Annotated in this window: 50 protein-coding genes (1 of these 50 running past the window's edge); 48 read left to right on the top strand and 2 right to left on the bottom strand. The window is 36.8% G+C overall.

What is annotated here, in order from left to right; all coding sequences use genetic code 11:
* Positions 1-280: 280 nt before the first annotated feature.
* From rpsB to KTJ72_RS00160, 32 genes are all read left to right on the top strand, one after another.
* Entirely contained in the window at positions 281-1,027 is a 747-nt protein-coding gene (rpsB, locus tag KTJ72_RS00005) for a 30S ribosomal protein S2 (protein ID WP_034531696.1), read from the top strand.
* A gap of 113 nt (positions 1,028-1,140) precedes the next feature.
* Positions 1,141-2,016, top strand: a complete 876-nt coding sequence (gene tsf, locus KTJ72_RS00010) for a translation elongation factor Ts (protein WP_053791839.1) — start codon at positions 1,141-1,143, stop codon at positions 2,014-2,016.
* Positions 2,017-2,149: 133 nt separating this feature from the next.
* Positions 2,150-2,872, top strand: a complete 723-nt coding sequence (gene pyrH / locus KTJ72_RS00015; RefSeq protein WP_041152361.1) for a UMP kinase — start codon at positions 2,150-2,152, stop codon at positions 2,870-2,872.
* A 3-nt stretch (positions 2,873-2,875) separates the two neighbouring features.
* Positions 2,876-3,439, top strand: a complete 564-nt coding sequence (gene frr / locus KTJ72_RS00020; protein ID WP_041152360.1) for a ribosome recycling factor — start codon at positions 2,876-2,878, stop codon at positions 3,437-3,439.
* A gap of 22 nt (positions 3,440-3,461) precedes the next feature.
* Positions 3,462-3,860, top strand: a complete 399-nt coding sequence (locus tag KTJ72_RS00025) for a hypothetical protein (RefSeq protein ID WP_034531688.1) — start codon at positions 3,462-3,464, stop codon at positions 3,858-3,860.
* 68 nt (positions 3,861-3,928) lie between these two features.
* Positions 3,929-4,687, top strand: a complete 759-nt coding sequence (gene uppS / locus KTJ72_RS00030; protein WP_217303841.1) for an undecaprenyl pyrophosphate synthase — start codon at positions 3,929-3,931, stop codon at positions 4,685-4,687.
* A gap of 15 nt (positions 4,688-4,702) precedes the next feature.
* Positions 4,703-5,491, top strand: a complete 789-nt coding sequence (locus tag KTJ72_RS00035) for a phosphatidate cytidylyltransferase (protein WP_217303842.1) — start codon at positions 4,703-4,705, stop codon at positions 5,489-5,491.
* A gap of 19 nt (positions 5,492-5,510) precedes the next feature.
* Complete coding sequence (gene rseP, locus KTJ72_RS00040) at positions 5,511-6,782, top strand: RIP metalloprotease RseP (protein WP_217303843.1); 1,272 nt, start codon at positions 5,511-5,513, stop codon at positions 6,780-6,782.
* 22 nt (positions 6,783-6,804) lie between these two features.
* On the top strand, positions 6,805-8,514 hold the full coding sequence (locus tag KTJ72_RS00045) for a proline--tRNA ligase (RefSeq protein ID WP_054483527.1): 1,710 nt from the start codon (positions 6,805-6,807) through the stop codon (positions 8,512-8,514).
* Between the two features lie 58 nt (positions 8,515-8,572).
* On the top strand, positions 8,573-12,898 hold the full coding sequence (locus tag KTJ72_RS00050; RefSeq protein WP_249419519.1) for a PolC-type DNA polymerase III: 4,326 nt from the start codon (positions 8,573-8,575) through the stop codon (positions 12,896-12,898).
* A gap of 115 nt (positions 12,899-13,013) precedes the next feature.
* Positions 13,014-13,487, top strand: a complete 474-nt coding sequence (gene rimP / locus KTJ72_RS00055; RefSeq protein ID WP_034531677.1) for a ribosome maturation factor RimP — start codon at positions 13,014-13,016, stop codon at positions 13,485-13,487.
* A gap of 19 nt (positions 13,488-13,506) precedes the next feature.
* Complete coding sequence (nusA, locus tag KTJ72_RS00060) at positions 13,507-14,595, top strand: transcription termination factor NusA (protein ID WP_053792782.1); 1,089 nt, start codon at positions 13,507-13,509, stop codon at positions 14,593-14,595.
* A gap of 26 nt (positions 14,596-14,621) precedes the next feature.
* Positions 14,622-14,921: an RNase P modulator RnpM gene (gene rnpM / locus KTJ72_RS00065; RefSeq protein ID WP_034531674.1), complete on the top strand. Its 300-nt coding sequence runs from the start codon at positions 14,622-14,624 to the stop codon at positions 14,919-14,921.
* Positions 14,911-15,213 (top strand): L7Ae/L30e/S12e/Gadd45 family ribosomal protein, encoded by a 303-nt coding sequence (locus KTJ72_RS00070; RefSeq protein WP_034531672.1) that lies wholly within the window; start codon positions 14,911-14,913, stop codon positions 15,211-15,213. The genes rnpM and KTJ72_RS00070 overlap by 11 nt, the downstream gene beginning before the upstream one ends.
* A 20-nt stretch (positions 15,214-15,233) precedes the next feature.
* Positions 15,234-17,474 carry a translation initiation factor IF-2 gene (gene infB, locus KTJ72_RS00075; RefSeq protein WP_034533983.1) on the top strand — a complete coding sequence of 747 codons (2,241 nt, stop codon included), beginning with the start codon at positions 15,234-15,236 and terminating at the stop codon, positions 17,472-17,474.
* 14 nt (positions 17,475-17,488) lie between these two features.
* Entirely contained in the window at positions 17,489-17,842 is a 354-nt protein-coding gene (gene rbfA, locus KTJ72_RS00080) for a 30S ribosome-binding factor RbfA (RefSeq protein WP_041152352.1), read from the top strand.
* A 114-nt stretch (positions 17,843-17,956) separates the two neighbouring features.
* Entirely contained in the window at positions 17,957-18,868 is a 912-nt protein-coding gene (gene truB, locus KTJ72_RS00085; RefSeq protein ID WP_217303844.1) for a tRNA pseudouridine(55) synthase TruB, read from the top strand.
* Between the two features lie 17 nt (positions 18,869-18,885).
* On the top strand, positions 18,886-19,824 hold the full coding sequence (gene ribF, locus KTJ72_RS00090; RefSeq protein ID WP_217303845.1) for a riboflavin biosynthesis protein RibF: 939 nt from the start codon (positions 18,886-18,888) through the stop codon (positions 19,822-19,824).
* A gap of 104 nt (positions 19,825-19,928) precedes the next feature.
* The gene (hrcA, locus tag KTJ72_RS00095; protein ID WP_041152349.1) at positions 19,929-20,969 is read left to right on the top strand and encodes a heat-inducible transcriptional repressor HrcA; all 1,041 of its coding nucleotides are present in this window, start codon (positions 19,929-19,931) and stop codon (positions 20,967-20,969) included.
* A 14-nt stretch (positions 20,970-20,983) separates the two neighbouring features.
* On the top strand, positions 20,984-21,556 hold the full coding sequence (grpE, locus tag KTJ72_RS00100; protein WP_171819660.1) for a nucleotide exchange factor GrpE: 573 nt from the start codon (positions 20,984-20,986) through the stop codon (positions 21,554-21,556).
* A 26-nt stretch (positions 21,557-21,582) separates the two neighbouring features.
* Positions 21,583-23,442 carry a molecular chaperone DnaK gene (dnaK, locus tag KTJ72_RS00105; protein WP_034531659.1) on the top strand — a complete coding sequence of 620 codons (1,860 nt, stop codon included), beginning with the start codon at positions 21,583-21,585 and terminating at the stop codon, positions 23,440-23,442.
* Positions 23,443-23,524: 82 nt separating this feature from the next.
* Complete coding sequence (gene dnaJ, locus KTJ72_RS00110; protein ID WP_217303846.1) at positions 23,525-24,682, top strand: molecular chaperone DnaJ; 1,158 nt, start codon at positions 23,525-23,527, stop codon at positions 24,680-24,682.
* 127 nt (positions 24,683-24,809) lie between these two features.
* Complete coding sequence (gene lepA, locus KTJ72_RS00115) at positions 24,810-26,648, top strand: translation elongation factor 4 (RefSeq protein ID WP_054604824.1); 1,839 nt, start codon at positions 24,810-24,812, stop codon at positions 26,646-26,648.
* A 177-nt stretch (positions 26,649-26,825) separates the two neighbouring features.
* Positions 26,826-28,076 carry a uracil-xanthine permease family protein gene (locus KTJ72_RS00120; protein WP_217303847.1) on the top strand — a complete coding sequence of 417 codons (1,251 nt, stop codon included), beginning with the start codon at positions 26,826-26,828 and terminating at the stop codon, positions 28,074-28,076.
* Between the two features lie 151 nt (positions 28,077-28,227).
* On the top strand, positions 28,228-33,267 hold the full coding sequence (locus KTJ72_RS00125; protein WP_217303848.1) for a bifunctional glycosyltransferase/CDP-glycerol:glycerophosphate glycerophosphotransferase: 5,040 nt from the start codon (positions 28,228-28,230) through the stop codon (positions 33,265-33,267).
* A 359-nt stretch (positions 33,268-33,626) separates the two neighbouring features.
* Positions 33,627-34,367, top strand: a complete 741-nt coding sequence (locus KTJ72_RS00130) for a DUF6198 family protein (RefSeq protein ID WP_053792770.1) — start codon at positions 33,627-33,629, stop codon at positions 34,365-34,367.
* A gap of 177 nt (positions 34,368-34,544) precedes the next feature.
* Positions 34,545-34,874: a hypothetical protein gene (locus KTJ72_RS00135; RefSeq protein WP_034531650.1), complete on the top strand. Its 330-nt coding sequence runs from the start codon at positions 34,545-34,547 to the stop codon at positions 34,872-34,874.
* A gap of 75 nt (positions 34,875-34,949) precedes the next feature.
* Entirely contained in the window at positions 34,950-35,834 is an 885-nt protein-coding gene (prmA, locus tag KTJ72_RS00140) for a 50S ribosomal protein L11 methyltransferase (RefSeq protein WP_217303849.1), read from the top strand.
* A complete protein-coding gene (locus tag KTJ72_RS00145) occupies positions 35,835-36,578 on the top strand; it encodes an RsmE family RNA methyltransferase (RefSeq protein WP_034531646.1) in 744 nt (247 codons plus the stop codon).
* 43 nt (positions 36,579-36,621) lie between these two features.
* Positions 36,622-38,850, top strand: a complete 2,229-nt coding sequence (locus KTJ72_RS00150; RefSeq protein WP_217303850.1) for a RelA/SpoT family protein — start codon at positions 36,622-36,624, stop codon at positions 38,848-38,850.
* A 10-nt stretch (positions 38,851-38,860) separates the two neighbouring features.
* Complete coding sequence (gene dtd / locus KTJ72_RS00155; protein WP_217303851.1) at positions 38,861-39,307, top strand: D-aminoacyl-tRNA deacylase; 447 nt, start codon at positions 38,861-38,863, stop codon at positions 39,305-39,307.
* Positions 39,308-39,349: 42 nt separating this feature from the next.
* Positions 39,350-39,979: an HAD-IA family hydrolase gene (locus KTJ72_RS00160; RefSeq protein ID WP_217303852.1), complete on the top strand. Its 630-nt coding sequence runs from the start codon at positions 39,350-39,352 to the stop codon at positions 39,977-39,979.
* Here the strand turns inward: KTJ72_RS00160 and KTJ72_RS00165 are convergent.
* On the bottom strand, positions 39,976-40,824 hold the full coding sequence (locus KTJ72_RS00165; RefSeq protein WP_217303853.1) for a fructosamine kinase family protein: 849 nt from the start codon (positions 40,822-40,824) through the stop codon (positions 39,976-39,978). The genes KTJ72_RS00160 and KTJ72_RS00165 overlap by 4 nt on opposite strands.
* 348 nt (positions 40,825-41,172) lie before the next feature.
* Between KTJ72_RS00165 and hisS the strand changes: the two genes are divergently transcribed.
* The 7 genes from hisS to KTJ72_RS00200 all read left to right on the top strand — a co-directional run bounded on the left by hisS (position 41,173) and on the right by KTJ72_RS00200 (position 49,442).
* The gene (gene hisS / locus KTJ72_RS00170) at positions 41,173-42,462 is read left to right on the top strand and encodes a histidine--tRNA ligase (protein ID WP_034531636.1); all 1,290 of its coding nucleotides are present in this window, start codon (positions 41,173-41,175) and stop codon (positions 42,460-42,462) included.
* Between the two features lie 23 nt (positions 42,463-42,485).
* Positions 42,486-44,267, top strand: coding sequence for an aspartate--tRNA ligase (gene aspS / locus KTJ72_RS00175; protein WP_217303854.1), 1,782 nt, complete (start codon positions 42,486-42,488; stop codon positions 44,265-44,267).
* 90 nt (positions 44,268-44,357) lie between these two features.
* A complete protein-coding gene (locus tag KTJ72_RS00180) occupies positions 44,358-45,236 on the top strand; it encodes a YitT family protein (protein WP_217303938.1) in 879 nt (292 codons plus the stop codon).
* 65 nt (positions 45,237-45,301) lie between these two features.
* The gene (locus KTJ72_RS00185; RefSeq protein WP_181399588.1) at positions 45,302-46,468 is read left to right on the top strand and encodes a CDP-glycerol glycerophosphotransferase family protein; all 1,167 of its coding nucleotides are present in this window, start codon (positions 45,302-45,304) and stop codon (positions 46,466-46,468) included.
* A 16-nt stretch (positions 46,469-46,484) separates the two neighbouring features.
* The gene (locus tag KTJ72_RS00190; protein WP_041152336.1) at positions 46,485-47,294 is read left to right on the top strand and encodes an ABC transporter permease; all 810 of its coding nucleotides are present in this window, start codon (positions 46,485-46,487) and stop codon (positions 47,292-47,294) included.
* Positions 47,295-47,332: 38 nt separating this feature from the next.
* The gene (locus tag KTJ72_RS00195) at positions 47,333-48,547 is read left to right on the top strand and encodes a CDP-glycerol glycerophosphotransferase family protein (RefSeq protein WP_430385409.1); all 1,215 of its coding nucleotides are present in this window, start codon (positions 47,333-47,335) and stop codon (positions 48,545-48,547) included.
* A complete protein-coding gene (locus tag KTJ72_RS00200) occupies positions 48,537-49,442 on the top strand; it encodes a deoxyribonuclease IV (protein WP_217303855.1) in 906 nt (301 codons plus the stop codon). The genes KTJ72_RS00195 and KTJ72_RS00200 overlap by 11 nt, the downstream gene beginning before the upstream one ends.
* Positions 49,443-49,466: 24 nt before the next feature.
* Here the strand turns inward: KTJ72_RS00200 and KTJ72_RS00205 are convergent, their stop codons facing one another.
* Complete coding sequence (locus tag KTJ72_RS00205; RefSeq protein ID WP_034530757.1) at positions 49,467-50,279, bottom strand: pyruvate, water dikinase regulatory protein; 813 nt, start codon at positions 50,277-50,279, stop codon at positions 49,467-49,469.
* Between the two features lie 175 nt (positions 50,280-50,454).
* On the opposite strand from KTJ72_RS00205, the gene rpsU reads away from it, so the two are divergent.
* The 9 genes from rpsU to glyS all read left to right on the top strand — a co-directional run.
* Complete coding sequence (gene rpsU, locus KTJ72_RS00210) at positions 50,455-50,649, top strand: 30S ribosomal protein S21 (RefSeq protein ID WP_034530758.1); 195 nt, start codon at positions 50,455-50,457, stop codon at positions 50,647-50,649.
* Between the two features lie 80 nt (positions 50,650-50,729).
* Positions 50,730-51,173: a GatB/YqeY domain-containing protein gene (locus tag KTJ72_RS00215; RefSeq protein WP_034530760.1), complete on the top strand. Its 444-nt coding sequence runs from the start codon at positions 50,730-50,732 to the stop codon at positions 51,171-51,173.
* 120 nt (positions 51,174-51,293) lie between these two features.
* On the top strand, positions 51,294-52,262 hold the full coding sequence (locus KTJ72_RS00220; RefSeq protein ID WP_034533953.1) for a PhoH family protein: 969 nt from the start codon (positions 51,294-51,296) through the stop codon (positions 52,260-52,262).
* Between the two features lie 24 nt (positions 52,263-52,286).
* A complete protein-coding gene (gene ybeY, locus KTJ72_RS00225; protein ID WP_034533950.1) occupies positions 52,287-52,766 on the top strand; it encodes an rRNA maturation RNase YbeY in 480 nt (159 codons plus the stop codon).
* Positions 52,750-53,139 carry a diacylglycerol kinase family protein gene (locus KTJ72_RS00230; protein WP_034533947.1) on the top strand — a complete coding sequence of 130 codons (390 nt, stop codon included), beginning with the start codon at positions 52,750-52,752 and terminating at the stop codon, positions 53,137-53,139. Before ybeY ends, KTJ72_RS00230 begins: the two co-directional genes overlap by 17 nt.
* A 15-nt stretch (positions 53,140-53,154) precedes the next feature.
* Positions 53,155-54,066, top strand: a complete 912-nt coding sequence (era, locus tag KTJ72_RS00235) for a GTPase Era (RefSeq protein WP_430385410.1) — start codon at positions 53,155-53,157, stop codon at positions 54,064-54,066.
* A gap of 27 nt (positions 54,067-54,093) precedes the next feature.
* A complete protein-coding gene (gene recO, locus KTJ72_RS00240) occupies positions 54,094-54,855 on the top strand; it encodes a DNA repair protein RecO (protein ID WP_217303857.1) in 762 nt (253 codons plus the stop codon).
* 282 nt (positions 54,856-55,137) lie between these two features.
* A complete protein-coding gene (gene glyQ, locus KTJ72_RS00245) occupies positions 55,138-56,070 on the top strand; it encodes a glycine--tRNA ligase subunit alpha (RefSeq protein ID WP_034530772.1) in 933 nt (310 codons plus the stop codon).
* Positions 56,070-57,671, top strand: the 5' portion of a protein-coding gene (gene glyS / locus KTJ72_RS00250) for a glycine--tRNA ligase subunit beta (protein WP_217303858.1). 477 nt of this gene lie beyond the right edge of the window; 1,602 of the gene's 2,079 nt are visible here — the first part of the coding sequence; the start codon lies at positions 56,070-56,072; the stop codon falls past the right edge of the window. Before glyQ ends, glyS begins: the two co-directional genes overlap by 1 nt.

A 57,671-nucleotide genomic window follows, 5' to 3' on the forward strand; every position in this document is an offset into this window, starting at 1 on the left:
AATTACTCCACACATTGCTTTCTACACTGAAACAGCGGTTAGAAACATGGTTACTCTATCATTGGATGCTAACAGAGACCTTATCAATACAGGTAAATCAGATAAGATTGTTAAATTGTAATATTTAGCTTGATAAATATTGGAGTTTAATATACAATAATATTCGGTATTTATTACCAATTCACACCTGTCATGACAACTCAGATAGTGCTATCACTTGATAGTTTCTGAATTGATAGATTGACGGGGAGGAAAAAACTATTTTTGGAGGGCTATTAACATGGCTGTTATTTCTATGAAACAATTACTAGAAGCTGGTGTCCACTTCGGTCACCAAACTCGTCGTTGGAACCCTAAGATGAAGAAATACATCTTTACCCAACGTAACGGAATCTACATCATCGACTTACAAAAGACTGTTAAGATGATCGATTCAGCATACAACTTTATGAAGGATGAAGCTGCTAAGGGCGCTACTGTACTATTTGTTGGTACTAAGAAGCAAGCTCAAGACTCAATCCAAGAAGAAGCTGTACGTGCAGGTCAATTCTACGTTAACCACCGTTGGTTAGGTGGAACTTTAACTAACTGGGACACTATCCAAAGCCGTATCAAGTACCTAAAGGATCTTAAGAAGATGGCTGAAGATGGTACTTTCGAAAGACTACCTAAGAAAGAAGTTGCTCTTCTAAAGAAGAAGACTGACAAGCTTGAAAAATTCCTTGGTGGTATCGAAGACATGCCTAAGATTCCAGATGTTATGTTCATCGTTGACCCTCGTAAAGAACAAATCGCTGTTCACGAAGCTCACAAGTTAAACATTCCTATCGTTGCTATGGTTGATACTAACACTGACCCAGATGACGTTGATGTTATTATCCCATCAAACGATGACGCTATTCGTGCCGTTCGTCTAATTACTGCTAAGATGGCTGACGCTATCATTGAAGGTAACCAAGGTGAAGAAAATGTTAGCGAAAGCACATTCGAAGACACTAAAGATGAAAATGAAAGTGAAGACAAGTAATATTTTTTAAATATTGATTTTGTTTGAACACTTAGGCTGACTCATGTTTTTGGACCGATAAGGCCTGGGATGAGTCGGCCTTTTTTAATATAAAACTTAAGGAGGCCATAACAATGGCAAAGATTACTGCTGCTCAAGTAAAAGAATTACGTGAAAAGACAAGTGTAGGTATGATGGATGCTAAGAAAGCTTTAGTTGCTTCAGATGGTGACGAAAAGAAAGCTCTAGAATACTTACGTGAAAAGGGTATCGCAAAAGCTGAAAAGAAGAGTGACCGTGTTGCTGCTGCTGGTTTAACTCGTGTTGTTACTCACGGTAACGATGCTGCTATCGTTGAAGTTAACGCTGAAACTGACTTCGTTTCAGGTAACGATGACTTCAAGAACCTAATTGATTTAATCGCAGCTAAGATTGTTGAAGCTAAGCCAGCTGATGTTGAAGCTGCTTTAGCACTTGACGTTGATGGTGAAACTGTTAACGACAAGATCATCAACACTACTCAAATTACTGGTGAAAAGATCACTCTACGTCGTTTCGTTGTTTTAACTAAGAACGATGACGAAAGCTTTGGTCACTACCTACACAACCAAGGTCTAATTGGTGCCTTAGTTCAAATTCAAGGTGTTGACGAAACTGTTGCTAAGCACGTTGCAATGCACATTGCTGCTACTAAGCCAGAATACCTAGACAGAAACGATGTTCCTCAAGACAGACTAGAAGCTGAAAGAGAAGAACTAAAGAAGGAAGCCCTACAAGAAGGCAAGCCTGAAAACATCGTTGAAAAGATGGTTGAAGGTCGTCTAAACAAGTTCCTTGCTGAAATTAGTTTAGCTGACCAAGAATTCGTTATGGACTCAGACAAGACTGTTGCTGAATACGTTAAGGAAAACGGCGGTCAACTAAAGGCCTTTGTTCGTTACGAAGTCGGTGAAGGTATCGAAAAAGAAGAAACTAACTTTGTTGACGAAGTTAACTCACAAATCAAATAATTAATAAAAAAGGATGCGGATACGTATCCTTTTTTTATACATATTTATAATTAAATAATTGCAGTTATAAACTGTTTTTAAATTTCATATTATGCTAAAATTAAACTAACGATCATGTAATGGAGGAAATTCGATGTCTGACTTAAAATATAAGCGTATTGTTTTAAAGCTAAGTGGTGAAGCACTTGCTGGTGATGAAGGTCATGGTATTAACCCACCTGTAATCAAAAAAATTGCGCAAGAAGTAAAAAATGTTTACGAACTAGGGATTCAAATTGCTATTGTTGTCGGTGGCGGTAACATGTGGCGTGGAGTAGCTGGTTCAAAAATGGGCATGGAAAGAACACAAGCTGATTACATTGGAATGTTAGCAACTGTTATGAATGGTTTAGCATTACAAGAAAACTTAGAATCACTTGGTGTTCCAACAAGAGTTCAAACCTCAATCGAAATGAGACAAATTGCTGAACCATATATTCGTAGAAAGGCAGTTCGTCATCTTGAAAAGAATCGTGTTGTTATCTTCTCTGGTGGAACAGGTAACCCATTCTTCTCAACAGATACAACTGCTGCTTTACGTGCTGCTGAAGTACATGCAGATGCTATTTTAATGGCTAAAAACGGAGTTGATGGTATTTACTCAGCTGATCCTAACAAGGATCCAAATGCTGTTAAATTTGATGAATTAACTCAAATGGATATCATTAACAAAAACCTACAAGTAATGGATACTACAGCAAGTTCATTATCAATGGACAACGATATTCCATTAGTAGTGTTTAACTTAAATGAATCCGGCAACATTGAAAAAGTTGTTAAGGGTGAAAAAATCGGAACTACAGTTAAGGGGAAATAAAGTATGGCAACTCAAAATGAAATTTTAGATACAGCAAAAGACAAGATGCAAAAGTCAATTGCATCATTAAGACAAGAATTAGCAAGTATTAGAGCAGGTCGTGCTAACGCCAGTCTATTAAACGGTGTTACTGCTGAATACTATGGTGCACCAACACCATTAAACCAAATTGCTTCAATCACTGTTCCTGAAGCTAGAGTTATTATGGTTACTCCATATGACAAATCAGCTCTAGATGATATTGAAAAGGGAATCCTTGAAGCTGATATTGGTATTAACCCAGCTAACGATGGTGATAACATTCGTTTAGTGGTTCCACAACTAACTGAAGAACGTAGAAAAGAAATTTCTAAGAAGGTTAAGGCTGCCGGTGAACAAGGTAAAGTCGCTATTAGAAATGTACGTCGTGAAGCTATGGACGCTGTAAAGAAGGGTAACAAGAACGATGACTTTACAGATGATGAAACTCACGCACTAGAAGACAAGGTTCAAAAGTTGACAGATTCACAAATCAAAGATTTAGATGACGTTATTGCTGCCAAAGAAAAGGAAGTACTAAACGGATAAATTAATAAAAGGGGATGTCACCATGCAAGAACAAGAAGTTACACCAGGTACAGAGGAATTCAATAAGATGGTTTTCAAACTATCTGAAAGTATGAACGATGATACCAAGCAAGCATTGTCTTACAATGGTAATCAACTTGAAGAAATTCAAGATGGAATCTATGTTATGCCGGTATATGTTACTGACGATTTCAACATCTTTTTTGTGGTTTCACAATTAATTGAAGATGATTGGATTGTTGCGTTCACTGAAGCAACAATTGAAAATGAAACTGAAATTACAGATTTAAGTGATCCAATTCCTACGGGTGAAGGATTAAATCTTTTAGGTGAACATAGTCCAAACGACGCTAACCAATTATTAAAATATTTCGAAACTTTAGTAGAAGCTAAACGTGGCGAATGGAGATTAATCCAATAAAATAACTTTACAAATGTGGGATGAGGATTGTTTCTCATCCTTTATTTGTATTAATAGGCGAGGTATATATGTTTAAGTTTAAGAAAAAAACTACCACAGAACTTGACTACAATAATATTCCCAAACATATTGCCATTATCATGGATGGAAATGGAAGATGGGCCCAACAAAGACATTTGCCAAGAATTGCTGGACATAAAAAGGGAATGAATGTGGTAAAGGACATTACAAAAGCAGCTAGTGATTTAGGTGTGAAGGCATTAACTTTGTACGCCTTTTCTACCGAAAACTGGAAACGTCCTGATCAAGAAGTTAACTACTTGATGGACTTACCAGAGAAATTTTTCTCTACTTTTGTTCCTGATTTAGTAAAGAATAACGTTAAAGTTAACGTTATGGGATATGTAGATCAATTACCCGAATCTACACAAAAAGCTATCAATGATGCCATTGAGGATACCAAAGAATGCGATGGAATGATTTTGAACTTTGCTTTAAACTATGGAAGCCAAGATGAAATCGTTACTGCCGTTCAAAAGATTGCTCAAAAGGTATCTGACGGTAGTTTAAACGTCGACGACATTAATAAGGACGTTGTTAGTGATAATCTAATGACTTCATCACTTGGTGAATTTGCTAATCCAGATTTATTAATCAGAACAAGTGGGGAAGAAAGATTATCTAACTTCTTATTATGGCAAGTTGCATACAGTGAATTCGTATTTGATGACACTAAGTGGCCTGACTACACCAAAGAAGATTTAATGAAATGTATTGCTAAGTTCCAAGGACGTCATCGTCGTTTTGGGGGATTAAAAAACAAGTAACATTAGGAGATTATTATGAAAACAAGAGTATTAACGGCAATTATTGCCTTATTATTATTTGTGCCAATAGTTTTATTGGGTGGCATTTTTATTCAAATTGGAGCAATTGCTTTAGGAATTGTTGCGATGTCTGAAGTACTAATCATGAAGAAAAAGTTAGTAATTTCACCAGAAGCAATCCTATCATTTATTGGTGTAACTTTATTAATTGCACCAAGTAACTGGTTTAATGATCTACCATCATTTCTATCAGTTAACTTTTTGTTCTATTTAGTAGTAATGCTATTGATGTTAAGAAATGTTTTTACTAAGAACATTTTTTCATTTGATGATGCCGGTGTAATCACACTAGCAATGTTATACATTGGAATGGGCTTCCATTACTTTATTGCTGCTAGACATGTTGGTATCGCGGTATTGTTCTACGCACTATTTATTGTTTGGTTAACCGACTCAGGTGCTTATATTTTCGGTAAGCAATTCGGTAAACACAAGCTAGCTCCACATGTAAGTCCTAATAAGACATGGGAAGGTTCAATCTGTGGATCATTATTAGCAACTATCATTGCTACTGCATGGATGTACTACTTCTCAGTTGGTCATACATCACTACTTGTTGCTGTTATCGTAACTCTTGTATTATCAATTGCTGGTCAATTTGGTGATTTAGTTGAATCAGCTCTTAAGAGATACTACCAAGTTAAAGATTCTGGAAAGATTTTACCTGGTCATGGTGGAATTTTAGACAGATTTGATAGCTTACTATTTGTTTTGCCACTTCTTCACCTATTTGGCATTATTTAGATGTAAAGGAGTGATTTAATTGATTATCACAATACTAGCTTTCGTTATTGTTTTTGGAATTTTAGTGTTTGTTCATGAATTTGGCCACTTTATCGTTGCCAAAAGATCAGGAATAATGGTTAGAGAATTTTCTATTGGAATGGGTCCTAAGATTTTCTTTTATCGTCACAATCAAACCACGTATACAATTCGTATTCTTCCTTTAGGTGGATATGTTCGAATGGCTGGGATTGCCGATAACGATTCACAGGAACTAGATCCTGGTACTCCAGTTACACTTAAATTTAATGAGCAAAATGAAGTTATTTTAATTAATACCAGTCAAAAGCAAAAGACTTTAGATGGACTACCTCTTGAAGTTTCAAACGTTGATCTTGAACACGAGTTATTTATCGAAGGTTACCAAGATAACAATGAAGAGGTTAAGAGATTTAAAGTCAATCACGATGCGTTAATGGTTGAACACGACGGAACAAAGGTCCAAATTGCTCCTGAAGACGTTCAATTCCAAAATGCACCAGTATTCAAAAAGTTAATAACAAACGCGGCTGGAATTGTTAACAACGTGATTTTAGCAATTGTTGCATTTACAATTTTGACATTCATGCAAGGTGGGGTAGCTTCAAATCAAAATACAGTTACTCCAATTCAAGGACATTCCGTTGCAAGGGATGCCGGAATTAAAAATGGTGACAGAATTGTTCAAGTCGATAATCAAAAGACCGACAATTGGAATGAATTAAGTTCAGCAATTCAAGCTAGACCTGATCAAAAGGTAACCTTAGTTGTTAAACGAGATGGTCAAGTAAAAATAATTAAATTAACCACTGAATCACAAAAGAACAATGGAAAAAAATATGGATTAATTGGAATTGGCCATACGGTCGATTCTAGTTTTACAACCAAGCTATTCTCTGGTTTTACCAGAACATGGAACATGACTAAGCAACTTGTGTCAGAATTAGCTTATATGGTATCTGGTCACTTTAGCTTAAATGACTTAGGTGGACCGGTTGCAATATATGCTTCCACATCACAAGCTACTAAGTTAGGACTACAAGGAGTTGTTTACTTTATCGCATTCTTATCAATTAACTTGGCGATTATGAATTTAATTCCAATTCCGGTCCTAGATGGTGGTAAAATATTAATGAACATAATTGAGGCCGTTAGAAGAAAACCAACTTCTGAAAAAGTTGAAACAATTGTTACCCTTATTGGTATGGCATTCTTAGTTGTATTAATGCTACTAGTAACAATTAACGACATTCAAAGATACTTTATCCATTAAGAACATATTTAAGGAGATTTTTATGAAGCAATCAAAAATGTTAATCCCAACGCTAAAAGAAGCGCCAAAGGGTGCTGAAGCTCTTAGTCATAAGTTAATGTTAAGAGCTGGATACATTAAGCAAATTTCAGCAGGGATGTACGCATACTTGCCTTTGGCATACAAAGTAATTTCAAAAATTGAAAACATCATTCGTAAGGAAATGGACGAAATCGACGCGAATGAAACTCTTATGCCGGCAGTATTACCTGCAGAGCTTTGGGAAAAATCAGGAAGATTACAAACTTACGGTCCAGCTTTATTTAAGCTAAAGAACAGACATGACACTGATTTCATTTTAGGACCAACTCACGAAGAAACTTACACAGAAATCATTCGTGACTCAGTTAAGTCATATAAAAAACTTCCTTTAGTGTTATACCAAATTCAACCAAAATATAGAGATGAAGAACGTCCAAGAAACGGTTTACTACGTGGACGTGAATTTATCATGAAAGATGGTTACTCATTCTCAATTGATGATGCTGACCTAGATCGTATCTATAACCAAATGGAAGATGCTTACCGTAAGATTTTCGACCAAGTTGGTTTAGATTACCGTACTATCATTGGTGATGGTGGTGCCATGGGAGGTTCAGATTCAATCGAATTCTCTGCACCAGCTGCTGTTGGTGAAGATACCATCGTTTACTCAGACGATAGCGAATATGCTGCTAACCTTGAAATGGCTAAGAGCATGTACGTACCTGAAAAATCTAACGAAACTCAAAAAGACTTAGAAAAGATTAGTACTCCAAACGTAAAATCAATCGAAGATGATGTGAAACTATTAGACACAGATGCTTCAAACGTCATTAAGAGTGTTCTATTCATTGCTGACGAAAAACCAGTAATGGTTCTAGTTAGAGGTGATCACGAAGTTAATGACGTTAAGGTTAAGGGTCAACTTGGTGCTTCATTCTTTGACTTGGCAAATGATGAACAAATCAAAGAATTTACTAACACATCAAGAGGATACGTTGGTCCATTTAACCTAGATGAATCTGTAACTGTATTGGCAGATAACTACGTTAAAGATATGACTAACGCATTTGCTGGTGCCAACGAAGATGGTTACCACTTTGCTAACGTTAATCCTGAACGTGACTTTGAAAACGTTACTTACGGTGACTTTAGAGAAGTTGAAGAAGGCGAAATCTCACCAGACGGTTCAGGTGTATTGAAGTTTACTCGTGGTATTGAAATTGCTCATATCTTCAAGCTAGGAACTAGATACTCAAAGGACTTAGATGCAAACGTCTTGGATGAAAATGGTCGTCAAAAACCAGTTGTAATGGGTTGTTACGGTATCGGTATTAGTAGATTACTAACTGCTATTGCTGAACAACAAGCTGATGACAATGGTTTAATTTGGCCTAAGTCAATTTCACCATTCGACATTCACTTGATTCCTGTTAACACAAAGGATGAAACTCAAGTTAGTGTTGCTGATGGTATTGAAAAAGAACTTAAGGATGAAGGCTTTGATGTTTTAACTGATGACAGAAAAGAAAGAGCCGGAGTTAAGTTTGCCGATTCAGATCTAATTGGATTACCAATCAGAGTTACTGTTGGTAAGAAGGCTAGTGAAGGAATCGTAGAAATTAAGATTAGAAAGACTGGCGAAACTGTTGAAGTTAAGCAAGAAGAAGTTGTTAACACTGTAAAAATCTTACTTAAAGATTTGAAATAAAAAAGGGTCAGTTGAAGAGACTGACCTTTTTTAGCTGACTTAGGATGGAGGTATTAGATTGTCTAACCAAGAAGAATTATTTACAAAATTATTGAATCAATTACAGTTAAAAGACCAAATTGATTCCGATAATTTTAAAGGCGGTCAGATTGAGAAGATTGATATCCACAAACGTTCCAAAATTTGGGAATTCCACCTTACACTTCCACGAATTTTAGATTACGAAGTCTTCTTGGATTTTTATAGTCGTATGCAAGCGACTTTTGATGAAATCGCTACTACTAAAATTAATATCAAAGCAAACGACAATCAATTTGATAACAAGCAATTAGGCAATTACTGGGAATGGATTGTTAAACATGCTGATATCACTGATGCTATTAAAAATGAACTATTAAGACGTGATGCACCAAAGATTGTTGATCACAAAATCGAACTTAGTGCTGATAACGAAATCGTTAAGAACTTTCTTGTGGATAAAGCAGTTAGTCCAATTGAAGATTTGTACGAACGTTTAGGTTTTCCACACTTTACCATCTCTGTTTTTGTTGATGAAACTGCTTCTCAAGAAAAAATCAAAGATTTTAAAGCTGAAAAGGAAAAGAAGGATGCAGAGTTAGCTCAAAAGGCGATGCAAGCAATCCAAGAATCATCTGCTAAACGTCAAAAGAACTCAAAGAATGCAGTTCCAAAGGGTAAAGTACAAATCGGTAAGAAGATTAAGGATGACCTAGAAGTTACTAAACTAGTTGATATCGTTCAAGAAGAAAAACTAGTGATTGTAAATGGTCACATCTTTAGTAAGGAAATTCGTTCACTTAGATCAGGTCGTCAATTGATGATCCTAAAGATTACCGATTATTCATCATCAATCGAAGTTAAGAAGTTCTCTAACAACGAAAACGATGAAGCTAACTTTGCCGCATTGCAAGAAGGTGACTGGATTAAGGTTCGTGGTGGTATCCAAGAAGATAACTACAGTCATGAATTAACATTGAATGCTTATGACATTAATCCACTACACCATGAAGGTCGTCACGATGATGCAGAAGAAAAACGTGTTGAACTACATCTACACACTAAGATGAGTCAAATGGATGCAACTAACAGTATTGAAGAATACGTCGCTAGAGCTAAAGAATGGGGTCATCCTGCATTAGCGATTACCGACCACGCTGCTGTTCAAGGTTTCCCATTTGCTTACACTGCTGCACAAAAGAATGACATTAAGATGCTATACGGTGTTGAAGCAAATGTTGTAGACGACGGTGTTCCAATTACATTTAACGAAGATGACCGTGATTTAGCGGATGCTACTTACGTTGTTTTCGATATTGAAACAACTGGTCTTTCTGCAATTTACGATAAGGTAATCGAAGTTTCAGCCGTTAGAATGCAACACAATAACGTCTTAGACCAATTTGAAGAATTTATTGATCCCGGTTTCCACCTATCAGACTTTACAACTGAACTTACATCTATTACTGATGATATGGTTAGAGGTTCTAAGTCTGAAGAAGAAGTCTTTAAGCTATTTAGAGAATTCTGTGGCGACTCAGTTGTTGTAGGACACAACGTTACTTTTGACGTTGGCTTTATGAACGTTGGTTACCAAAGATATGGGATGGAAGAAATCCAAAACCCAATCATTGATACATTGCCATTGGCTCGTTTCTTATATCCAAACTACAAGAGCTATCGTTTGAATACATTGGCTAAGAAGTTTGACGTTGCTTTGGAACACCATCACCGTGCCGTGTATGATGCCGAAACAACAGGTCATTTGAATTACTTGTTCATCAAGGATGCCGAAGAACGTTACAACATTACTAAGGTAAATCAACTAAATGAACACATGTCCGATAACGACGCATACAAACATGCGCGTCCATTCCACGCCATCTTGATGGCTCAAACACAAGCTGGATTAAAGAACATGTTCAAGTTGGTATCATTATCCAATGTTGAATACTTCTACAGAGTGCCAAGAATTCCACGAAGTGTGCTTGAAAAGTACCGCGAAGGAATTCTAGTTGGTTCTGCCTGTGCAAACGGTGAAGTATTCACTGCAATGCTCCAAAAAGGTAAAGAAGAAGCCGAAAAGAAGGCTGAATTCTATGACTATCTAGAAGTCCAACCAAGTGCTGCCTATCAACCAATGATTGATTCAGAATTAATTCATGGTAAAAAGCACCTACAAGAATTAGTGCAAAACATGGTTGATATGGGTCATGAAATGAATAAACCAGTTGTTGCAACTGGGGATGTTCATTACATGGATCCACAAGACTATATTTACCGTAAGATTTTGATCCATTCACAAGGTGGGGCTAACCCATTAAATAGACAAGAATTACCTAAGGTGCCATTCTTAACCACAGACGAAATGTTGAGTGATTTTGATTACCTAGGTGAAGATGTCAGCAAGGAAATCGTTGTTGATAATACCCAAAAGATTGCCAACATGGTTGACGATGGAATTCATCCGGTCTTAGATCGACTATACACACCTCACATGAAGGGTGCCGAAGATGAAATCAGAAACTCAACCATGGATAAGGCGCATGAACTATACGGCGATCCATTACCTGAGTTAATTCAGGCGCGTTTGGATCGTGAGTTGAAGAGTATTATCGGGAATGGATTCTCAGTTATTTACTTAATCGCTAAGCGTCTTGTAGCAAAGAGTAACAAGGATGGATATCTGGTAGGTTCCCGTGGTTCCGTTGGTTCTAGTTTGGTAGCCACAATGGCGGGGATTACTGAAGTTAATCCATTGCCACCACACTATCGTTGTCCAAACTGTAAGTACTCTAAGTTCTTCACTAAGGGTGAATATGGTTCAGGATACGATTTACCACATGAAAACTGTCCAGAATGTGGAACATTAATGATTGGTGACGGTCATAATATTCCGTTCGAAACATTCCTTGGATTTAGTGGTAACAAGGTTCCAGATATCGATTTGAACTTCTCTGGTGACTATCAACCAATCGCCCATAACTACCTAAAGGTATTGTTCGGTGAAAATAACGTATACCGTGCCGGAACTATCGGTACTGTTGCGGATAAGACCGCTTATGGATACGTAAAGGCATACGAAAGAGATACTCAACAAACTATTCGTTCCGCCGAAATTGATCGTCTATCAAAGGGTGATACTGGTGTAAAGAGAACGACTGGACAACATCCGGCCGGAATTATCATTGTTCCAGACGATATGGATATCTTTGATTTCACACCAATCCAATATCCTGCAGATGATCAAAACGCAGCTTGGGAAACTACCCACTTTGATTTCCATTCTATCCATGACAACATCTTGAAGATGGATGTGCTGGGACATGATGACCCAACTATGATCAGAATGCTTCAAGATTTATCAGGAATTGATCCTCAATCAATTCCAATGGATGACCCTGGAGTCATGGGATTATTCTCCGGTACAGATACAATCGGTGTTACTCAAGATCAAATCCAATCAAAGACAGGGACACTAGGAATTCCTGAATTTGGGACCAAGTTCGTTAGAGGGATGCTAGAACAAACTAATCCAGCAAACTTCTCACAATTACTACAAATTTCAGGTCTATCCCATGGTACCGACGTTTGGTTAGGAAACGCCGACGAATTAATCAAGGAAGGTAAAGCAACCATCGCCAACGTTATTGGTTGTCGTGATAACATCATGACCGACTTGATTAACTGGGGACTAGATTCAGAAACATCATTCCAAATCATGGAATATGTTCGTAAGGGTCGTGGAATTAAGGACGAATGGCAAAAGAAGATGCATGAAGCCAATATTCCACAATGGTACATTGATTCATGTCTAAAGATTAAGTACATGTTCCCACGTGCCCATGCGGCAGCCTACGTTTTAATGGCGTTACGTGTGGCTTACTTTAAGGTGTACTTCCCATTGGTATACTACTGTGCATACTTCTCAGTTAGAGCCGATGACTTTGATATCGTTTCAATGTGTCATGGTAAGGAAGCTGTTAAGGCCAAGATGAAAGAAATTAACGATCTTGGAAATGACGCATCTGCCAAGGATAAGAACCTATTAACCGTTCTTGAATTAGCCAACGAAATGATTGAAAGAGGTTTCGAATTCGAAATGGTTGATTTAAACCGTTCCGATGCTGAACAATGGTTAATTGATGGTAACAAGTTAATTGCACCATTTAGAGCCATTCCTGGTCTTGGTTTAAACGTTGCTAAACAAATTGTTGCAGCACGTGAAGATAAAGAATTTATCTCTAAAGAAGACTTATCCAAACGTGGAAAGGTTTCTAAGAAGTTAATCGAATTTATGACAGAAAACCATATCATCGATAACTTACCTGATGAAAACCAATTAAGTTTATTTGATATGATGTAGTATGTATTGAACAATCTCAGATAGTATGGTATGATACATTATGATTTATATCTGAGAGAAAGGAGTGAGCAGAAATGCTCGCTCTTTTTATTGGATTTTTTTAGGAGGCGTATCATTGAGCGAAGTTACAGAAGTGGTAAAAGAAGTAGTAACTCCAATTCTAGATAGTCATGACTTTTATTTATATGACATCGAATTTGTAAAAGAAAGCAAGAATTGGTATTTAAGGGTTTATGTCGATAAGGACGGCGGTATCAATATTGAAGACTGTGCGTTAGTATCTGACGAACTAAGTGAAAAATTAGATTCAATGGATCCAGATCCAATTCCACAAGCTTACTTTCTAGAAGTCTCATCTCCAGGAGCTGAAAGACCTCTAAAGAAACCAGAAGATTATGAAAAAGCCGTTAATGAATACATTCATGTTTCATTGTATGCACCAATTAACGGTGAAAAAGTCTATGAAGGGACTTTAAAAGAATTAAGCGAAGATGAATTAGTTTTGACTGTTAATTTAAAAGGTCGAATTAAGGATCTAACAATACCAAGAAAATCAATTGCCAAAGCAAGATTAGCAATTAAATTTTAGCTAAGGGAGACAATCAAAAATGAGTAAAGAACTTTTAGGTGCACTAGATGCCCTAGAAAACGACAAAGGGATTTCTAAAGAAACTGTTATTGATGCTTTAGAAGCTGCATTAACTTCAGCATACAAGAGAAACTACAACCAAGCACAAAACGTTGAAGTTGCTTTTGACGACAAGAAGGGTAACATCCATGTTTACGCTGTTAAGACTGTTGTTGAAGATGTAGTTGACCCAAGACTAGAATGCAGTCTATCAGATGCATTACAATTAAACCGTGGTTACGAATTAGGTGACGAAATTAAGTTTGAAGTTACTCCTAAGAACTTTGGTAGAATCGCTGCTCAAACTGCTAAGCAAGTTATCATGCAAAGAGTTAGAGAAGCTGAAAGAACAATTGTTTACAACAAGTACAGCAAGTACCAAGACGAACTAATCACTGGTGAAATCGAACGCCAAGACGATCGTTTTGTATATGTTGATTTAGGTAAGGTTGAAGCAGTTATGCCTAAGAACGACCAAATGCCAAATGAAACATACAGACCACAAGACAGAATCAAGGTTTACGTTAACCGTGTTGAAGACGCTACTAAGGGTCCTCAAATCTTCGTTAGTCGTACCGCTCCTGGTTTATTAAAACGACTATTTGAAGAAGAAGTTCCTGAAATTTATGACGGAACTGTTGAAGTCGTATCAATTGCTAGAGAAGCCGGAGACCGTGCTAAGGTAGCCGTAAGATCTAACAACGATGATATCGACCCAGTTGGTACAACTGTTGGACCAAGAGGTCAACGTGTTCAAACTATCGTTAACGAACTAGGTGGCGAAAACATGGACATCGTTCAATGGACTGAAGATCCTGCTGAATTCATTGCTAATTCATTAAACCCATCAGAAGTAGTTGATGTTATCTTTGATGAAGAAAATGAACGTGCATGTACAGTTATCGTACCTGACTACCAACTATCATTAGCAATTGGTAAGCGTGGACAAAACGCACGTCTAGCTGCTAAGTTGACTGGTTACAAGATTGATATCAAGTCTGAATCAGAAGCTGATGGTCTAACTGAAGACGTCCAAGAAGATAGTGACGACGCAATCGATAACGAATAATAACAAGTTTAAGGAGTGTTAATTCAATGAGAACAAGAAAAATTCCAATGAGAAAAGATATTGTTACTGGTGAAATGGCTCCCAAGAAAGATTTAGTTAGAATCGTTAAGGACAAGGAAAATAACGTTACTATCGATGAAACTGGAAAAAAATCAGGTAGAGGGGCATACGTTTCAATTGACGTAAAAGTCGCACAAAAAGCCAAGGATGAAAAGAAACTAAACGAAGTATTTTCAGTTGACTTAAGTGATGAATTTTACGATGATTTAATTGCTTACGTAGACCACAAACAAGCCAGAAAAGAACTTTTCGAAAATGACAAATAAAGAACAAATATTAAACTTTATTGGTTTAGCAAAGCGAGCCGGAAAGATAACTACTGGTGAAGATATATTGCTCAACGCAATCAAGAAGAATAAAATTAAATTTCTGATTATCGCTACTGACTCTGGAAAAGCCAGCTTGAAGAAATTTACAGATAAGGCAAATTCATATAACATTCCTACCAATCAAATGTTTACTAAAGTAGAGATAAGTGATGCAATTGGGATGCCGCGGACCATTATTGGGATCGCAGACAATGGATTTGCCAAACGTTTGAAAGAAATGACAAATTAATTGTAAAGGAACGTGATGGTATGGGTAAGAAAAGAATTTATGAGTTATCTAAAGAGATAAATGTAGCTAGTAAGACAATTATTGATGAAGCAAAGAAGAAGGGATATGACGTTAAAAATCATATGTCAGGTCTAGATGCTAACGAAGAAAAGGCTATCAGAGACCACTTTGCTCCAAAGAAAAAGCCGGTTAATGCAACCAAACCAGCTAACAATAATTCTAAGAAACCTGCCGAAAAGCCACACAAGACTTTAAACAAAAATTCTAACAATAAGGCAAAGCAATCTATGAACAATAACAACAGTAATAACAGCAACAACACAAACAAACCAAACAACAATGGTTCTTCAAACTTCAAAAAGGGTGGTAAGAAGAACAAGAAGAAATTCAACAAGAAAAACAACCGTGGTAACAACAAGTTTGCTGGTATGTACACTAAGAACCAACGTATCAGACAAAACCACAAGAACAACAAAGCACCAGAAAGAAAAGAACGTCCATTGCCAGAAACACTGGTATACACAGTTGGTATGAATGCTCAAGAAATCGGTAAGATTATCCATAGAGAACCAGCTGAAATCGTTAAGAAGTTATTCCTATTAGGAGTAATGGTTAACCAAAACGTTTCATTGGATAAGGATACAATCGAACTTCTAGCTGCTGACTACGGTATTAAGGCTGAAGAAAAGGTTGAAGTAAACGTTTCTGATATCGATAAGATCTTCGAAGAAGAAGCAGAAAACACTGACTACCTAGAAGACCGTGCACCAGTTGTTACTATCATGGGACACGTTGACCATGGTAAGACAACATTATTGGATTACTTGAGAAACTCACACATTACTGCTGGTGAAGCTGGTGGAATTACTCAAGCAATCGGTGCCTACCAACTTGAAAGAAACGGTAAGGTTATCACATTCTTGGATACTCCAGGACATGCTGCCTTTACTGCTATGCGTGCTCGTGGTGCTGATATCACTGATATCACAATCCTAGTAGTTGCCGCAGATGATGGTGTTATGCCACAAACAATTGAAGCTATCGACCATGCTAAGGCCGCTAAGACTCCAATTATCGTTGCAATTAACAAGATTGATAAACCAGGTGCAAACCCTAACCACGTTATCGAACAACTAGCAAGTTACGAATTAATCCCAGAAGACTGGGGTGGTGACACTATCTTCGTTGAACTATCAGCTAAGATGGGTACTAACGTTGATGAATTACTAGACATGATTCTTCTACAATCAGACGTGATGGAATTAAAGGCTAACCCTAAGCAACATGCTGCCGGTTCAGTTATTGAAGCTCGTCTAGATCGTGGTAGAGGTCCAGTTGCAACATTACTTGTTCAACAAGGTACTATGCATGTCGGTGACCCAATCGTAGTTGGTGACACATTTGGTCGTGTTAGAACTATGACTAACGAAAAGGGTAAGGACTTAGATGGTGCTAAACCATCAACTCCTATCGAAATTACTGGTTTAAACGATGTTCCAGAAGCTGGGGACCGTTTCGTAGTATTCGATGATGAAAAGACTGCCCGTGCTGCCGGTGAAGAAAGAGCTAAAGAAGCTCAAATGGAAGAACGTAAGAAGAACAACAGTGTTACTTTGGATAACTTATTCGAATCTCTAAAAGAAGGAGAAATGAAGGAAGTTGCCGTAATTATTAAGGCTGACGTTCAAGGCTCTGTTGAAGCACTTGCATCAAGTCTACAAAAGATTGATGTTGAAGGTGTTAAGGTTAACATCGTCCACAGTTCTGTAGGTGCAATTAACGAAAGTGATATAGCATTGGCTGAAGCAAGTAACGCTATCATCGTTGGATTTAACGTTCGTGCTACTCCACAAGCTAAGGCTCAAGCTGAAACTGATAACGTTGACATTCGTCTACACCAAGTTATCTACGATGCTATTGATGAAGTAGAATCAGCTATGAAGGGTATGCTAGCACCTAAGTACAAAGAAGAAGTTACTGGTGAAGTTGAAGTAAGACAACTTTACAAAGCTTCTAAGATTGGTACAATTGCAGGTGGAATGGTTACCGATGGTGTAATTAAACGTGACAGTAAGATTCGTTTAATTCGTGATAACGTTGTTATCTACAACGGTGAACTAAATAGTTTGAAGCGCTTCAAAGATGATGCTAAGGAAGTTAAGCAAGGATTTGAATGTGGACTTACTATTGAAAACTACAACGACATCAAGGAAGGTGACGTTGTAGAAGCCTACGAAATGAAAGAAGTTCCTGCTAAGTAAAGGAGTGAATTGATATGGCTCAATACAGAGTTGGAAGACTAGAACAAGAAATTCAAAAAGAAGTTAATGACATCTTATTAAAGCGTGTGAGAGATCCACGAGTTCAAGGTGTAACCATTACAGGTGTTGACGTAACTGGTGACTTACAACAAGCTACTATTTACTACAGCATCTTATCTGATAACGATAATGATGAAGAAACTACCCAAAAAGGTTTGGATAAGGCAACATCATTAATCAGAGGTGAATTAGGTTCTCGTTTGAGTATCTACCGTACACCTGAATTAACATTCAAATTGGATGAATCAATTCAATATGGAAGTAAGATTGATCAATTAATCAACAAGTTAAAACGAGAAGATCGTTAATAAAAAAGAACCCGTAACTGATGTTATGGGTTCTTTTTGTTTGCTCTGATTTAGTGAAAAAAGGCGTCTATGATATAATTTAAGATATAAATAACATCTGAGGAGTCGTGTAATATGGACGGAATTATCCCATTATATAAAGAAAAGGGTATGACCAGTTTTGCCTGCGTTAGTCAATTACGAGGCATTTTAAAAATGAAGCGAATTGGTCACAGTGGAACACTAGATCCAAACGTAGAAGGAGTTTTACCAATTTGTTTAGGGAAGGGTACCAAACTAGTGGAATACCTAATGAACTCAGGAAAGGTATACCAAGGCAGCATTACCTTAGGTTTTGATACCACTACCGAAGATTTAGACGGTGAAGTGGTCAGTACTAAACCACTAGAAAAGCCACTAACAGATGATGAAATTGATGAACTACTTAACAGTTTTGTTTCTGAAGATTTAATTCAAATCCCACCAATGTATTCAGCCGTGAAGGTCAATGGAAAAAGACTTTATGAATACGCCAGAAATGGTGAGGAAGTCGAACGTCCAGAAAGACACGTTCAAATTCATTACTTTAAACAAATTAAAGACAGCATTTATGATGAAGACAAAAAACAACAAACTATCTTCTTTGAAGTAGGTTGTGGTAAGGGAACCTATGTAAGAACACTTGCTGTTGACTTTGGTAAAAAGATTGATATGCCAGCCGTGATGTCTAGTTTAACTAGAATTAAGAGTGGTGGTTTTACAATTGAAGATACTTTTAAGATTAGCGACGTAAAATCAGCCGTAGAAAATGGCACTATCGATGACATCGTTAAATCAATTGATTACGCATTGACCGACTTTAAGCACGTTGGATTAAACGAAAGCCAATGGAAAATCGTCCAAAATGGTGGTTTCTTGGATTCAGGTGCTTTAGGTATAAATGACAATAAATGTGTGTTAACGTTTAACAACGAAGTTAAGGCTTTGTACTTCTTTGATCAAAACAAACAAATTTACAAACCAGAAAAAATGTTTAGTAATCAATAATCGAAAGGCATGAAATTATGGAAATAATCAAATTACATCATCCATTGAGTTCTGATTTTCATCAATCAGAAAAGCTAGTTTTAGCAATGGGCTACTTCGATGGAATTCATTTAGGCCATCAAAAGGTATTGGAAAAAGCGCGCGAAATTGCCATGCAAAAGAACCTACCTTTGGCAGTATTAACTTATGACCATAAACCTGCTGTAGTATATAAACAACTATCACCACATGATAGAAGAAACATCATTATGCCAGACAGCAAAAATGAAATGTTTGAATCATTGGGTGTTAATAAGGTCTTCGTGGTTAACTATAGTTTTAGTTTTCAAAACCAAACACCACAAGAATTTGTTGATAACTACCTAGTTAGATTTAATGCCGACACCGTAGTTGCCGGAACAGATCATACCTATGGTGCCAAGGACGCAACAATGGACTTACTACCCAATTATGCGAAAAATCGATTTGACGTAGTTGCCGTTGACTTGGCAGATTACCAATTGGAAAAGATCAGTTCAACTCGAATTAGAAAGAACCTAGACGAAGGTCACATTCAAACAGTGAACCATTTGATGGGTAGACCATTTCAAACTGGTGGCACCGTTGTCCATGGCTTTGCCCGTGGTCGTGAATTAGGGTACCCAACCGCCAACATCGAACACGATGAACTACAATGGCTACCAACCATTGGTGTATACGTAGTTGATGTGTTTATTGGTGAAAAAAAGTATCATGGGATGGCATCGATTGGGCGAAACGTTACCTTTGGAGATAAGAACCCAATCACAGTTGAAATTAATATTTTAGACTTTAATGACAATATATATGGTGAAGTATTAAAGGTAGATTGGCTATACCGTATTCGTGGTGAAGTGAAGTTTGAAGGGATTGATAAGCTAATTAAGCAACTTCAATCTGACGAAGATTTTACCCGTCAATATTTCGAAAATAACTAGTCTTTTTCTTGACTTATATAGATGGCTTTGGTAAATTAATAATTGTGGTTAGCACTTAACACAGATGACTGCTAAAGGTGCTAATCGATAAGGAGTGATCGGGTATGCTTACTGAAAGAGAAAAAATGATTTTGAAAATCATCGTTAATGATTACACAAAATCAGGTGTTCCTGTTGGTTCAAAGGCATTATCCAGTCAATTACCAATACATGTCAGTTCAGCAACCGTCAGAAATGAAATGGCATTTCTAGAAGAAATTGGTTTAATTACCAAGAATCATTCTTCATCGGGACGTGTTCCATCAATCGAAGGTTATCGCTACTATGTTGATAACTTGTTGAATCCAAATCCAATTGATAACAGTGATATGATGATTATTCAAAATTCACTATCAGGCAGATTTAGACAAATTGATGAAATCGTTCAACAATCAGCTGACATTCTATCTAACTTAACAAATTACACTGCATTGACTTTAAAGCCGGAACAAGAAACAACTCCCATTTTGGGGAGCTTTCGTTTAGTTCCACTTGGCAATCATAAGGTGATGGCAATTCTAATCACTGATAATGATGAAGTTGTTAACCAGGTTTTCCATATTGATGGTGACTTGGGCGGTGACAAGTTAGATGCCGTTGTCAGAATGATCAATGACAAGTTAGCAGGGAAGCCTTTAGACGAAGTTATCACTAAGTTGAAGACAGAAATCGTACCTGAAATTCTCAAGTACGTTAAGAACCCTGATAGCTTAGTTCAAACTCTTGATGATGTTTTGATGCAAGCTTCTACTAATCAGTTTTATATCGGTGGTGAATTGAATCTATTGAGTTTTACTGATAATAATGACATCAGTTATCTAAAGCCAATTTACTCATTGTTAAATGATACTGATGATGCTGCGAAGTTCATCAAGAGTTCTGATAATTCGATTTCCGTTCAAATTGGACCGGAATTAAGCAATGATCTATTAAAGGATTACAGTATTATTACTGGTTCCTATGATGTTGGACCATATGGAAAGGGTGTTATCGCCGTTCTAGGTCCAACTAGGATGCCATATTCGAGAGTAATTGGAATCGTTGATGGATTTAGAAATGAATTATCAAAGAAACTGAGAAATTATTATGATAAATATAATCAGTAAAAGGAGGCATTCATTTGGCTAGCAAGAAGGATGATGAAAAAGACCTAGAAAAAGCAACTTCAAAGAAAGAAGCTGCTAAGGACAAAGGCGCCGACAAAAAGAAGGACGCTAAGAAAGATAAAAAGGATTCATTAGAAAAGCAAGTTGAAGAACTTCAACAACAAGTTGAAGATTTCTCTGACAAGTATCTTCGTGCTGAAGCAGAAATGCAAAACATGCAAACACGATTCAAGCGTGAACGTGCAGATATCTACAAGTATGATGGTCAAAAACTAGCAACTAGTATCTTACCTGCAATGGATAACTTGGAACGTGCTTTGGGTGTTGAAGTTTCAGATGATAGTGGAAAGCAATTAAAACAAGGTGTTGAACTTGTTTTAAAGCATTTCAACAAAGCGTTATCTGAAAATGGCATTGAAGAAATTGATGTCTTAAACAAACCATTTGACCCAAGCGAGTGTCAAGCGGTTCAAACAGTTCCTGCAGATGATGATCATCCAGCAGATACTGTTGTAGAAATTTTACAAAAAGGCTACAAACTAGCTGATCGTGTTATTCGACCATGCATGGTTGTAGTTGCTCAATAAAAAAATAATCAAGGAGATAATAAATTATGGCAAGTAATAAAATTATCGGTATCGATTTAGGTACTACTAACTCAGCTGTTGCTGTTCTTGAAGGTAAAGAACCAAAAATCATTACTAACCCAGAAGGTTCACGTACAACTCCATCTGTTGTTGCATTTAAAGATGGCGAACCACAAGTTGGTGAAGTTGCTAAGCGTCAAATGATTACTAACCCAAACACCATTGCTTCAATTAAGAGTCACATGGGTGAAGAAGGTTACACTGTAGATGTTGATGGTAAGAAGTACACTCCACAACAAATCTCAGCAATGATCCTACAATACATCAAGGGATTCGCTGAAGACTACCTAGGTGACACTGTTAGCGAAGCTGTTATCACTGTTCCTGCATACTTCAATGACTCACAAAGACAAGCAACTAAGGATGCTGGTAAGATTGCTGGTTTAGATGTAAAACGTATCATCAACGAACCAACTGCTGCATCATTAGCTTACGGTCTAGACAAGCAAGACAAAGACGAAAAAGTTCTTGTATATGACCTTGGTGGTGGTACTTTTGATGTTTCTGTTCTTGAATTAGGTGACGGTGTATTCCAAGTACTATCAACTAATGGTGATACTCACCTAGGTGGGGATGACTTTGATAAGAGAGTTATGGACTACCTAGTAGAACAATTTAAGAACGAAAATGGCATCGACTTATCACAAGACAAGATGGCATTACAAAGACTAAAGGATGCTGCTGAAAAGGCTAAGAAGGATCTATCAGGTGTTTCTGAAACTGAAATCAGTCTTCCATTCATCTCATCAGGTGAAAATGGTCCACTTCACTTACAAACTACACTATCACGTGCTAAGTTTAACGAATTAACTTCTGACTTAGTTGACAAGACTAAGGTTGCTTTTGACAACGCTCTAAAGGATGCTGGTCTAAGCACTTCAGATATTGATGAAGTTATCCTAAATGGTGGTTCAACTCGTATCCCAGCCGTTCAAGAAGCTGTTAAGAGCTGGACTGGTAAGGAACCAAACCACTCAATCAACCCTGACGAAGCCGTTGCTTTAGGTGCCGCTGTTCAAGGTGGTGTTCTAACTGGTGATGTTAAGGACGTTGTATTACTTGATGTTACTCCACTATCATTAGGTATCGAAACTATGGGTGGTGTATTCACTAAGTTAATCGATAGAAACACAACTATCCCAACTTCTAAGTCACAAGTATTCTCAACTGCCGCTGATAACCAACCAGCCGTAGATATTCACGTACTACAAGGTGAACGTCCAATGGCAGCTGACAACAAGACTTTAGGTCAATTCCAATTAACTGACATTCCTGCTGCACCTCGTGGTGTTCCTCAAATCGAAGTTAAGTTTGATATCGATAAGAATGGTATCGTAAACGTTTCTGCTAAGGACAAAGGTACTGGTAAGGAACAAAAGATTACCATCAAGGATTCAAACGGTCTATCAGATGATGAAATCAACCGTATGATGGATGAAGCTAAGAAGAACGAAGAACAAGACAAGAAGCGTAAAGAAGAAGTTGATTTGAAGAACGAAGTAGATCAATTAATCTTCCAAACTGACAAAACTCTAAAGGATGTTGAAGGTAAGGTTTCTGAAGATGAAATCAAGAAGGCTAAAGAAGCTGAAGATGCATTGAAGAAGGCTAAAGAAGACAACAACTTAGACGAAATGAAGGCTAAGAAGGATGATTTGAGTCAACAAGTTCAAGCACTTGCTGTTAAGTTATACCAACAACAACAAGAACAAGGTTCAGATCAACAAGGTAACGCAAACGATTCATCAGACAACAAGGGTAAAGACGACAACACTGTTGACGGCGATTTCCATGAAGTTCATGATGATGACAAAAACAATAAGTAATTAGATTACTTTAAAAAGGGTCAAAGTCTGACTTGTTGGGCTTTGGCCTTTTATTTCAAAATGAAGGTTATGGGGGATAAAAATGGCAGATAAGGATTACTATTCAATTCTGGGAATATCAAAAGACGCCAGTCAAGATGACATTAAGCACGCTTACCGTAAAATGTCTAAGAAGTATCATCCTGATATCAACAAAGAACCCGGTGCTGAAAAGAAGTTTAAGGAAATTAACGAAGCTTACGAAGTACTAAGTGATGAACAAAAACGTCGTAATTACGACCAATTTGGTTCAGCTGATGGCCCAGCCGGTGGATTCGGCGGAGGTGCCGGAGGTTTCGGTGGCGGAGCTGGAGGATTCTCTGGCTTCGGTGGCGGCGGCTTCGACGACATCTTCAGCCAATTCTTTGGTGGTGGAGCAAGAGGTGCTCAAAGAGACCCAAATGCTCCGGTTAAGGGTAGAGATCTTCAATACCAAATGACAATCAATTTTGAAGATGCCGTTTTCGGTAAGAAGACTACTATCAGATACGATCGTGAAGCTAAGTGTGATACCTGTGATGGTTCAGGTGCAAAACCAGGAACTCATCCAGAAACTTGTCACCAATGTAACGGTAGTGGTTACGTAACATCAGTTCAAAATACACCATTAGGTCAAATGCAAACTCAACATCCATGTCCTACTTGTGGTGGAACTGGTAAAGAAATTAAGGACAAGTGTCCTAAGTGTGGTGGCTCAGGTCACATGCACGAAAGTCACAAGGTAGAAGTAAACATTCCTGCCGGTGTTGATGATGGACAACAAATGAGATTACAAGGTCAAGGTGAAGCCGGTGAAAACGGTGGACCTTACGGTGACTTATTCATCGTATTTAGAGTAAAACCTAGTCGTGACTTTGAACGTGATGGCTCTGATTTACATTACTCACAAAACATCTCATTTACTCAAGCTACTCTAGGTAGCACCATCAAGGTTAAGACCGTATATGGTGATGTTGAAATGAAGGTTCCAGCTGGAACTCAATCAAACACTACCTTCAGACTAAGAGGTAAGGGAATGCCTAAGATTAACAGCAGTTCAAAAGGTGATGAACTAGTTACTGTTAAGATTGTCACTCCTAAGAGTTTAAACAAACAACAAAAACAAGCTCTAAAAGCTTTTGCTGAAGCATCTGGTGAAGAAGAATACAAGAATGGTGGATTCTTCGAAAAGATGAAAGATGCTATGAACGGCAAGAAATAAATTAAGGGTCGCTTATGCGACTCTTTTTTGTTGCTGAAAAGAATTCTGATAGCATGATTTAGTTTGTGCATTGTCTTTTTGGTTGTTATAATTGTATTAATACATTACGTTGAAAGTAGGAATAAACATGGACATAGCAAAAATGAAGGAACATCAAAAATACATTCGTAACTTTTCGATTGTTGCTCATATTGATCATGGTAAATCTACTTTAGCCGATCGAATTTTAGAAATGACAGATACTGTCGCAAAAAGAGATATGCAAAACCAATTATTGGATGACATGGAACTAGAAAGAGAACGTGGAATCACAATTAAGTTGAATGCAGTTGAGCTAAAGTACCATTCTAAGGATGGTCATGACTATGAATTTCATCTTATCGATACACCGGGACATGTCGATTTCTCATACGAAGTATCAAGAAGTTTGGCTGCCTGTGAAGGTGCCGTTTTAGTTGTCGATGCTGCTCAAGGTGTTGAAGCCCAAACGCTAGCCAATGTTTACTTGGCAATCGATGATGACTTGGAAATTGTTCCTGTAATTAATAAGATTGATTTACCTTCTGCCCAACCAGACATGGTTAAAAAAGAAGTTGAAGATATCATTGGTATCGATGCCGAAAACGCTGTTTTAGCTAGTGCTAAAAAGGGAATCGGAATCGAGGACTTATTGGAAAGAATCGTGGAAGAAGTACCTGCACCTCAAGGTGATTTAGATGCACCACTAAAGGCGCTTGTCTTTGACTCTGTTTACGATGATTATCGTGGAGTTGTTTTGAGTGTTCGTTTACGTGATGGTGTTGTTAAACCAGGGGATAAGATTCGCTTAATGAACAGTGGTAGTGAATACGAAGTTACCGAAGTTGGTGTGAACTCACCACATCCTGTTCAAAGAGAATACCTAATGGCAGGAGACGTTGGATACATCACTGCAAGTATTAAGGATATCAACCAAACTCGTGTTGGGGATACTGTTACTAATGCTGATCATCCAGCCGATGAACCATTACCAGGTTACCGTGAAATGGAACCAATGGTATATTCTGGTTTATACCCAACCGACAATGCTAAGTTTGGTGACTTAAGAGAATCACTTGAAAAACTTAAGCTAAACGATGCTGCCTTGGAATTCGAACCTGAATCATCACAAGCACTTGGATTCGGTTTTAGATGTGGATTCTTAGGAATGCTACACATGGATGTTGTGCAAGAACGTCTAGAAAGAGAATTCAATCTAGATTTAATTACCACTGCACCATCCGTTACTTACCACGTCTTTACTACCGATGGTCAAAGAAAAGATGTGGAAAACCCATCTGAAATGCCAGATGCTTCAGAAATCAAAGCGGTTGAAGAACCATACGTAAAAGCAACTGTAATGGTGCCTAACGATTACGTTGGTGCCGTGATGGAACTTTGCCAATCACGTCGTGGTCAATTCGAAACAATGGAATATATTGATGATTACCGTGTTAACATTATGTACTCAATTCCATTGTCAGAAATCATCTTTGACTTCTTCGATAAGTTGAAGTCAACCACTAGAGGATATGCATCACTTGATTACGAATTAGGGGACTACAAGCCTTCTGATCTAGTTAAGATTGATATCCTATTGAACGGTGAAAAGGTCGATGCATTAAGTTTCATTTCTCACCGTCAATTCTCTGCTAGTCGTGCCCGAGTAATCGTTGAAAAACTTAAGAAGATTATTCCACGTCAAAACTTCGAAATTCCTGTCCAAGCTGCAATTGGTGCTAAGGTTATTGCTAGAACTAACATCAAGGCATACCGTAAGGATGTTACCGCTCACCTATACGGTGGTGACAGAACCAGAAGAATGAAGCTATTAGAAAAGCAAAAAGCTGGTAAGAAACGTATGAAAGCCGTTGGTAAGGTGGAAATTCCACAAGCCGCATTCATGGCTGTTCTACAAACTGATGAAGAAGAAAGCGATAAAAAGTAATTGACTTCATAAGAAATTATCAGTATGATATATTAAAAATATAGAGTCTTTAATTTAGTCCCGTGAGGCTGATAAGATTAGCGAATTTAATAAAAATTTGTGAAGGTCTATTCGTCTAGGGATGAATGGACCTTTTTTGCTAGATTAAAGCTCTGAAATCATTTAGGGGGATTGGTTATGAATAAAAATTCAGACACCATTTTAGATGTTAACGATAAACCAGGATTCTGGCTTTGGGTCGGTTTATCATTACAACACATGTTTTCAATGTTTGGAAGTACAGTAATCGTACCGCTATTGGTAGGATTGAGCCCAAGCATCGCTTTATTTACTTCAGGAGTGGGGACTTTAATTCACATTCTAGTAACACAAAAGAAGATTCCGGCTTACATGGGATCTAGTTTCGCATTCATCGTACCTATGAAGTACTTGATGCAAGTGACTGGCTATCCGGGAATTGCCCAAGGAGTCATCGCGGTTGGTGTAATTTATTTAATTGTTGCACTAGTCGTTGCCATGATTGGTTCGGAATGGATTGATAAGTTGCTACCAGCAGTCGTGGTTGGACCGGTTGTAATCGTAATTGGATTATCACTAGCATCAAGTGCTGCCAACGATGCAATGCTAAACAACGGAAACTATGACTACAAGTACGTGTTTGTCGCATTGGTGACCTTATTATTAGCAATCTTCTTTAACATGTACCTAAAGGGTTTTCTAGGCTTTATGCCAATTCTATTAGCCATCGTTTGTGGATATGTTTTATCAATTGCGATGGGATTAGTTAACCTAAGTACAATCGCAAATGCACCATGGTTCTCAATGCCTAAGTTTGAAATTCCATTCGTTTCATACAATGTGAAATTTGAATGGGGTGCAATTATCGCCATCGCGCCAATTGCCTTCGTTACCATTACTGAACATTTAGGTCACTTGATGGTTCTAGATGAATTAACAGGCAGAAACTACTTTAAGGATCCTGGTTTAAACAGAACCCTAACAGGTGACGGATTAGCTTCAATGTTTGCCGGATTAGTCGGTGGACCAGCCATAACTAGTTATGGTGAAAACATCGGAGTGATGGCAATTACTAAGATTCACAGTGTCTATGTATTGATTGGTGCCGCAGTATTTGCCATTTTATTCTCATTTGTGAACAAGTTAAATGTGTTAATTATGCAAATGCCACTACCTGTAATCGGTGGTATCAGTTTCCTATTGTTTGGAACAATTGCTTCTAGCGGGATTAAAATCATGATTGAAAATCAAATTGATTTAGCAAATAAGCGTAATTTGATGATTGTTTCCACCATTTTGGTAATTGGAGTCGGTGGTTTCATGATCAAAATCGGAACATTGCCTTTAAATGGACTAGCTGTATCCGTAATCCTAGGAATTTTATTGAATATTGTATTACCTAAAAATTAGTAAAGATTAATAAATACCAATTAAAAACAGTGCTTTTAGTGATATAATGCAGATAGGTAAATTAGAGAGAGTTTGCCGCATTATTAGACTGATATGCCAAGTTTTAATTGGTATTTTTTATTGGAAAATATTATGAGAGAGGCACTTAAATATGAATGAACCATATCTATCCGTGATAGTGGCCTGCTATAACGTACAAGATTACATTGAAAAATGTTTGTCATCCATTGCTAATACTAATTTCCCTATGGAAAGCCTTGAAGTATTGATGATTGATGACGGATCAACTGATAATACAAGCAAAATTATTGATGAATTTGCAAATAAATATAATAGTTTTAGAGCACTACATAAAGAAAACGGTGGTTTAAGTAACACCAGAAATTATGGGATGAAGCACGCAAGAGGAAAGTACATTGCATTCGTTGATGGTGATGACATTGTTCCTGCTAACGCTTATCCTTCAATGGCGTTTAAAGCTCGTCAAAACGACTCAGACTTAGTTGTAGGTTTTGTTAAACGATTTGATAAGGATCGTTATGAAAACTCATACCTACATTCTTTTGCTGTGCACGATGATTACGATAATACGCACATTACAACCAACCATGACTTGATTTATGACACAACCAGTTGGAATAAACTATACAAGCGTTCCTTCCTACTTGATAACAGCATCAAGTTTGTGGAAGGCATCATCTACGAAGATATTCCTTTCTCAATGGAAGCCCACTTGAAGTCACATAAGACCTCAGTTGTAGAAGATGATGTTTATGAATGGAGATGGCGTGAAAGTGCTGATTCCATCACACAAACCAGAAGTGCGCTTTCTAACTTTGAAAGTCGATTAAGTTCACTTAGAAGAACTCTACAAATCATTTTGAATAATGGCTTTAGTGAAGAAGATTCATTTGTTCAAGACTTTAAATATAAGGCGTTGTTCCTAGATCTATTTATCTTTACCCAAAGCCTAGGTGATAATAGCAGTGACTATATTTACCAAGCTCAAGAAATGGTTTACAAGTTCCTAAGAGATTGGCACTTGTGGGATTCAGAAATCTTCTATCGCTTGCCAGTCAAGCAACAAATCCTATATTCAGCAATTAGATATAACGATGTCGATGTCATTAACGACATTTCTTATAAAAAGCAAATTGGTGAATTTAAACATTCAATTGGTGGATCAAACTACCGACTAATTGCACCTGAACTAGGTGATAAGAAGCAACTAGTTGATAATGTTAATTTAAACGATAACAACAGTCGTTTTAACCAAAAGATTAGAGACGTTGAATTTACCAATGTTGATAACGGTGATATTAGAATCGATGGAGCATTCAAGATTACTAAGCTTCACCTTGTTAAACAAACATTTGGTGACGGAAACAAGAACGAATCATTACAAGCCAGCTTGATTAACGTTAAAAATCAAAAGACCATTAAAGTTCAAATTAAGAGGGTAGAAAGTCCTTTTGTTAGAAGAACTTTAAAGCCAAATGCTAAGTACAACAACGCTGATTACGAAGTTAAGTTTAATATTAAACAAGCTATCGACACTTTAGGTGTTGGAACTTGGAAGGTACAAATCAAAAACACCGTGGATAACCACATTATGGTAAAGGATTTTGCTACTGATCCAATTGAAAAGCTAACTCAAAAAGCCATTTTACCGTTTGAATACAATGGGGTAAAAGTGATTACTAGATTTAACAGTGTCGGTTCACTAGTCTTTGAAGTAATCGATTTAAACTCAGATTCTGACAGAAGACCGGTGGTTAGCTATCCAACTGTTAGCGACGATAAGCAAGAACTAAGTTTTAACGTTGATAACATGGACGTATCTGGTTACAATGCCGTTTTAATGGCTGCAAATGGTACTGCCATTCATTCAATTGACCAAAATGAAAACAGTTTTGCGTTTAACGTTAAGGAAATTAACGATAAAGCTCGTAACCAAGAACTTAAGTTAATTATCTTGGATAACTTTACTCATGCTGAAATGAACTACTCATTCTCTTCAAACAAGATTAATCAACAAATTAATCTAGACGATGGGGATGCCATTTCATTGTTCTATGGTGATATCAAAAACATGCAACTAATGATCGAAGAAGCCCCATTTGTGGCTAAGAATGTCACTGTGGATGCCAACAACGTCCTACATGTTTCTGCCAAAATGAACAAAGCAGTCGACCCAAGCAGCGTCTTGGTATCACAAGCCCACGTTGAATTAATTAGTGCAGATAAGGCAACTAGAAAGGTGTTAGATCCAGTATCTAACCATTTCCAAATTAATGGTGATAGCTTCGACTTTGACTTTGCACTAACTTCAAACAACAATGAACAACTAGACTTACTTGAAGGTGATTATCAATTTAAGATTTATCTTCAAGTTGATGGTAAGGCGCATACTTACCGCATCAAGTACGCCAAGAAGTGTCGTATTAAGACTACTGAATTGCCTTTCAATGGAAAATCTCAAATTTTCTACGCTGTAAAGAAGGATAAGAGCATGAATCTTATCTTCAAGGTAGATCAACCATTCTTTGGTGCAATGGATGCTAAGAAGGGCTTACGTGCCATTTCTTACTCTGTTTTATATCCATTGATGAGATTATTACCACTTAGAAATGTGATGGTCTTTGACTCTTATTGGTCAAGTAAGTTTGATAGTAACGAAAAGTTGATGTATCAATATGTTGAAGAAAATCATCCTGAAATCAAACCAGTATGGATTTTCAACAACATCGAAACCAAGATTACTGGAGACGGTGAAAAGGTTCGAGTAAACACATTTAAGTACTGGTACTATTTGGCTGTTGCAAGATACATTATTCAAAACACCAACATGCCTAACCGTTACGCTAAGCGTAAGGGACAAATCGAAGTAGAAACACTTCACGGAACATTCTTAAAGCACATGGGATTTGATGAACCTCACTTTAAGTTTGGTACCAACAAGTTACAAAATCGTTTTGCGATGAGAAACCGTCGTTGGGACTACTTGGTTGTACCTTCTGATTACATGGAAAAGACTGCTAAGCACGCATTTAACTACAGTCAAAAGATTATTAAGTCAGGTTTCCCTAGAAATGATGAGCTATACACTCACAACAATACCGATTACATTAATTCCATTAAGAACAAACTTGGTATTCCGCTAAATAAGCGTGTGATTTTATATGCACCAACATTTAGAGCAGATGGTGGTTTTGATTTCAAACTTGATTTAGACAAGTTACAAGAAAAATTATCAGACGGTTACGTGCTACTTGTTCGTTTGCATTACTTTGTAGCTCACTCAAATAGTTTCTACAACAATCCTGGATTCGTATACGATGTTAGTGACTACGACAACATTAATGATTTATACCTAATCAGTGATGCGATGATCACCGATTACTCATCAGTAATGTTTGACTACGCACATCTAAAACGTCCAATGATTTTCTACGCATACGATGCTGACTGGTACTTAGACGAAGCTAATCGTGGGGTTTACCTAGATTACTACAAGCAAATGCCTGGACCAATTGTTAAGACTGAAGACGAATTGATTGATCGCATCAGACATATCGATTCAGTCGCAGACAATTATGCAGACCAAATGGAAACATTCTGTGATGAGTTTGCTCAATATGGTCGTAATGGGGATGCCACTCAACAAGTTGTTGAAACAGTATTGAACACCCAAAGAGAAGATTTAGACCAAGAACCAGCCAAGAGTCTGCTATTTAAGAAGATTGGTCATTTCTGGGATACTAACTTCTTCCAAGCTAAGTTGTTAAATGAACTATCAAAACGCCTTGCTAAGAAGGATATCGTAATCTTCGATAGTTTCTTCGGAACTCAATATTCAGACAATCCTAAGGCGATTTATGAATACATGAAGGCCAACAATCCTGGTTTCAAACTATACTGGAACGTAAACAAGGAAGATCGTGAATTCTTTGAATTAAACCAAATTCCTTATGTAACTAGATTTGGTTTCAAGGGAATCTTAAAACAAGCTAGAGCTAAGTACTGGGTAACCAATTCACGTCGTCCATTCAGATGGCACCCAAGTAAGGACACTGTTGTATTACAAACTTGGCATGGTACACCACTAAAGACCATTGGTGCCGACGTTATGAAGGTAACAATGCCTGGTGTAAACGTTGCTAAGTATCACGAAGAAGTCTTTAAGGATAACAGAAGATGGACTAGATTGATTGCACCTAACATGTATTCAGCAGAAATCATGCAACGCTGCTTTAGAATGCAAGCCAGTCAAATTCAATTGGATGGATACCCAAGAAATGATATCTTAGTAAACCATACTTCTAACGATATCAGAGAAATCAAGGAAGACTTGGGCATTGAAGATAACAAGAAGGTTATCTTATATGCTCCAACTTGGCGTGATAATGAATACATTAAAAACGATGAATTTACCGCCAAGCTACACCTTGATTTACAAAAGCTACGCGAACGTTATGAAGGCAAAGCATACGTATTAGTTAGAACTCATTACTTAATATCTAACAATCTAGACTTAAGTGATTACGAAGGTTTTGCACTAAACGTAAGCAACTACCCAGATATTGCTGAATTGTATCTAATCAGTGATGTCTTGATTACCGACTACTCATCAGTAATGTTTGATTACGCAACATTAAAACGTCCAATGATCTTCTTTACCTATGACTTAGAAGATTATGCGAATGCTATTCGTGGATTCTACTTTGACTTCATTAAGGAAGCTCCAGGTCCAATCGTTAAGACTAATGATGAAGTAATCGAAAGTCTTGATGATATATTCAACAACGGATGGACTCCAGATGATAAGTATGAAGCATTCTACAAGAAGTATTCAGCTTGGATGGATGGTAATGCATCTAAACGTTCTGTTGAAAAGATGCTAAGTGATCACAGTCTTGAAACATTCTATAGTGATGATTTATCAATACAAGGATTAAGTGATCAAATGATTGCCAAAGACTGTGCAACCCTTTGGGCAAAAGATAAGGACTTCGCTAACTATCGTGATAATCATTTTGTTAAGTATCTAGATGGTGATAGAGAAGTGAAAGTAATTAAGACAGCTCAATTATGTGATAGAGAATTCAAAGAATTCTTAGGTGCTAAGTACGCATTAGTAAGTTTAGACAATCATAATTACTGGATTAATACAGAAGAATTAAGCAAATAAGATTGAAGCATCAACGGTTTATCGTTGATGCTTCTTTTTTGTTGAAAAAAAATTGAGCTTTTTTATGAAAGGGGTTTATTTTATTTTTAAAATGGTTTATAATTTATTTTGTTATAAAGTTCACAAGCAAAAAACAAGTGATGATTATTACAAAAATCATTTGCGAAGACATATCAAACTAATTGATATGCGAGGCAATTAACTTGATTTTATAATATTTCATGTTATTATTTATTTGTTAATTAAGTTTGTGCTTTATTGCACTAAGTCTTTGATAGCTTGTTAGCTTTCAAATGCTAGATAAATTTTTCACAATTAAAAAATAATATTAAAATTTACAGGTAAGGGGTATTTCTATCATGCAAATTAGTGCAAGTGCTACTAAGTCAAAAAGAACCATTTCTTGGACAAGCTCTATTATTTACTTTTTAATCTCACTAGTTATTAACTCATTGGGGAATGTTTTAACACTAGTAACTAGTGCCAAAATTCATCCATCATTTCTAGGATCAGCATACTGGACAGCTGCTGAAAACAACCTAGGATACGCCGTTTTAGGTGATGGTAAATGGGTTTTATTCTGGGCATTCTTTGGACTAGGAATGTTAATTACAGTTCTTAACTCAATTCTAGTTGGAAAATGGAGCTGGAGCAGAGTTATTGGTAACGCTGCTTTCTTAGGACCATTCTCATTATTGATTAACTATTTCAACGGTGTTGTAAGTAACTGGTTACCAGAAGCACACGGAATTGGAATGACATTAGCATACGTATTACTTAACTTCGTTGGTGTTTCATTTATTGCAATCGCAATTTCAATTTACCAAAGAGTTAACATTGCGCTACATCCTGCTGATGATTTAATGCAAATTTTAAGATTTAAATACTGTGATGGAAATGCCTCAAAGGCAATGTGGTTCTCATACATTCCACCAACTATCATGGCAATTATCGCTATTGTAATTACTCACCAATTCAATAACTTTGGATTAGGAACCTTGTTCGCATTCTTCTTCCAAGGAGGAATCACAGGGATCGCTGATAAGCATGTCTTTACCAAGCTAAAGCATCAAGCTCTTGATGTTGGAGAAGTAAAATAATAAATCTTAAACGCCTAATTTCTGTGTAAACAACAGACATTTGGCGTTTTTATTTATGTCTAATATAGGTAGACAATTTAGCAAACTTAATATAAAATTTATATAGAATGATTTATGGACAGATTATGCTTTATTAAAAAGCAATTGCAAAATATTAAAAATGGAGGTGTACAAACAATGCTTAATCGAACTAAAAAGTTTTTAAGAGATAATGGATACTACTACAAAAAGACTTACATTAGACCATTGCTTACTCCAGATAACGTTTACGTGTTTAGATTCGGAAAGAAACATTTAGATAACCGTTTGATCATCAGATACGGTCACAAATGGACAGGTAGACAAAAAATTAATGAAATTGATTTAAGACTTCATAAACAAAAACATCCACGAATTTTTAAGGATGAAAATTCATTGATGCTTTATTTGGAATCTCACTTGCAACAACATGAGGAAAAACTTAAGCAGCTAAAGATTCAAGAAAAAGAAAAGACAGAATCTAAATAGTACGCTAAATTAATCGGGGGTGTGTCCTATAAGAGGGATGCACCTTTTTTGTAAAAGTTAACAGGGGTGTTTGAAATGGAATGGACTGAAATATCAGTATTAACAAATGATGAATCTCAAGATGCAGTTATTAATATCTTGATGGAATTTGGATCTCTAGGTGTGGAATTAGATTCAAGAGACGACGGAGTATTGAGAATTAACTCATATTTTCCAGAAGACTTTGACATTAAATCAAAGGTGCCAGCAATCCAAGAAAGAGTGGATCAATTAAAGAGTTTTGGACTAAATCCAGGAATGGGTAAGGTTGTTACCAAGGACTTAAATGATGACAAGTGGAACACTGAATGGGAAAAGTACTACCATGCAAAACGTATTACCAAGTTCTTAACAATCTCGCCAGTATGGGAAGATTATAAGAAAGAATCAGATGATGAATTGGTAATTAAACTAGATCCAAAGAAGGCTTTTGGTACTGGGGTACATCCAACCACTGTTTTATGTCTTCAAGCAATTGAAAACATCATTAGAGAAGGTCAAAGCATTCTAGATATTGGAACTGGTTCTGGGGTCTTAAGTATTGGTGCCAAACTATTAGGTGCTTCCGATATTGAAGCCTATGACTATGATGACGATGCCGTTACATCTGCCAAACAAAACGTTGCCTTAAATGGCTTTGCTGACGATATTAAGGTTGGTAAGAACAGTTTGCTAGATGGCATTACTAAAAAGGTAGATATCATTTTTGCGAACATGCTTCCAGAAGCGGTATTACCATTAATTCCACAAGCAGTTAATAATCTAAATCCTGGCGGACAAATTATCATTTCCGGTATTATTAAGGAAAAACTAGATATTACCAATCAAACACTTAAGGACAACGATTTCGTAATTGATCAAGTATCAATGTTAGGTGATTGGTGCGGGATTACAGCTCATTTAAGAAGGGATGATGAATAGATGCAACACTACTTTACAGACCAAATATTGAGTAATGATACTGAATTTGAGGTTAGTGCTGATATCGCTCATCACTTTATGGGTGTTTTACGTTCCACAGAGGGAAATCGTTTCGAAATCGTTGATGGAAATCACCAACTTTTTGTTGCCGAATTAACCGACAATGAAAATAATCTAGCTAAAGTTGTGGAAGCATCTGATAAGGATGTTGAACTACCGGCTGATGCTGTTATCATTTGCGGTTTGCCAAAGAAGGAAAAGGCCGAATTAGTGGTCCAAAAAGCCACCGAGTTAGGGGTAAAAAAGATTATCTTTACCCCAACAGATTGGGCCATTGCTAAATGGAACAATAAAGCAGAAAAGAAGTTACAACGTTTTAGAAAAATCGCTAGAAGTGCTGCTGAACAATCACACCGAAATGTGATTCCAGAAGTTGAATATATTAATTCAATCAAGGAATTAGCTAACTATGATTTTGATCATCGTTTAATTGCTTACGAAGAATCAGCTAAGCATGGTGAAAAATCTGATTTAATTAAGACACTAGATCAGACCAAACCGGGTGAAAGTGTCGCAATGTTCTTTGGACCTGAAGGAGGCATATCTCCTAAGGAAGTTGAAACTTTACAATCAATGGGATATTTGACTTGTGGATTAGGTCCTAGAATTTTAAGAACTGAAACAGCACCATTTTACTTTTTATCAGCTTTATCAGTTCATATGGAATTAAACTCATTAAATTAATGATAGAATATAGAAAATAAATGATTGGAAGAAGGTTTTGGAAATGTCTGAACATAAGATTTGGTCTAAAGAAGACTTATTTAAAGAAATTTCCAGTTACATGAATGAACAACATGTAGGAATTGTTAAAAAAGCATACGAATTTGCGTCAATTTGTCATAAAGACCAATTTAGACAATCCGGAGAACCTTATATTGTTCATCCAATTCAAGTAGCTAGTATTTTAGCAACATTAAAAATGGACCCAGAAACCGTTAGTGCGGGCCTATTGCACGATGTTGTTGAAGATACCGGAGCAGAATTATCTGATATCGCTGAACTATTCGGAAACGATATCGAACTAATCGTAGACGGTGTTACCAAGCTTGGTAAGATTAAGTACAAGTCTAACCAAGAACAATTGGCCGAAAACCACCGTAAGCTATTGTTAGCAATGTGTAAGGATATTCGTGTCATGATTGTTAAATTGGCTGACCGTTTGCATAACATGCGTACCCTAAAGCATTTAAAACCAGAAAAGCAACGTCGTATTTCTAATGAAACATTGGAAATCTACGCACCACTTGCTGATCGTTTGGGGATTGGGACAATTAAGTGGGAATTAGAAGATATCTCACTTAGATACCTTAACCCACAACAATACTACCGCATTGTTCACTTAATGAACTCTAAGCGAGACGAACGTGTTTCATACATTAACGAAGCCGTTAAAGAGGTTAACCAACAGGTTAAACAAATGGGACTTAAGAATGTGGAAGTCTACGGTAGACCAAAGCACTTATATTCCGTTTACCACAAGATGGTCATTAAAAAGAAGCAATTCGAACAAATCTATGACCTCTTGGCCGTTAGATGTATTGTTGATTCCATTAAGGACTGTTATGCAGTTTTAGGTGCTATTCATACCAAGTGGTCACCAATGCCCGGTCGTTTTAAGGACTACATTGCAATGCCTAAGGCTAATATGTACCAATCCTTGCATACGACTGTTGTTGGACCTGGTGGACGTCCATTGGAAGTTCAAATCAGAACTAAGGAAATGCATCAAATCGCTGAGTATGGGGTTGCTGCTCACTGGGCTTACAAAGAAGGAGCTACAGATGAAGTTAAGGAATCTTCAGACAATAACCGTTTGAACTGGTTTAAGCGCATTATTGAACTACAAGAAGATACCGATAGCGCCTCTGACTTTATGGACGGCGTAAAAGGTGACCTATTCGGGGACCACGTATATGCATTCACTCCTCAAGGAGATGTGTTGGAATTACCAAAGGGTGCCGGACCACTTGATATGGCATACCTAATTCATACCGATATTGGTAATCATACCGTTGGGTCTCGTGTTAACAGTAAAATCGAACCATTGGATTACCAAATCCAAACCGGTGACATTGTTGAAATCATGACATCTTCTAGCTCTGCTGGTCCTAGCCAAGACTGGATTAGTCTTGTATCAACAAGCCGTGCTAAACACAAGATTCGTCAATATTTCAAGACACGTGATCGTGAAAAGAACGTTAACGCCGGAAGAGAAATCTTGACCAAGGCCGTTAAGGATGCCGGTTATGATGTTAATGAAATCATGACCAAAGAACATCTTGAAGATGCAATCAAGGGCACATATTACAATCAAGTTAACGATATGTTTGCTGAAATCGGTTTTGGTAATAAACAACCAAACGGAATTGTTAACATCCTAACCGCCAGCATCAGAGATGAAGCTGAAAAGAAGAGAATTGAACAACAACAAAAAGATATTTTGGAAAACCACCAAACAATCGAAAAGACAACCGATGAAGTTAACAAGACTAATAAGAATAAGAAACCTTCAGATGGAATTGTAATCGAAGGAGTCGACAACCTATTAGTTCGTTTGAGTCACTGTTGTTCACCTGTTCCAGGCGATGAAGTGGTCGGATACATCACCAAAGGACGTGGGGTATCTGTTCACCGTAAGGACTGTCCAAACATTAACGATAATGACGAACGTTTGGTAAGTGTTACTTGGAACATTGCTTCAGATAATCACGCTTCATTCAGTGCAAACATCGAAGTACAAGGATACAACCGCAATAACTTGTTGAACGATGTTATCAAGAAGGTCAGCACCATTTGCAAACAAATCAATTCAATTGAAGGAAAAGTAGATCACGATAAGACTGCCGTTATTTCATTGAAGGTAGGGGTTCGTAATCTAGAACAATTGGATATGATTATTGACCACTTGAAGAATATTCCTGATGTTTACGTAGTAAAAAGACCATTTATGTAAGGAGCTAATTATGCGAGTTGTACTTCAAAGAGTCAGTCATGCGAGTGTAACAATTGATAACGAACGAGTTGGTAAAATTAACCAAGGTTACTTGCTATTAGTTGGTATTAAAGATGGCGACACCAAAGACGATATTGATTACTTAGTGCGAAAGATTAGTAACTTACGCATTTTCGCTGACGAAGATGGTAAGACTAACTTGAGTTTACAATCAATTAATGGTGAAATCTTATCAGTATCACAATTTACTTTGTATGCTGATACCAAGAAGGGAAACCGTCCTTCATTCACCAAGGCGGGAAAACCTGATTTTGCATCAGATATGTATGACCAGTTTAATCAAGCATTAAGGGATGCTGGTAATCACGTTGAAACTGGACGTTTTGGCGCAGACATGCAAGTAGATTTGCAAAATGATGGTCCGTTTACAATTATTTTTGATACAGAAAACAAATAAAAAGAGCTTGTGAAAGCTCTTTTTTAATTAGGGGAGAAAGACATGGATTTAATTTGGGATTTTGATGGAACGATTATGGATACATATCCAATTATGGTTGATGCGTTTATTGATGCCTTAGTTGATATGAGAATTGATGAGTTTGAGATTGATGATTATGAAATCAATCAGGTGATGCGTCGCCACTCGTTAGCAACATGCGTGCAAAAGTACGCTGCTCATTTCAATATTGATGCCGACACAATTAATGATAAGTATCGCCAATACGAAAAACAAAATGTCAAAGATGCCAACATATTTATGAATGTAGATAAGGTATTAGCGCAAAATGTCGACGATGGCGGGAGAAACTTTTTACTAACTCACCGTGATGATGACGCCATTGCAATGTTGGAAGATGCCGGTTTAAAAGATTACTTCACCGAAATGGTAACAAAAAATCAGGCTTTCAAGAGAAAACCTGATCCAGAAGCTGTTAATTATTTAATTAAAAATAATGATATTAATCGTGACGATTGCATGTTCATGGGTGACAGAAAGCTAGATGTTGATGCCGCTCATAATGCCGGAATCAAAGCCTGCTTATTTGATCCAGATGGAATGATTAATTCCACTGGAAACCCTGAAATGACAATCAACAACTATTATGATTTCTTACATCGTAATGACTAGTATTGACTAAGAATACTCTTTACTTCTAGTCCATAGCCGCCACCAAACATGACGTAGTGGGCAAGTAGATAGAAGAATTGATAGTATTGAATTCTTCTCTTCCATCCGGTGTCTAGTGGATAGGTGTCATTGTATCCTTCGTAGAAGTCGGCATTGAAACCACCAAATACGGTAGTCACACCAATGTCGAATTCACGGTCACCGTAGTAGACATCCGGGTCAATCAAGATTGGCTTGCCGTCTTCTAGAAATGAGAAGTTCCCACTCCATAGGTCACCGTGAAGAAGGGATGCATCGCTATGATGGCTATCCATATCCTTTTTGAAGGCTTCCTTTAGGTTATCGAAGTGGGTTAAATCATCTTTGGAAATTTCACGTTTTTTAACCGCCATATCCATTAAAGGATTCAAACGTTGTTTGATAAAGAAGTCAGTCCAATTATCTTGCCAAGTATTTATCTTTGGCACACGACCTAACTTAAAGTCCTTGTCTAGACCAAAACGGTCATTGTGGTGCTTGTGAACGTTGGCTAACATTTGTCCTAATTGATATTGATTACCAAATGGTGATAGGTTCATCCATTTTTGAATTAGAAAGCCATCGCCATCAATTTCACCATAGTCAATAATGGTTGGTACGGTTGCGTATTGACCAATAAGTTTGATTCCTTCGACTTCGTGTTCGAAGAATTTCTTTCCTTTATTGGGTTGGACTTTCATAAAGTATTTTTGATTATCAGCAATGATTTCATATGAATCATTGATATCACCACCTGAAACAGGGGTCAGTTTAGTTACATTTTTAATTGGTAATTGTTCAAGCCATTCTTGTGTTAATTGCTTCATATATATCACCTCTATTCCATTTTACAATGGATTTAGAATGAAGCAAAACATGTGAGTTCTTGACTTTTTAAGTAAATTACATTAATCTAAAACATGAATAGAATACTCGCTGATGAAAAAAGAAGAGTACGGAATTTTCTTAGGTATAAGAGAGCGTTAGTTTGGTGAAATAACGACGAAAGAAATCCTGGAAAGACACTTTTGAGGCTAATGGCTAAGCCATTCGTAATTATACGTTACATAAGAGTTAAAAAAAGGTGGTACCGTGCTTTTGCGCCCTTGTCTAAATGATTTTATTTAGACAGGGGCTTTTTTTATTCAGTTATTAAAGTTTGCGGAGGGATTATCATGCGATATCAACGTCCAAAAGGAACCGCAGATATTTTGCCAGGAACTTCAGAAAAATGGCAATTTGTTGAAGAAACAGCTAGAAAGTTGTTTGCGGCTTATCGTTATCAAGAAATAAGAACACCAATGTTTGAAAGCTTCGATGTTTTCTCAAGAACATCAGGAGAAACTTCAGATATTGTTACAAAAGAAATGTACGACTTTCACGATAAGGGAGATCGTCATATTACATTAAGACCAGAAGGAACTGCTGGGGTAGTTAGAGCGTTTGTTGAAAATAAACTATACGGTCCAGACACACCTAAGCCAGTTAAGATGTACTACATGGGACCTATGTTTAGATACGAACGTCCTCAATCTGGTCGTCAACGTCAATTCCACCAAATCGGTGTTGAAGCATTCGGTAGTGAATCACCAGAATTAGATGTTGAAGTTATTTCAATGGCCGTTAACTACTTACAAAATCTAGGAATTGATGACTTGAGAGTGGCCATTAACACTTTAGGTGATAAGCAAACTCGTGCTGATTACCGTCAAGCATTGATTGACTACTTGGAACCACACTTTGAAGAACTAAGTGATGATTCAAAGGAACGTCTACACAAGAACCCACTTCGTGTGCTAGATAGTAAAGCACCAGAAGACCAACTAATTGTAGATGGTGCTCCTTCAATTCTAGATTACCTAACAGATGATGCTCAAAAGCATTTCGATAAGGTAACTAGACTATTGGATGACTTAGGCATCAAGTATGATGTTGATCACACTATGGTTCGTGGATTGGACTACTACAACCACACAATCTTTGAAATCATGGCTAACGCTAAGGAATTAGGTGAAGGCTACACTACAATTTGTGCCGGTGGTAGATACGATGGCTTAGTTGAAGAACTAGGTGGTCCTCAAATGCCAGGTGTTGGATTTGGTCTAGGGGTAGAAAGATTACTTCTACTTATGGATTCAAAGAAATTCCAATTCCCAGATACATTTGGTTTAGACGCTTATGTAGTTGGAATTGGTGATGATGCTAGTGTTGAAGCACTTAAGGTTGTTCAAGCACTAAGAAAGCAAGACTTTAAGGCTGATAAAGATTACCTAGCACGTAAACCAAAGGCACAATTCAAGAGTGCCGATAAGCTAGATGCTAAGTTCACCTTAACTCTAGGTGACAAAGAACTAGAATCAAACACCATTCATGTTAAGAACATGGCTGATGGAAACGAAGTTACTGTAGATATTAATGAAGTAAAAGATAACTTTGCAGAATTAATTTCAAAGAACTTTAAATAGAAAATAAGATTAGGAGAGATATTATGAACCGAACAACTTATTGTGGTTTAGTAGACGAAAGCTACTTAAACCAAGAAGTATGCTTAGACGGATGGGTTGCCAAACGTCGTGACTTAGGTAAATTAATCTTTGTAGACTTAAGAGACCGTAAGGGAATTGTCCAACTAGTATTTAGTGACAAGAACAGTGCTGATGCATTGTCAATCGCTGATCAATTAAGAAATGAATATGTAATCGAAGTAAAGGGAACTGTAGTTGCCAGAAGTGAAAAGGAAGTTAACCCAGACATTAACACTGGTAAGATTGAAATTGCTGTTTCTGAAGTAAAAATCTTAAACAAGTCTGAAAACCCTCCATTTGATATTAAGGACAACATCACAGCTTCAGAAGAAACTAAGTTGAAGTACAGATACTTAGACTTAAGACGTCCAGAAGTACAACGTGGAATTATCTTAAGAAGTAAGATTACTCAAGCAGTTCACGAATACTTCAACAACAATGGTTTTGTAGACATTGAAACTCCTAACTTAACAGTTTCAACTCCAGAAGGTGCTCGTGATTATCTTGTTCCTTCAAGACTTTACCATGGTTCATTCTATGCACTACCACAATCACCACAACTATTTAAGCAATTATTGATGGGTTCAGGCTTTGACCGTTACTACCAAATTGCTCGTTGCTTCCGTGATGAAGACTTACGTGGTGACAGACAACCAGAATTTACCCAAATCGATATGGAAACTTCATTCTTAAATGCTGAAGATATCCAAGACCTAACTGAAGGTTTAATCGTTAAGGTAATGAAGGATACTTTAAACATCGATATCAAGGCTCCATTCAAGCGCATTACTTGGCAAGAATCAATGGATCGTTTTGGTACCGACCAACCAGATGTTAGATTTGGTATGGAACTAAAGGATCTATCAGACATCGTTAAAGATGTTAACTTCAAGGTATTTAGTGGCGCAATTGAAAACGGTGGTAAGGTAAAAGCAATCGCCGTTCCTGGTGGTGCTGACAAGTACTCAAGAAAAGACATCGACAAGTATGCCGAATACGTAGAAAGATTCGGTGCCAAGGGTCTTGCTTGGATGAAGGTTACCGACGAAGGTTTAACTGGTCCAATTGCTAAGTTCTTTGATGACGAAAGTGTTGTTGATCAAATGCTTGCAGCTACTGAAGCTAAGGCAGGGGACTTATTACTATTCGCTGCCGACAGAGACAAGGTTGTTGCTGACACATTAGGTTACCTAAGATGTGCAATCGCTAAGGAACAAGATATGATTCCTTCAGACGTCTTTGACTTCCTATGGGTTGTTGACTGGCCATTATTCGACTACGACGAAGGTATCGACAGATGGGTTCCAGCTCATCATCCATTTACAATGCCTAATGAAGGTGATGAACATTACCTAAACGACGGTGAAGATCCTCACAAGGCTCACGCTCAAAGTTACGACATTATCTTGAATGGTCTAGAACTTGGTGGTGGATCAATCCGTATCCATACTAAGGAACTACAATTAAAGATGCTAAAAGCCTTAGGTTTCACTAGAGAAAGTGCCCAAGAACAATTTGGTTACTTCTTAGACGCCTTAGACTACGGTTTCCCACCTCATGGTGGTTTAGCTATTGGTTTAGACCGTTTTGCTAGATTATTAGCACAAACAGAAAACATTAGAGATGTTATTGCATTCCCTAAGAATTCAAAGGCTACTGAACCAATGACTAACGCTCCATCACCTGTTTCTAAGAAACAATTAGATGACTTAGGACTAGAAGCTGAAGACGAACCAGAAGCTTAATAATAAAGAAAGACTTCCATTAGGGAAGTCTTTTTTTAATCCTTATTTATGTTATACTATTTTCATATTAAATGAGAGGTTATGAAACTTATGGACGATGTTCAAAGGATTTTAAGACGACATCAATACTTAGCGAAAGCATCAACTGCTTTTATGTACGGAATCATGGTATCAATTGCCATGAATTTTTTCTGGACACCAGGTAAAATCTACTCATCTGGATTTACTGGTTTATCACAGTTGATTAATACTTTATCAGGGAGATTTTTACCATTCTCCATTTCTCCTTCGATTGGTTTATTTGTATTAAATATTCCATTTTTTATACTGGCCTGGAAACAAATTGGTCATCAATTTACTTGTTTTACCATCTTAACTGTCTTTCTAGCCAGTTTTATGATTAAGGCATTGCATCCGGTGTATTTAACCAATGACCCAATGATTTGTGCCATCTTCGGTGGTGTGGTTAATGGTTTTGGAACGGGGATGAGTTTAAAAAACGAGATTTCTACAGGTGGATTGGACATTTTAGGAATCGTTATCAGAAGAAAGACGGGGAGGAGTATTGGAACGATTAATATCGCTTTTAATATCTTCATTATTACCGCAGCTGGATTTACGTATGGATGGCCATATGCATTCTACTCAGCAATTGGTATCGTGGTAAACGCTAAGGCAATCGACTTTGCCTACACCCGTCAACAAAGAATGCAGGTATTGGTTGTAACCGATCATCCAAAGACGGTGATTGATAGTATTCAAAACCACATTCCACGCGGAATTACCATCATTCATGGTGCTGAGGGTGCATATAAGCATGATGAAAAAACAATTCTATTTACGACCATTTCAAGATATGAACTATCCGAGTTACAGGAAGCTTTAGATGAATCAGATGAACATGCATTTGCAAGTGTGACTGAAGCATCTACTATTATGGGGCATTTCTATGAACACAAGGTTGAATAGTTAAATGTAATAATTTTTATACATTAAGTGTGATATAATACTGGATTGTGTGATAGTTTTTAAATATGGTGGGATCTGTTTTGAAGGTTATGTATATATTTTTAATTAAGATAGTATCTTTACTATTTTATTTCAGAAAAAAAGAGAATGTAATTTACATAATGAGCTTTGATAATAATCTTGGATTAATTAAATCGATGGCTCGTCGATTACCAAAAAATAAAAGGCTATATGTATATTATGAATCATCAAGCGAAGCAGCTGCGACTGATTTAGCTGCTTATGGAATTAAGACTGTCTTATTTAAGGACGGCTTCAAACTAATATTTGATTTAATTCCAAAGATAATGGCAAGTAATGTTATCTTTTGTGATAATTACTTTCCGTTCATGGGTGGCATTGCCCATCCTAAGGATTTAAAAGTTGTTCAATTATGGCATGCCAACGGGGCAATTAAGAAGTTCGGTTGGGAAGATGCTTCTACTAAAGATAGAAGTGCCTCTGACAAACGTCGTTTTCAAAAGGTTTATAACAGCTTTGATGAATACGTGGTTGCTTCCGAAACAATGGGACATGTATTTGAGAACAGTTATCATGTTTCCTTTGATAAAATGAAGATGATTGGTTATCCAAGATCTGATAGATTATTTAAGGAAAAATGGCAAAAGATTGCGAGAAGACGTGTTTATAGTTTTGCTCCCCAATTGAAGGGTAAACGAGTAATTTTATACGCACCAACATATCGTGATGAGGGAAGGTCATTTAATCCACCTAAGGGTGTTATTAAGGCTTTATCAAATGATCCTAATGCGATGGTAGTTGTAAAACTACATCCACTTCTAAAGGACTTAGAAGAAAAATTGCAAAAGGAATCAAAGAGTCCAAACGTGATGTTTTCAAATCAATTATCAACCACAGATTTGTTGGCTGTAACTGATACCTTGGTAACTGACTATTCATCAGTTGCTTTTGATTATTCACTATTGCCTAATGCGCATTCTCTATTGTTCTTTATGTTTGATTTAGACCAATATAAACAAAATCCAGGGATTCAAGATGATTTATTGAATTGGTTGCCTACAAACCCAATTACATCCTTGGATGATTTAAGAAAAGCAATTAGTGAAGATAAACAAACAGATTTTACCAATTTCAATCACCATTGGAACAAGTACAATGATGGTTTTGCAACAAGTCGAGTAATCGACAGATATATTAAAACTTTAAAGTAAAGGAAGTGTGATCGACTTGAAGGAAGTCATTACATTAATCAAAGAGCAAATTCAAAATTTACCAATAATGTTTAGAGTCTCAAAGTACCAAGATAAGTCAGACTATCAAAGTCATTATCTAGGTATTGTTTGGGCATACCTATACCCAATTATTCAAATCTTAATTTACTGGTTAGTATTCGGTGTTGGTTTGAAGAAGGGTACATCTGGAAGTGTTGATTACCTAACTTGGATGGTTATCGGTATTACACCATGGTTCTACATGAACAGTGTTACTTTAGATGCTTCAAAGAGTATCTACCAACAAGTTGGCATGGTTTCAAAAATGAAGTTCCCAGTTAGTGTTCTACCATCAATCAAGATTCTAACTAACTTAAGTTCATTCTGGGCTATGCTAGCATGTTCAATTATCTTAGGTTACCTAAAGGGTGGAGTACTACCTAACCTATACTGGATTCAATGGCTATACTACTTCTTTGCAATGATTTGCTGGCTATTAGCATTCGGTATCTTCAACTCAACTGTTACAATTCTTGTTCGTGATTATCGTATCTTCTTACAATCAATCATGAGAGTACTGTTCTACATGTCTGGAGTTCTATTTAACTTTGAAACAAATGCTTTCCCAGCATTCTTTGTAAGATTCTTACAATTGAACCCATTCTTCTACATTGTTTCTGGATTTAGAGAGTCAATGTTAGGTGAAGATTGGTTCTGGCAAAAACCAATGTTGATGTTAATCTTCTGGCTAACAGTACTATTCTTCCTATTGGTTGGATCACATCTACACTACAAGTTCAGAGCTCGTTTCGTGGATTACATTTAGTTAAAAGTTAAAAGGATTGAAATTGTCGTATGATGAAATTGAAGAAAAAAGTAATTAGATTTATTAAGAAGTCGATTCGTCGAGTATTGATCTTGATTAATAATGTTTTGATTACTTTGCCAGTAAAGAAGAATTTAGTTGTTTTTGAAAGTTTCCAGGGTAAGGATATCAATGATAATCCGGCAGCTATCTATGAAAAATGGATTGAAAAGTATCCAGAAGATAAGACAAAAGCATACTTTACTGTCAGAAAAGCTCAATATAAGACTTTCAAGGAATTATATCCTGATATTAAGATGGTCAGAAAGTTCATGCCTAAATGGGTATGGGTAATGGCCAGAGCTAACTTCTGGGTATTTAATTCTAGAACACCAAAATGGTGGAACAAGAATAAGGGGACTGTATACATGCAAACATGGCATGGGACTCCTTTGAAAAAGCTAGGTACTGATATCGAAAATGTTATGATGCCTGGTACTAATACTGAAAAGTACAAGCAAAACTTTACTAATGAAGCCCATCGTTGGGATTACTTGATTGCACCAAATCAATACTCTAAGGATATCTTTGCTAGAGCATTTGATTTTAACAACCATTTCTTAGATATCGGATACCCAAGAAATGACGTCTTATACTATGGTGACAACCAAGATAACATTAGTAGACTTAAGAAAAAATACCTTGGTAGAGATGATTTAAACGTAATCACCTACGCACCAACTTGGCGTGATGATAATTACAAACGTAAGGGTGTTTACAACTTTGAATTGCCATTTAGTTTAAAGATTTTCTTTGAACAAGTTGATGACAACACTGTATTAATTATCAGACCACATTACCTTGTAAAAGATTTCATTGATATTAGGGGCTTTGAAGACCGTGTTTACATCATGGTTGAAGAAGACATCAGTGATTTATACCTAATGTCAGATTTATTAATCACAGACTACTCATCAGTAATGTTTGACTATGCTAACTTGAAACGACCAATGTTGTTCTATGCATATGATTTAAAACATTATGAAGACGATATTCGTGGTTTCTACTTTGACTACAGAACAGAATTACCTGGACCTGTTGTTGAAGATGAAGACGACTTTTACAAGCAAATTGATGCATTTAACAAGGAAAAGAAGTATTCTGATTACGACAAGAAGTATGAAGAATTCTATGAAAAGTATTGTGGATGGGAATCTGCAGACTCTTCAGAAAAATTTGTTGATGAAATGAGGATGATTAGTAATGACAAGTAAGTTTTTAATCGGATCTCACGTTAGCATGAATGGCTCAACCATGTTTTTGGGTTCTGCTAAAGAAGCTGACAGCTATGGTGAAAATGCATTTATGGTTTACACTGGTGCTCCTCAAAACACCAGAAGAAAGCCAATTGATGAATTAAGAGCCGAAGACGGCAAGCAATACATGAAGGAACATGGTATTTTGGAAACCGTTGTTCATGCTCCATACATCATTAATTTAGGAAATATTACCAAGCCACAAAACTTTAAGTTTGGCGTTGATTTCTTACACGAAGAAGTTAAACGTGCTGAAGCCATTGGTGCAACACAAATTGTGTTACATCCTGGTTCTCATGTTGGTGAAGGTGCAGATAAAGCAATTGCTCAAATTGCCAAAGGTTTAAACGAAGTCATTGAACCGGATCAAAAGGTTCAAATCGCTTTGGAAACCATGGCAGGTAAGGGAACAGAAGTTGGACGTACCTTTGAAGAAATTGCTCAAATCATTGATGGTGTTAAGGATAACGATAAAGTATCCGTTACTTTCGACACTTGTCATACTAATGATGCAGGTTACAACGTTAAAGAAGACTTTGATGGCGTCCTAAATGAATTCGACCACGTAATTGGTTTAGATCGATTAAAGGTTGTTCATTTAAATGATTCTAAGAATGATTTCGGTAGTCACAAAGATAGACACGAAATTATTGGTTTGGGAACAATCGGGTTCGATGCTTTGAACTACATTGCTCACCACGAATCATTAGTTGATGTTCCAAAGATTATGGAAACACCGGCTGTTGCTGTTGAAGGAACTAAGAAGAAGTTGTCTCCACATTACTTCGAAGTTAAAATGTTAAAAGAACAACAATTCAATAACAATTTGATGGATGATATTTTAAACCAATAAAAAAAGAGCTGTTAAGCTCTTTTTTTATTGGTATGAATCTAAATCAAGACTTTCCATAATTACGGTGGCAGTTTCTTCGATTGATTTATCATGGACGTCAATAATTAAACAACCAAGTTTATGGTATAAGTTGTTAGCATATTCTAATTCCTCATCAATATTCTTCGAGTTTGAATATGGTGTATCTTCATCGATACCATATGATTCCATTCTGGCTTTTCTAATTTTTTGAATATCTTTAGTTACGCTGGTAAGACCAATAATCTTTTTTGGATCAACGTCAAAGATTTCTTTAGGTAATTGGATGGTAGGACCAATTGGCACGTTTGAAACCTTCACTTGCTTGTTTGCAAGGTATAGTGATAGCGGGGTCTTGGATGTTCTAGAAATTCCTAGGATCACGACATCTGCTTTTGTTAGGTTTTGTGGGTTGCTTCCATCATCATTTTCAACGGAAAATTCCATCGCTTCAATGCGCTTGAAGTAGTCGTCATTTAAGTCATGAACAAGACCGCTAACACGTTCAGGGTTAAAACCTAATTGGCTACTAATTGCCTTCATAGGTTTTTGAACACAGTCAACGCTTTGTAAATTATTGGCCATTGCAAAATCTTCGATTAGTTTACTTAAATCAGCGTTAACTAGGGTATGAAAAATGACGGCTTCTTTTTGTTTAGCAATTTTTAAGATACCACTTAACATTGATTCGGTAGTGATAAATGGGTATCTTTCGTATGAAATATCAGCACTTTCAAATTGTGCACCAGCGGTTTTAGCTACTTGCATCGCTGTTTCACCACTAGAATCTGAGATGGCAAAGATATTAATATGTTTCATCAAAATCACTCCTTTTTTTACGACTTTATTATATCTAAAAAACTGTCATAAAAGTAGTTTTAAATTCAAATGTAATATTGACGTTATAAATATTGTTTTGTATAATTATTAAGAACAGTTTTAATAAATAAAAAGTAACTGTTGTATTTCGAGCTCGGAGGGAGGGAATTTTCATATGTCAAAAACAGTCGTTCGTAAAAACGAATCTCTTGATGATGCTCTTCGTCGTTTCAAACGTACAGTTTCCAAGAACGGTACTTTACGTGAATACCGTAAACGAGAATTCTACGAAAAACCAAGTGTTAAACGTAAATTAAAATCTGAAGCAGCAAGAAAGCGCAACAACAAGAAAAAAAGCCGTCGCTTTTAATTACTAAAAACGTTCCTGTTATTTCAGGGACGTTTTTTTTGCCAAAACTAAGCTGAATATTTTGAAAGAGGGAAACTATAATGAGTATCGCTACAAGTCTTAATGAAGATCTTAAAAATGCAATGAAGGAACACAACAAAACTGCTTTGAACGTTATTCGTTCTCTAAAATCAGCCCTAACTAACGAAAAAGTTGCTTTAGGTCATGATTTAAGTGATGACGAAGAACTAACTGTTATCAGTCGTGAAGTTAAGCAAGTTAAGGAATCTATTGCTGAATTCAAAGATGGTGGTAGAGATGATTTAGTTGCCGAACAAGAAGAACAATTAGCTGTGCTAAGCAAGTACGCTCCAAAACAAATGTCAAAAGAAGAAATTGACAAGGTAGTTGAAGAAACTATCAGTGAAGTTGGCGCTTCAGCAATGTCTGATTTTGGTAAAGTAATGGGTGCTATCATGCCAAAGGTTAAGGGTAAAGCTGACGGAAACGAAGTTAACCAATCTGTAAAAGCTCACTTAAGCTAATTATTTATAAAGTATGGTTGTGCTATTCCACAAGCATGCTTTGTTAGTACATATTAATAACTTTTTTAAAGTCAAAATCTGTGCTAATATTTGATTATCAATAAAAAAGGGGTCGCTATATTGACAGAACAAACTGAAGTAACCAAAGAATTTATTATTCATAATTTAGATTTTGAACCTAAGTTATTAGGGGCACAAAATAAATACGTTACAATTCTTGAAGAGGGTATGGAAGTATCAATTAATGCTTTTGGAACCAATGTAAAGGTATCCGGAAGTGAAGATAATGTTAATAAAGTTATTTCAATTTTTAAAAACTTAATGGACTTAATTCAAAACGGTGTCACATTGAATAGCAGTGACTTTGTTTCTGCTATGAATATGGCCAAAAATGATACGTTAAGTTATTTTAAAGAGCTATACAATCAAATATTAATCAAAGACTTTAAGGGTAAGCCAGTCCGTGTTAAGAACTTTGGCCAACGCCAATACGTGCAATCTGTAAAACGTAATGATATTACTTTCGGAATTGGACCAGCCGGTACTGGTAAAACATACTTAGCTGTGGTTATGGCAATCGCAGCATTAAAGCACGGTGATGTCGAAAAGATTATTTTAACAAGACCTGCCGTTGAAGCTGGTGAAAGCCTAGGTTTTCTACCAGGTGATTTAAAAGAAAAAGTTGATCCATACTTAAGACCAATTTACGATGCACTTCATTCAATTCTAGGTCGTGAACACACTGCTAGATTGATGGAAAGAGGAGTTATTGAAATTGCTCCATTAGCCTATATGCGTGGTAGAACATTGGACTCTGCCTTCGTTATCTTAGACGAAGCCCAAAACACCACAACTGCTCAAATGAAAATGTTTTTAACTCGTCTTGGCTTTGGTTCCAAGATGATTGTTAACGGTGATATATCTCAAATTGATTTGCCTAAACATGCAAGTAGCGGTCTAGTTCAAGCCCAATCAATCTTACAAAATGTTGAAAAAATTCGTTTTGTTAAGTTTGATTCTAAGGATGTTGTTAGACATCCAGTTGTTGCTAGAATTATCGATGCCTACGAAGAATATCAACAAAAATAGAAATTTTATAACAGGAGTACCAGAATGGATTTAGAAATTTACGATAAGACAAAAGACGGTGTAGACCAAAAACACATCGATTTAGTGGAAGATGTATTACAATTTGCTAGCAAGTCATTAGACCTTAAGGATAATACTGAAATGTCAGTAACATTCGTTAATAATGATGAAATTAAGGAAATTAACAGTAAGTATCGTGGTGTTGACCGCGCAACTGATGTTATTAGTTTTGCGATTGAAGACGGTGATGACGATTTTCCATTAATTATGGATGATGAAATGGCCGCAGAAATCCCAGAGAACATTGGTGACATCTTTGTTTCAATCGATAAGGTTGCTGAACAAGCAGAATTTTTAGACCACTCATACGAACGTGAATTAGGTTTCCTTGTTGTTCATGGATTCCTACACTTAAACGGTTATGATCACATGAAGCAAGAAGATGAAGACGTTATGTTCCCATTGCAAAGAAAGATAATGGACGACTATGGGCTTAAAAGATAAAAAAGAAGTCAGAAAAAATCGTAGTTTCGCCGAATCATTTAAGCACGCTTTTGATGGTTTAGTGATATTATGCAAGACAGAACGTAACTTTAGATTTCATCTAATTGCATCTTTAATCGTAGTGATTATTTCGTTTATTCTTAAGATTGATTTGAGCCAATGGGTTTGGATTTTGTTAGCAATATTTATTGTCTTAATCGCTGAAGTTGTAAATACGTTATGTGAATCAATTGTTAATTTAATTGTTGGTAATAAATATGATGAGATTGCCAAGAAGGCCAAAGATGTAGCGGCCGCAGGTGTGGTTATTGCGTCAATCTTTGCAGCAATTATCGGATTATTGGTATATGTTCCAATCATATTTGGACTTTAACAGCACGGAGGAATTATTATGGAATTTGATTCAAACTTTCATTCAGGATTTGTAGCTATCGTTGGTAGACCAAACGTTGGTAAGTCAACATTCTTAAACCGTATTATCGGTCAAAAGATTGCGATTATGAGTGATAAAGCACAAACAACTAGAAACAAGATTCAAGGTGTTTACACCGATGATGAATCACAAATTGTCTTCTTGGATACCCCAGGAATTCACAAACCAAATAACAAGTTAGATGATTTTATGGAAAAATCAGCTTTCTCAGCTTTAAAAGAAGTTGATGCTGTTTTATTCATGGTAAGTGCCACTGAAACAAGAGGTGCTGGAGATAACTTTATCATTAACCGCTTAAAGGATATTGATAAACCAGTCTACTTAATCATCAACAAGATTGATGAAATCAATCCAAACAAACTTCTAAGTATCATGGACATTTACAAGAAGGCGCTTGATTGGAAAGAAGTTTTCCCAATCTCTGCACTACAAGGTAACAATGTCGATGAATTGATGGACAACTTAAAGCAATTATTACCAGCTGGTCCACAATACTACCCAGAAGATGAAGTAACTGATCACCCAGAACGTTTTATCGTTGCTGAACTAATCAGAGAAAAAATATTAATGTTAGCAAGAGATGAAATTCCTTACTCAATTGCGATTGATATCTTAAGCATGAAGACCAAGGAAAATGGGAACGTAGATATTCAAGCTGATATCTTAGTAGACCGTCCTGGTCAAAAGGGAATCTTGATCGGTAAGCAAGGATCAATGTTAAAGAAGATTGGTACTCTAGCTCGACAAGATATCGAAGACCTATTAGGAAGCAAGGTTTATCTAAAACTTTGGGTTAAGGTTCATCCTGGATGGCGTAATGAATCATCTGTTCTTAAGTCATTAGGATACAAGAAGGATAATTACTAAAATTTTAAAAATGGTCGGTGAATAAAAATGGATTCACAAACATATATGAATTTTCACGGTATTTTACTATACCGAAAGAACTTCAAAGAAAATGATATGTTAGTTAAGTTTTTAACGGCCGAGGCAGGCAAGAAGATGTTTTTCATTCGAGGAGCTCGAAAAAGGGGCTTTAAGATGATGGCGGATATCTTGCCTTTTACCTATGGTACGTATTCTGGAAAGATAAATGCTGAAAACTTATCTTATATTTATAGTGGATTAGATACTGACCATTATGAAAACATTAGCGAGGATATTTTCTTAAATGCCTACGCCACTTACATTATGTCATTAGTCGACGTTGCGTTTCCTGATTCAACACCAATTCCGCATTGGTTCAATCAGCTATTTGCAGCGTTACGATTGATCGATAACGGTGTCGACCCTGAGGTAATTACCAACATCTGTGAAATCCAACTTCTAGGTGAGTTTGGGGTGCAACCTGAACTAAGGGGATGTGCCATTTGTGGTCGTAATGATTTGAACTTTGACTATTCCGAAGCCTATGGTGGCTTGATTTGCCAAAATCATTTTCATTTAGATGCCAACCGTTTGCACCTTGATCAAAAGACTATATATTATTTACGTCGTTTCTCAATTATTGATTTAAATAAATTGGGTAACGTGAATGTAAATGACAATACAAAACAACATTTAAGGATGCTTCTCGATAAAATTTACTCGGATTCTGTAGGAATTCATCTAAAGAGTAAAAGTTTCTTAGATCAAATGAATGACCTAAGATTATAGAATTGATTTTTTTGCAATTGTAAACTATAATTGAAATAAATAAATACGAATGGTAATGACAAAAGAGGGTCATTGAATAAAATGGATATTCAGCGATAGTAGGACAGTGTGAGCTACTTGCATTTTTCAATGATTGGCACTTTTTGAACCAAAGAAATCAAGCTGCTGACGAAACTCAGAAGTAGGGTGGAACCGCGAATAATCGTCCCTATGTAAACTGTATTTAAGTATACTTTTTGCATAGGTTTTTTTTATGCCATTCGTTTATTAGGAGGAAGTAACATGACAGAAAAGTTGTCAATGCAAGACATCATTTTAAAATTACAACAATACTGGTCATCACAAGGTTGTATGTTAATGCAAGCATACGATACTGAAAAAGGTGCCGGAACTATGAGTCCATACACATTCTTACGTGCAATTGGACCTGAACCTTGGAACGCAGCATACGTTGAACCTTCTAGAAGACCTGCTGATGGTAGATATGGTGAAAACCCTAACCGTTTATACCAACATCACCAATTCCAAGTAATCATGAAACCATCTCCTGAAAACATCCAAGAACTATACTTGGATAGTTTAAAAGAACTTGGCATTAACCCAGAAGAACACGATATTCGTTTCGTTGAAGATAACTGGGAAAACCCATCAATGGGTTGTGCCGGTGTTGGTTGGGAAATCTGGCTAGACGGAATGGAAGTTACTCAATTTACTTACTTCCAAATCGTTGGTGGTCAAGAAATGAACCCAGTTGCTTCAGAAATCACTTATGGTCTAGAAAGACTTGCTTCATACGTTCAAGACGTTAACAATGTTTTTGAACTAGAATGGAGCGATGGTGTTAAGTACGGTGATATCTTCAAGGAACCAGAATACGAACACTCAAAATACAGTTTCGAAGAAAGTAATCAAGAAATGTTACTAAAGATGTTTGATGACTTCGAAACAGAAGCTAAAAAACAAATCGCAAACGGCTTAGTTCACCCTGCATACGACTATGTTCTAAAATGTAGCCACACATTTAACTTATTAGATGCTAGAGGTGCCGTTTCAGTTACTGAACGTGCCGGATACCTTTCAAGAATCCGAAGAATGGCCAGAGAAATTGCTAAGGCCTTCATTGCTGAAAGAAAGAAACGTGGTTTCCCACTTATCAAAGATGAAAAATTAAGACAATCTCTTCTAAAAGATGATGAAAACAAGGAGGAAAAATAATGGCTCACACATTTTTACTTGAAATTGGACTAGAAGAAATGCCAGCTCATGTGGTAACTCCTAGTATCAAACAATTAGTTAAGAAGACTGAAGATTACTTAAAAGATCAAAGAATTGATTTTGATGCTGTTAAGCCATTCTCAACTCCTCGTCGTTTAACTATCCAAATTGAAGGTTTAGCTGATAAACAACCTGACGTAAACGAAACTGTAAAGGGTCCTGCTAAGAAGATTGCTTTAGATGACGAAGGCAACTGGTCAAAAGCAGCCATCGGTTTCACTAAGGGACAAGGCCTAAGCACCGACGATATTACCTTTAAAGAAGTTAAGGGTACTGAATATGTTTTTGTTGAAAAACATATTGCCGGAAAGCCTGTTAAAGAAGTCCTAATGGGATTAAATGATGTTATCACAAGCATGACATTTCCAACACTAATGAAGTGGAACGTTTACCGTTTGGACTTCATTCGTCCAATTAGATGGATGGTAGCTTTGTTAGATGACGAAGTATTACCAATTCAAATCCTAGACGTTACTGCTTCAAACGTAAGTCGTGGCCACAGATTCTTAGGTCAAGACACAACTATCAACTCAGCTGATGAATACGAAGAAAAGCTAAAAGAACAATTCGTAATTGTTGATGCTCAAAAACGTAAGGACTTAATCGTTAAACAAATCAAAGAAATCCAAGATGAAAACAACTGGGTAATTAACATTAACCAAGGTTTACTTGAAGAAGTTAACAACTTAGTCGAATGGCCAACTGCATTCTTTGGTAAGTTCGATGAAAAATACCTACAATTACCTTCAGAAGTTCTAATTACTTCAATGAAGGACAACCAAAGATTCTTCTACGTTAACGATCAAAATGGTAACATCTTACCATTCTTTATCTCAGTTAGAAACGGTAACAGCGAATACATTGAAAACGTGATTGCAGGTAACGAAAAAGTACTTACTGCGCGTCTAGAAGATGCAATGTTCTTCTACCAAGAAGATCAAGCAAAGGATATCGACTTCTACGTAAACAAGCTAAAGAAGGTAAGTTTCCACGACAAGATTTCAACTATGTTTGAAAAAATGCAACGTGTTGAAAAGATTGCCGAAGTAATTGGTCAACATGCTAAACTAAGCGACCAAGAACTAAAAGATGTTAAACGTGCTGCTCAAATTTACAAGTTTGATTTAGTTACCGGTATGGTTGGTGAATTCTCAGAACTACAAGGTGTAATGGGTGAAAAGTATGCTCTATTAAAGGGTGAAAATGAAGCCGTTGCTACTGCTATTCGTGAACACTACATGCCAATTTCAGCAACTGGTGAACTACCAGCAACTAAGGTTGGTTCAGTTCTTTCTCTAGCTGATAAATTTGACAGTATCCTAACTTTCTTTGCCGCTGGTATGATTCCAAGTGGTTCAAATGACCCATATGCATTGAGAAGACAAGCTAACGGTATCGTTAGAATTGTTAAGAACGAAGAACTAAACTTCAACTTAACTGAAATGATGGAAGCATTCATCAATGCTGAAAAGGATGCTAACGTTGCTCCTGACTTGGATCAAAACAAGGAAATTAGCGAAATCGTTTCATTCATCAAGGAT

The organism is Apilactobacillus waqarii (assembly GCF_019061205.1).
Classification (GTDB): domain Bacteria; phylum Bacillota; class Bacilli; order Lactobacillales; family Lactobacillaceae; genus Apilactobacillus; species Apilactobacillus waqarii.

What these genes read in the sequence shown, in the direction of transcription:
- KTJ72_RS00230 (WP_034533947.1), top strand. Translation starts at nt 52,750, where the DNA reads ATGGGCTTAAAAGATAAAAAAGAAGTCAGAAAAAATCGTAGTTTCGCC.
- glyQ (WP_034530772.1), top strand. Translation starts at nt 55,138, where the DNA reads ATGACAGAAAAGTTGTCAATGCAAGACATCATTTTAAAATTACAACAA.
- KTJ72_RS00215 (WP_034530760.1), top strand. Translation starts at nt 50,730, where the DNA reads ATGAGTATCGCTACAAGTCTTAATGAAGATCTTAAAAATGCAATGAAG.
- rpsU (WP_034530758.1), top strand. Translation starts at nt 50,455, where the DNA reads ATGTCAAAAACAGTCGTTCGTAAAAACGAATCTCTTGATGATGCTCTT.
- KTJ72_RS00145 (WP_034531646.1), top strand. Translation starts at nt 35,835, where the DNA reads ATGCAACACTACTTTACAGACCAAATATTGAGTAATGATACTGAATTT.
- tsf (WP_053791839.1), top strand. Translation starts at nt 1,141, where the DNA reads ATGGCAAAGATTACTGCTGCTCAAGTAAAAGAATTACGTGAAAAGACA.
- infB (WP_034533983.1), top strand. Translation starts at nt 15,234, where the DNA reads ATGGGTAAGAAAAGAATTTATGAGTTATCTAAAGAGATAAATGTAGCT.
- dnaJ (WP_217303846.1), top strand. Translation starts at nt 23,525, where the DNA reads ATGGCAGATAAGGATTACTATTCAATTCTGGGAATATCAAAAGACGCC.
- KTJ72_RS00180 (WP_217303938.1), top strand. Translation starts at nt 44,358, where the DNA reads ATGGACGATGTTCAAAGGATTTTAAGACGACATCAATACTTAGCGAAA.
- uppS (WP_217303841.1), top strand. Translation starts at nt 3,929, where the DNA reads ATGTTTAAGTTTAAGAAAAAAACTACCACAGAACTTGACTACAATAAT.
- rnpM (WP_034531674.1), top strand. Translation starts at nt 14,622, where the DNA reads ATGAGAACAAGAAAAATTCCAATGAGAAAAGATATTGTTACTGGTGAA.
- KTJ72_RS00150 (WP_217303850.1), top strand. Translation starts at nt 36,622, where the DNA reads ATGTCTGAACATAAGATTTGGTCTAAAGAAGACTTATTTAAAGAAATT.
- hrcA (WP_041152349.1), top strand. Translation starts at nt 19,929, where the DNA reads ATGCTTACTGAAAGAGAAAAAATGATTTTGAAAATCATCGTTAATGAT.
- KTJ72_RS00205 (WP_034530757.1), bottom strand. Translation starts at nt 50,279, where the DNA reads ATGAAACATATTAATATCTTTGCCATCTCAGATTCTAGTGGTGAAACA.
- pyrH (WP_041152361.1), top strand. Translation starts at nt 2,150, where the DNA reads ATGTCTGACTTAAAATATAAGCGTATTGTTTTAAAGCTAAGTGGTGAA.
- nusA (WP_053792782.1), top strand. Translation starts at nt 13,507, where the DNA reads ATGAGTAAAGAACTTTTAGGTGCACTAGATGCCCTAGAAAACGACAAA.
- KTJ72_RS00165 (WP_217303853.1), bottom strand. Translation starts at nt 40,824, where the DNA reads ATGAAGCAATTAACACAAGAATGGCTTGAACAATTACCAATTAAAAAT.
- truB (WP_217303844.1), top strand. Translation starts at nt 17,957, where the DNA reads ATGGACGGAATTATCCCATTATATAAAGAAAAGGGTATGACCAGTTTT.
- aspS (WP_217303854.1), top strand. Translation starts at nt 42,486, where the DNA reads ATGAACCGAACAACTTATTGTGGTTTAGTAGACGAAAGCTACTTAAAC.
- ribF (WP_217303845.1), top strand. Translation starts at nt 18,886, where the DNA reads ATGGAAATAATCAAATTACATCATCCATTGAGTTCTGATTTTCATCAA.
- rpsB (WP_034531696.1), top strand. Translation starts at nt 281, where the DNA reads ATGGCTGTTATTTCTATGAAACAATTACTAGAAGCTGGTGTCCACTTC.
- KTJ72_RS00125 (WP_217303848.1), top strand. Translation starts at nt 28,228, where the DNA reads ATGAATGAACCATATCTATCCGTGATAGTGGCCTGCTATAACGTACAA.
- hisS (WP_034531636.1), top strand. Translation starts at nt 41,173, where the DNA reads ATGCGATATCAACGTCCAAAAGGAACCGCAGATATTTTGCCAGGAACT.
- KTJ72_RS00045 (WP_054483527.1), top strand. Translation starts at nt 6,805, where the DNA reads ATGAAGCAATCAAAAATGTTAATCCCAACGCTAAAAGAAGCGCCAAAG.
- KTJ72_RS00025 (WP_034531688.1), top strand. Translation starts at nt 3,462, where the DNA reads ATGCAAGAACAAGAAGTTACACCAGGTACAGAGGAATTCAATAAGATG.
- KTJ72_RS00035 (WP_217303842.1), top strand. Translation starts at nt 4,703, where the DNA reads ATGAAAACAAGAGTATTAACGGCAATTATTGCCTTATTATTATTTGTG.
- dtd (WP_217303851.1), top strand. Translation starts at nt 38,861, where the DNA reads ATGCGAGTTGTACTTCAAAGAGTCAGTCATGCGAGTGTAACAATTGAT.
- prmA (WP_217303849.1), top strand. Translation starts at nt 34,950, where the DNA reads ATGGAATGGACTGAAATATCAGTATTAACAAATGATGAATCTCAAGAT.
- ybeY (WP_034533950.1), top strand. Translation starts at nt 52,287, where the DNA reads ATGGATTTAGAAATTTACGATAAGACAAAAGACGGTGTAGACCAAAAA.
- KTJ72_RS00185 (WP_181399588.1), top strand. Translation starts at nt 45,302, where the DNA reads ATGGTGGGATCTGTTTTGAAGGTTATGTATATATTTTTAATTAAGATA.
- recO (WP_217303857.1), top strand. Translation starts at nt 54,094, where the DNA reads ATGGATTCACAAACATATATGAATTTTCACGGTATTTTACTATACCGA.
- KTJ72_RS00200 (WP_217303855.1), top strand. Translation starts at nt 48,537, where the DNA reads ATGACAAGTAAGTTTTTAATCGGATCTCACGTTAGCATGAATGGCTCA.
- KTJ72_RS00130 (WP_053792770.1), top strand. Translation starts at nt 33,627, where the DNA reads ATGCAAATTAGTGCAAGTGCTACTAAGTCAAAAAGAACCATTTCTTGG.
- KTJ72_RS00070 (WP_034531672.1), top strand. Translation starts at nt 14,911, where the DNA reads ATGACAAATAAAGAACAAATATTAAACTTTATTGGTTTAGCAAAGCGA.
- KTJ72_RS00160 (WP_217303852.1), top strand. Translation starts at nt 39,350, where the DNA reads ATGGATTTAATTTGGGATTTTGATGGAACGATTATGGATACATATCCA.
- rbfA (WP_041152352.1), top strand. Translation starts at nt 17,489, where the DNA reads ATGGCTCAATACAGAGTTGGAAGACTAGAACAAGAAATTCAAAAAGAA.
- KTJ72_RS00120 (WP_217303847.1), top strand. Translation starts at nt 26,826, where the DNA reads ATGAATAAAAATTCAGACACCATTTTAGATGTTAACGATAAACCAGGA.
- dnaK (WP_034531659.1), top strand. Translation starts at nt 21,583, where the DNA reads ATGGCAAGTAATAAAATTATCGGTATCGATTTAGGTACTACTAACTCA.
- KTJ72_RS00135 (WP_034531650.1), top strand. Translation starts at nt 34,545, where the DNA reads ATGCTTAATCGAACTAAAAAGTTTTTAAGAGATAATGGATACTACTAC.
- frr (WP_041152360.1), top strand. Translation starts at nt 2,876, where the DNA reads ATGGCAACTCAAAATGAAATTTTAGATACAGCAAAAGACAAGATGCAA.
- lepA (WP_054604824.1), top strand. Translation starts at nt 24,810, where the DNA reads ATGGACATAGCAAAAATGAAGGAACATCAAAAATACATTCGTAACTTT.